A 57,671-nucleotide genomic window follows, 5' to 3' on the forward strand; every position below is an offset into this window, starting at 1 on the left:
CATAACATTCCTCCTGCACACATTTGCGATTGCATCACGTATCTATATAACAGGACGCCCACCGGTAACGAATCTATATTCGTCAGCTGTTTTTGTCGGATGGTTTGCCATCATCATGGCTATGTTAATGGAACGATTCTTTAAGAATCTAATTCCAACGCTTGCCGCATCTGTTATTGGTATGCTGACACTCATCCTCGCTCATAACCTTGCTACGGGTGACACGATGCAGATGATGCAGGCTGTCCTCGATTCCAATTTTTGGCTCACCACACACGTCATCACCATCACCATCGGTTACTCTGCTGTATTCTTAGCCGGCCTATTCGCAATCATTTATATCGTTCAAGGTGTCTACACCAAGTCACTCACCAAAGAACGTGCAAGAACGCTCACGACGATGATCTATGCCACAACCGCATTTGCTTTATTTTTCTCCTTCGTTGGTACCGTGCTTGGTGGCATCTGGGCGGATCAATCATGGGGCCGCTTCTGGGGTTGGGACCCGAAAGAAAACGGCGCGGTACTCATCGTTCTAATCACAGCATTGATCCTTCATGCTCGATGGGGCGGCTTGATACAACAACGTGGCATCGCCGTCCTCGCAATTGGTGGTAACATCATCTGCGCTTTCTCATGGTTTGGAACCAATCTACTCGGTGCTGGCTTACACTCTTATGGCTTCATGGAGTCCGGATTCTTTTGGCTCTGGATATTCATCGCCTCACAAGTCGCCATGATGTCTGTTGGCATGATGCCGATTCGCTCATGGGCCTCTGCCCCCAACTTCCTCACGCCCAAACGGAAGCCGCCACGCATTAAGCAGCCTGTATGATCGATGCATATGATCCCGCCACATATTCACCGCGACTTCTTCAACCGTGATACTGTCACCGTTGCCCGCGCCTTGCTCGGCCAACTGCTTGTCCGCAATCATCCTGACACCAAAGAACCCATTGCTGGCATCATTGTCGAAACCGAAGCCTATCTAGGCGTCAGAGATAAGGCCGCTCACACCTATAATTATCACCGCACCGATCGAGTCCGCACGATGTGGGGCCTGCCCGGTCATGCTTACGTTTACTTTACCTACGGCTTGCATCACTGCGTCAACTGTACCACCATGCCTGAAAGCACCCCGCAAGCTGTCCTAATCCGCGCTTTACAGCCCACCCATAATCTGCCCTTTATTCATTCCATGCGTCCTAAAGCCAAATCCGCCACCAATCTTTGCTCAGGTCCCGCAAAACTCACCCAAGCCCTCGATATCGCCCGTGCACTCGATGGAGCAGACCTCTGCTCAGATCAATCCCCCCTTTACATCGCTCAGGTGAGAAAACGATCCCATTCAACGTCAAAAATCACCGCTTCACCCCGAATTGGTGTCAATTACGCGCAAGAATGGGCAAAAAAACCATTAAGGTTTCATTTAACCGGCAATCTGCATGTTTCCCGCCAATAATCCGCTAGAATGTCTCCTATATATACCAGCCCGCTATATACCCCCTCGGATTGGAATTTAAATGTCCCCGCGGGTAAGCTGTAGCCCATAGCAAGCTGTGTGAATACGTGTTTCTTAGCAACCGCCAGATCGGCAACAGGGTCCGCCATTTAATTAACGACCCCGTGTCAGCCTCATACAGCCGCTCGAGCAATTTACTTTACTCTTTGGATTTTCTTTATGGAATCGAATCAAGGCAATTCACAGGAACAGGCTCCCGAAATTCAGGCAACCGCGGAGCAACCCGCTCAGCCGACACCAGAGCCAGCACCTGCTCAACCCGAGCAGACTGCAGAACCCGTCGCCGCAGAAACCCCAACACCCGCCGCACCTGCACCTGCAGAACCAGCGACGGAAACCAACCTCGAGAAAGAAATCGAAGCAGCGCTCGGCGGCCAATCTCTCGACAAAATCATGGAAGCCGACGAAGCCAAAACCAAAGAGCTTGCAGAAGCCGCTTCAGCTGACTCAGATAACAAAGATCCAGGCGAGTTCCACTCTACCGTCCGTCGTGGCCGTATCGCTGCAATCCGCGGCGACGATGTCTTCATCGACCTCGCTGGCGAAGAACTGAAACTCCAGGGTGTTGTCCCTGCCGCTCAGTTTGATCGTCCTCCGCGTATCGGCACCATCATGGACTTCGTAGTTGACCACATCGACGAATCCCAAGGCCTCGTCTTCCTCTCACGCGAAGGCGCCGTCTCACAAGCGAACTGGCAACAGCTTAAAGCCGGCATGTCAATCGAAGCTCGCTGCACCGCCACCAACAAAGGCGGCCTCGAACTCGAACTCGTCGGCTCTATCAAAGGCTTCATGCCCGCATCACAAATCGACACACACCATGTCGAAGACCTTGAACAATTCGTCGGCCAAAAGCTCACAGGTGTCGTTCAGGAAATCGACCATAAAGCCAAACGCGTCGTGCTTTCACGTCGCCAACAGCTCGATATCGAACGTAAAGCAGCCAAAGAAAAAGTACTCGCTGAAATCGAAGTCGGACAAGTCCTCACAGGCAAAGTCCGCTCAATCGTCGACTTCGGTGCATTCATCGACCTCGGCGGCGTAGACGGCCTCGTCCACGTCACCGACATGTCCTATACCCATGTCAACAAACCAGCCGACTTCGTTAAAGTCGGTGAAGAGGTTGAAGTCAAAGTCCTTAAGCTCGACAAGGAAAAAGACCGCATCTCACTTGGCATGAAGCAAGTCAAGCCAGATCCTTGGTCACTCGTCGATGGTAAATACAAGGTTGGCGATCAGGTCGAAGGCAAGATCCTCCGCACTGCGAACTTCGGCGCTTTTGTCGAACTCGAAGCAGGCATCGAAGGCCTCCTCCCCATTTCTGAAATGTCATGGGGCCGTGTCCGCTCTGCGAACGATGTTGTCAAAGTCGGCGATAAAATCCACCTCGCTATCATCTCACTCGATCCAGAAAAACATAAAATGTCGCTCTCGATCAAGTCATCGCTCGGCGACCCTTGGGTTGGTGCAGAACATAAGTACGCGAAACTTTCCGTCATCAAAGGTAAGGTCCTTTCGCTTACCACATTCGGCGCATTTATCGAACTCGAATCTGGCGTCGAAGGTCTCATTCACATCTCAGAACTCTCCGACAAGCGTGTCCGCTCTGTCGACTCCGTTCTCAATGTTGGTGAAGAACATGAATTCCGCGTAATCGAAATCTCAGAGTCCGAACGCAAGATCAAACTTTCGATCAAAGCCATCGGCAAATCTGAAGAAGAAATCGCTAAATCATCTGAGCCACGTGGTGGCAAGCGTGACCCACGCCCATCACAAATGACCTCCAGCAGACGTCCCAAACGCGACGACCTCAAATCAGGTCTCGGCGATGTTGGTGGCATGGGACTTGGCGGCCTCAAGCTCGAAGATTTCCTGAAATAAAAACCGCCCCCACAATTAAACACTTCCACGGCAACTCTCACGAGTTGCCGTTTTTCTAAACGCGAATCACACGCATCATGACACATATCAACAAACCAATCTCATCGCTCACTTCACCCGACGTTCTCATCATCGGCGCTGGTGCCGCAGGCCTCTTCGCCGCGATCCACACTGCACGCATCAACCCAAACCTAAACATCCTCATCCTTGATTCAGCGAAGCAAGTCGGCACAAAAATCCTCGTCTCAGGGGGTTCACGTTGCAACGTCACTCACCACAAAGTTTCGCCAAAAGACTACGCAGGTGCATCGAAAAACCAGATCAATAAAATTCTCAAATCTTACACTATCAAACAAACCATTAATTTCTTCGAACAGATCGGCATCTCTCTCAAACAAGAACCCACCGGCAAAATGTTCCCCACAACCGACTCGGCTCGTGATGTGCTCAACGCACTACTCTCCGAATGTAGCCGCCTTGGCATAACCATCCTGACCAATCACAAAGTCTCATCTATTCAACCACTGCACTCACGTCCTCCTTCCTCACCTCAATTTGAAGTCCGTACTGAGAACACTCATCAATTCACACCTCGTACCATCATTCTCGCTACTGGTGGCCGCTCCTTGCCCAAATCCGGATCAGACGGCTCTGGTTACACCCTCGCCCAGGCACTCGGCCACACCATCACCAACACGACCCCTGCCCTCGTCCCACTCACCTTCCCAAAAGGCCATTATCTCACTTCCCTCTCTGGCCTCTCATTCGACACCACTCTCACACTCTCCGCTTCAACCGGCAAAACCATCCATCAGCACTCCGCCTCACTTTTACTCACACACTTCGGTCTCTCCGGCCCCGCCGCCATGGACATCTCTCGACACTTCATCGCCGCCACGCAAAACGACCCTCACGCCAAACTCACCGCATCACTGATCAGCGATCAATCCAATCACTCATTCGAATCACTCGAGCAACAACTCATCGCCGCAGCAAAACAATCCCCCACCTCCCACCTCATCAATCACATCACCAAAAACTACCTCGCCCACATCCCCGGCTCATCCAAGCTTTTAACCGCTATTTTCTCACACCACCTCAATATCGATCCCACAACACCGCTCGCCCAACTATCACGCGATCATCGCCGATCACTCATCCACACCCTTCTCGCACTCCCCCTCAATGTGACTGGCAATCGCGGCTGGAACTACGCCGAGGTCACCGCAGGCGGCATCCCTCTCACCGAAATCAATCTCAAATCCATGTCCTCTCGTCACACCCCCAACCTCCACCTTATTGGCGAAATCCTCAATGTAGATGGTCGTATCGGCGGGTTCAATTTCCAATTCGCTTGGTCCACCGCCTATATCGCCGCTCAAGCGATCTCCGCTTCCATCGATTAAACCGATCTCAATTTCATCCACAGCACCTTTTCAACCCCTCACGCTCCCCTCGCCGATACGCTACAATAATCCCGTAACCCCTTATTCGGCAACGAGACACAGAGAAGGAGCCGCCCACATGTACCGCCAACTCCCCAATGCACTCACCGTCTCACGACTCTTCTTCGCCGCATTCTTCTTCCTCACACTCAATCAATACCGTTACGGCACCAACACTGACATCTACCTCATCGCCGCCACCGTCCTCTTCGTCATTGGTGCAATCACCGACGCCCTCGATGGCTACTACGCCCGTAAATGGGATGTCGTCTCAAAATTTGGCCGCATCGTCGATCCATTCTGCGACAAAATCCTCGTCGTCGGCGCTTTCATTTACCTCATGGGCGCCCGCTTTGTCATCCCCGAAAGCGCAGCTGATGGCGATTTCTTCAATATGGTCACAGGCATCTACCCCTGGATGGTCGTCGTCATTCTCGCACGCGAACTACTCGTCACAGGCATCCGTGGCGAACTCGAAGGTGATGGCATCAACTTCCAAGCCAACTGGTGGGGTAAGATCAAAATGATCCTCCAGTGCATCGTCATCCCCATCATCCTCATCATTGTCTACCTCGACCCCAAGCAGCCTGGCCGCGAGTATCTTGCCATCATCCGCGATATCCTCGTCTACGCCACCGTCATCGCCACCATCATCTCCGGCATCCCCTACATCACATCCGCCGCCTCACTCATCAAAGCAAACAAACCTCAATAATTCCTCCCCTTCATTTTCATCTTGCATTCATGAAGCCCATAACGCTATCCTGCATCCTCATCGTCACAAAAACCAAGGGCAAACATTGAATCATCACATCCTATCAATTCTTTCCATCTTCCTATTCACCCTCTCACCCGCATTGCACGCGCAAGACACAGCAAACGCGCAACAACAATACAACGAACTGCTCGAATACATCACATCCGTCGACGAACCAATCACACTCGAAGATTTTGCCTCCCGCTACCCCACCTCACCCGACAACCAAGCAAACAATACCCTTGCCGCACTCAAGCTGATCAAAGAACCAGAACCAAATAAAAAACCTAAAAACGCACTCCCATTCGTTCAATACGAATCATCCATCGAGAGTATCCTCACCCCAATTCCCTCTCACCTCAAGCCTATTATCGACGAACACTTAGCCCGCAACAAACCTGCCCTTACCGCAATCCGCAACATTGATTTTACAAAGCCCTGCCAATACCCCATCAAATACACAGACGGCATCGCCGCTCTCTTGCCCCATCTCAGCCAATTGCGTCAGGCAATGCATTTGCTCCGACTCGATATCTACAACGCTTACCACACGCAAGATCACGCTCGCGTTTATGACAACATACTGACCATCCTAAACCTCGCAGAATCGCTCAAAAATGAACCTATCGCCATATCACTCATGGTTCGTATATCCATTATTTCAACCGCCTTACAACTCATCGAACCCATCACCCACAACGAAACAATCCCAGCAGACTACAAAACCAAAATCATCACATCCCTACAGCCAATCGATCTGCACAGTATCATCCCAGACGGCATCATGTTCGACCGAACAAGTCTCATAGATATATCAATAGACGATTTTAAGCTCGCCTTGGAATTGGGAAATAAGCTTCCCGAAGACTTGGATGAATCCTACTACGTCGCCAGCAAGCACTACATCATCTACTACTACACCACACTGATCGACATGCACCGTAAAGGCAACGTATCAATTGAAGATTGGCGTACCACGCTTGGCGAAATCCCCCTCACCCACATGCCCGCAAAATTCCAACTCCTCCACCTAGGCGGCGAAACACGCATGTCCAACATAACTAAATGCAATATCGATCAAGCGATCAGCGCAATCAAAGACAACAAACCATTCACTTTCAACATCTCACTCGATCTCAATCCCTCAGATGCTCAAGAAGCCACTCCTTAAACTTCTTCGCGTCAACCCCATACACATAACACACCTCTTTACATGCCGCATCCTCATCCACACCCGCAACAACTTCCCCTACTTTCCTAACCGTCAGATAGTCTTTCATCTTCATCTCCTCACCCTTCATATCACTGAGCCCACGTTCCACTCTTGCAACCACCTCTTCGGTCTCAAACATGCCCGGATCTACAACATATCCCAATGCCAACGTATCAAACGGATTAAACCCTTTCTCCTTCCCCGCCCCAAATTCTTTCTCCCACGCATCAAACCAGTGTTGCGTGGTTGCATAAATATAAATCCCTCGTCCGCCGCCTTCCGCGCGTAGCTTCTCTAAATCATCTCGTGTCAACCAAACCTGACTCGCCACCTCCCATGGCACCAACACCAACTCCACCTCACTCCGCAATAATACCTGCATCCCTTCTACATCATTCTCAAAATTCAAATCCGTAAATCTGATCTCATCCATCTCGCCTGATCGTAATTTTTGGCCCGGCCTCCGCCCTGCAACAACCACAATTTTTTGTATCTTCTCCTGCAAATCCGGCCTCTTCAGCAACACCGTCGCCACATTCGTTACCGGCCCTGTTGCCAACACCACCATCGACTCATCCGCTTCCAAACCCTCCAAACCCGCAATCATCGCCTTCACCGCTTCCGTCTCTTCTCCTAAATCACGATCACTTTCAGCCCCAACATGCACACCTTCCGACCATAAATACTCTGGCCCAAACGCTCTCACAATATTCCCACCGATCGCCTTCCCATACACCACCGGCGAATTCCCAAACACAACACTCACCCCACGGACGTCCACCCGCTCACTACTAAACCCCGCAATCATCATCAATCCATCATCAACCTCACCGATTCCGTTCGCCGGGTCAACATCCATCCAAACCTGTATCTTTTCCCCACCGCCCTCTACTTCACGATCGCTCACACCACCGCAACTCATCAGCCCATAGCTCACTAATACAACGACAACATACAATAGCCATCTCATATCATTTCACCTTTCTCATCAGTCGTCTATCGCCATAGCGCCCGCCAATCACCATTCACAATAGCCTCACGCGCTCTCACCAACATTTCTGCTCGCCATCCATCACTCTTCTCAATCGGCAACTGCGCAACCCCAGCCAGCCGACGAATCACTTCATTCCCCGCAAAGCCACTCATCACCGAATCTCCTACACTTTCATACACAGCCAAAAACCGTTCAACCACATCTATCTTTTGCTTAGACATCGCTGCATGCCCGACAAAAACACCCAGATCCACACTACGATGACCCACAAAACTGAATTCCCAATCCAGCACACCCCGTCTTCCGCGGATGCTCTCATTCCTCACTTTAATCGGCCTGTGCCAACTGCCCGGGTAATAATCACCATGCAACAGCACGCCCCCTCTTCCTTCAACATCCATGTATATCTCACCTAATTCTCGCACACCTTCACGCAACGGCTCATCCCGCCTTAAATCTTTCACAACCGCCAACAACCCTTTCTCAAACCCATCTAGTCGTTCATCATTTTCACCGCCTCTATTCAATGGCTGCACAAACAGATACTCATAGTTCAACCGCCGCATATCCTCATTCTGCAACCCTTCCCGTACTTCCTTACTCAATTCCGCTCCATGCAACCGCTTCAACACACCTGCTAACCAATCAACTTCCTCTTCATCCATCCCCTTGCCTTGATAAAACGCATCGATCCCCAAACCTTCGCCCAGATCCTCAAGCCCCAGCATCCGCATCCCATCATCATACCCCACAACCCCCGGCACCCATTCCCTCACACCCACAATATCCCTAATTACACGATAGACCTCATACTCCTGCCCAACACGCTCCCACGGCGCAGCGATCTCCGGATATTTCTCAACCCAAGGCCGCCCCTGCTTTAAAATCATCCGCCGACCACTTTCCCCCCTGCCCTCGTTTCCCTTCACATACACCCGCATTACCAAATTCATATTCCCCTCACCCGCCTGCTCAATCTTCTCAACCTTCGCTCGCCCTCCAATCCATCCTCGCCTACGCAGCAGATCCTCTATCAATGCAATATCACCACCACCCTCCAAATCCAGCCACACAAAACCCTTCTCTCGATCTAATTCCTGCCGTCTGACCATTATTGATTCACTGAGCATTATTTGTTCCCCAATCACCGCGCACATACCGACCGGCTACCTATATTTCAGCAACTTTCACACCCAACTTCATCATCACTCCCCCCGTCATGATTAACCCTCTGTTATTCTGCCAACCCTCAGGTTATCATGCTCATGTACCCTTTCCGGAGAATGTCATGCGCTTTATCATCTTCATTTTTCTGCTGATGTCCCCGCACATTTCAACCACTGCACAGCAACTCGAATACGATCTCCCCACGCGGGCAGCATTGCAAGAACTCAAAGAAACCGCCACGCCCAGCTTCCCCACAGATCTCAACGACTATTACCCATCCGTACCCGATAATCAAAACGCCGCAACCCACTACCTTGCAGCCTATGATCTTCTTCAACCATTTTCACGCACAAAGTATTCAACTTCTATCCCCCTATTCGACCCCAATGACGCGACCATTTTCCACGCATGCGATCGCCTACCAACCCACACCGCCGCTGCGTCTGAAAAATTTCTCCTCGATAATCAAAGCGCAATCAACCAACTCATCACCGCTTCAAAACAACACGACTCGCGCTACCCATTAACATTCACCACTGATGATGCCCCCGACCTCTCTCATCACATTAAGATCCGCACACTCGCAAAATTGATCGAACTCCGCGCCATCATCGCAGCTCACCACCTCCGCAACAATGAGTTTTTCGAGAACATCCTTCTCTACCTCCATCTCACGCAATCTCTCTCCAACGAGCCCACCATCACCGCCCATAACCTGCAGCTCAACCTCTACGAAAATCTCTTCAATCAGATCGAGCGTGCCACCGTCTATCAGCGTCTCACCGCAGAACAGCTCCAAACTCTACAGAATAAACTGGAAGACATCAGCCTTCTCTACACCTACCGTCGCGCTCTGATAGGCGAACGAGCCCTCATGCTTGTCATCACCAAGCACGACCCCTACCAGTACATCGGTTCCCTTGAACAGCGATCTGCCATCAAAACCAACCTCGGCACCTACCTTGATATCATGCAGCAGCTCATTGACGCCCCAGAATACCCCGCCGTCAATGCTTCCGATTCTGTTAACCTCGTCATTAATCTCCCAGACAAACTCGCACTAATACGTGAAATTTTTATCGACTTCACCAACTCCCTTCAACAAACCCGAGATCTCTACACGCGGCAGCAACTCACCATCACCGCCCTTGCGATTGAGCAATACCGCCTCATCCAGCATGGCCAGTTCCCCCCAACCCTCAATTCACTCATCCCCACACACCTTCTTCAAATCCCACGTGACCCCTATCTCCCAGCCCGCCCACTGAAATACCGCTATGACGAGTCCGGCGCCGTCGTCTACTCCATCGGCTTTGACCTCATCGACAATCACGGCCGCGAACGTACGCCACTCGGTGATCGCCTGCTCGGCCATCCCCCTCTCACCATCACCAACACCTCACCGGACAATCCTGATCTCACCGATATCACCATCTCCTTCCTCGACTACCAAAAGACCCATTTCCCAGTTCAACCTCCGTCTCATCCCAACACACCTGCCCTCCAAGAACCAACCGACGAATCTTCTGTTCTTGACGAGCTCATGATGGATTTCTAATCCCACTCGAAATTCTCAATGCACTAACATCTAACTCATCCTTAGACAGCTATCCACCGTGCTGTTCACCCATACACCCATTTGCTATAATCAAATCAGCCATATCAGTCTTTCTTTTGGCCTTTTCTCGCCGACTGAAATTCTTTCACAGTACGCGATTTCAAAACCACACACGGATGTACGTGCTATGTCAGGACGACACTTCATCATCATATGCCTGCTCTCGATCGCACCGATCCTATGCGCACAAACCTCCTCCTCACCTGACACTCAAACTCCTAATACCGCACTCCCCCCCGTTAACGCCACCATCACCAACGCCGCCGATCATTACAACGCAGCCTTCAATCTGCTCACCCTCTCAGCCGATCAGCAATCCCTCCTCCACACACTAATCACAACCTATACCCTCGGCCAAACCCTCTCTGAGTCCGACCTCTCCGCAGCTCAAAACCTCTTAAAATCCAGTCAAAACGCAATCATCACCCTCCGATCGATCAACCCAGATCTACCCACACGTTGGCCCCGTGATCTCACCAACGCATCCACTTACAATCAGCCCCTCCCCCATCTCCCCAATATCAAGCATACCGCCTCGCTCATCCATCTCGACGCCCTCATTGCCGCACACCTCAAGGACAACCGCCGACTCACCGCAGACTTACTCCACCTCATCACACTCTCTCAATCTCTTGCCGCCGACGAACACATCCCAGCCGTCAAAACCCGTATCGAAATCCTCCTCATTTTTGCGCAACTCGAACACCTCCTCCCCCTCAACATCCTCACCCCCAATCAGCTCCGCGACATCCAACGCAAACTCTATAACACCCAGCTTATCCCGCAGGCCAAAGCCGCCATACTCTACCAACGATCCCAAGCCCTCATCTACACACGCGACTACATCACCGATCTCATCGACCCGCAAGCCAACCTCACACCCGATGAACTCTCCTCAAACAAACAAACCCTCACCCGCCTAACAACTGAATTCCTCCTCCGCCTCGACAACTACGATTTCAACTACTCCGATCTACTCAAGCAAACCCAGCAGCTGCCCGATTCTGAAATACTCAGCAAAAACCTACTCCCTCAATACATCCGCCTCGTTTCACAAGACCTCGCCACCGCTCAAGCCCGCCTCAACACATTCATCGTTGCCCTCGCCCTCCAACGCTATCAGCTCACCAACGGCTCCTACCCCACTTCACTCGAACCACTCACACCTGACCTCCTCCCAAACATTCCCATCGACCCCTTCAATCGCTCACCACTCCGATACAAGCACACCCAAAATGCTGTCGTCATTTATGCTCTTGGCCCCGACCATCTCGATAACCAAGCTCGCGCCTACACCTCAAACGCCACCCCAACATTTGGCTACCTCCCCGCTTCACCTCCCCCCTCCTATATCTACACCGACATCACATTCAATCTCGGCCCATACCAGCAAATAAACTTCCCTCAATCTCTCGCGCCCTCCCCCTCCAAATAACCTTCCCCTCACAACACCCGCTCTCCTCAATAATTTGCCCACCCTCAGCAACATAATCCTTTCTATAACAGCATATAACTTTTCAAAACTTATCACGAATTAGCTATACTCATCACGTCTATTTGTTCGATCACTCAGTAATTATGTTGCATCTTCTCACCGCGGAGCAAAACCATGCCCAACCCTCTTGGCTTCATCGCTTTCGACCTCGGCGCAGAGTCCGGCCGCACCATTCTCGCATCCCTTCAAAGCGACACCATCTCTCTCCAAGAAATAAACCGATTCCTCAACCTCCCGCAACACACACCTTCTGGCTACCACTGGGCAATCATCGAAACTTGGCGACATCTCCAAGACGGCCTCACCAAAGCCGCCGCTCATGCCCGCAAAAACAACATCGACCTCATCTCACTCGGCGTCGACACCTGGGGCGTTGACTACGCCTTACTCGGCCCAGCCAACCAACTCCTCGGCCTCCCCTTCGCCTACCGCGATGACCGCAATCCTCCCGCCATGCAAGCAGCGCTCCAAACCATTCCCCCCAAAGATCTCTATGCCGCCACAGGCATCCAATTCCTTCCCTTCAACTCCCTCTTCCAACTCCTCGCCCAAAAGCACGCCAACCCCATCCCACTCCAGCACGCACAGCACATCCTCTTCATCCCCGACCTGCTCCACTACTTCTTCTCAGGCATACCTGCCAACGAAGCCACCATCGCCTCAACCTCTCAGATGCTCAACCCACGCACAGGCAAATGGGCCACACAGCTCTTCGCCAAACTACACCTCCCCACCCACTTCCTTCACAACATCCGGCCCGCCGCTTCAACCCTCGGCCCAATCACCCCCGATATAGCCTCACGCTGCAACTGCCCACCCATCAAAGTCATCCTGCCCGGCTCACACGACACTGCCTCCGCCATCGCCGCCGTTCCTGTCGACACTCAAAACTCAAGCAATTGGGCCTACCTTTCCTCCGGCACATGGTCTCTCATGGGCGCCGAAATCGATCAACCCATCCTCACCGATGCCGCACGCGAAGCCGGTTTCACCAATGAACGCGGTGTCGAAAATAAAATCCGCTTCCTCAAAAACATCGCCGGTCTTTGGCTCGTCCAGGAAGTCCGACGCGACTACCTCACACAAGGCACAACCTACGACTACCCAGAACTCACCACCGCCGCCGCCCAAGCCGATCCTTTCCGAACACTCATCAACCCCGCACACGCACCTTTCAGTACCCCCAATAACATCCACCAAAAAATCGCTGACTTTGCCACCACCACTTCCCAGCCCATCCCCCAGACCCATGGCCAGCTCACCCGTACTTGCCTCGAATCCCTCGCTTTCGCCTATCGTGATACGCACCGCAAACTCCAAACGCTTCTTAAACAGCCCATCGACACACTCCATATCGTCGGCGGTGGCGGTAAAAACGACCTCCTCAACCAAATGACCGCCGATGCCACCGGCTGTACCGTCATCGTCGGCCCATACGAAGCCACTGCCATCGGCAACGCGCTCACCCAAGCCATCGGCTCTCGCCACGTCCGAAACCTACATCATCTCCGACAAATCGTCCGAAACTCATTCGATCTCAAAACCTTCTCCCCCCAGAATACCACCGCCTACGATCACCAAGCAGATCGCTTCGCCGATCTCTGCCAAACCGATACAAATTGTTAATTACATCGGCAAAAATTTAAAACTTTTTTCTAACCACTGATTAGCTTTCTGGACGCTTTTCGTAATTAACAATTCCGAAGCTCACCTCCATCACCACACCACTTTCCCCCCCACCTTCTCGCCCGATCTAACACCCTCGACCACCCCCCAATCCCCTCACAACCGCCTATCACAATACCCCACGTATCTCACACCAAGCCTCTCAAACCGATTCCCACACACGCCTCCGCTATTTCTTCCGAAATCCATATCCACTTTGTCCGACTTTCGTATACCCCGTACAACACATTTCCCAAATACCGTCTGGACACACTTCAATTTCGTTTTATCATGACCGCTTAAATTTTTTAGTTTTTCGTTAAAAAACAGTGAATCTTATTGGCAGATCCCCGCAACGATTGCCGATAGATTTGAGAATATCGGACAGATACCCAAAACGCTCACACACTCTCATCTGTTCGCTCCGCTTGGCTTGAGTGGTATTAAGCAGGCACGCAAAACCATGACTTTCTTTCACAACTCAACAACCATGACTCACTCCCCCCATGTGACAAGAACACTCACAACCCCACACGCGCCTGCTCCAATTACCCCAAACCCTACAGACCAACTTAATGTTTTTCCTGCAGGGCAAATTAGTACCGACCTAGTGGCCTAAAGTTAAAGGCTGCCTTACGCAACGCCGATGTTGCGCCATAGCGTTTCATACAAGACCTCGACTCAGCACCGAGGCAAACGCAAACTACCGCTGGAGATCAAGCCATGCGTCCACTTAAAGCTGCAAACGGTTCTGCACTCAAACAACAACCCGCCGATGACCCCGGCCCCAATCTTAAACTCACAACCTCACCACCCAACAATGTCAGACCCGTCAGTAAACCCAATCATCTACTTGATCAGAACAAAGAACACCTCAACTGGACTTCTGACGACCACTCAGAAGCCGAAATCCACGAAGAGCAATCAAACGTCGGCGACATGATCCTCGACTCCAGACCCATCAACCTCTTCAACGAAACCTTCGATCAAACCTGCCTCAGCATGCTCACCCCCGAGCTCGCTTGGCAGAACCTCGTCCTACCCATCCGCATGCACGAAGGCACCCTCATCTGTGCCACCACCAAGTCCATGCTCGACGCCGCACTAAACATGCTCCAACAGCACCTCACCGAAACACCCTTCAAACTCACACTCGTCGAATCGCACCTCCTCGAAATGTTCATCGCAGAACGTTACGACTATGAAGGTGTTGATGAAGCCTAAAGCAGCCTGCACAACTGCCTATCGCATACTAAAAAGAAAATATAGATAAAGCACATAACTGCTCAGAAAAAACCCTGCTTCACCGTAGGGCTTTTTCATATTCACCCTCATACGACATGACCACACACACACTATCGCTTAACATTTACGCATGAAAAGCACAACAATCCTGATCTGCCTCAGCATCAGCATCATCCTTTTCTCACCCCTCAACCTAACCGCTCAACAAGCCTCAAACACCTACAACATCATCCCTCAGCCTCAAAAAATCGAGCCCATCGGCGACCCCTTCGTCCTCACCTCTCAAACCTTCATCCTCGCAAAAACACCCGACACCGAACCCCTCGCCAAGCAACTCATCGACTACATCCTCCCCTCCTCAGGCTTCGCGCCCATGATCTCCAACCATGAACGCGACAGCAGTGTCATCATCCTCTCAACTGATAACCCAGACCCCATACTCGGCGATGAAGGCTACACACTCACCGTCACTCCCAAAAACATCACCATCAACGCCAACACCACCACCGGCATCTTCTACGGCATACAAACATTCCGACAACTCATGCCCGTACAAGCCTTCTCTCCTTCCGAGGATGACGACGAGCATACCCACTGGGCCATCCCCGGCGTCCGTATCACCGATACGCCACGCTTCAAATACCGCGGCCTCATGCTCGATGAGGCCCGCAATTTCCACGGCAAAACATTCGTCAAACGACTCCTCGACATCATGGCCATCCACAAACTCAACCGCCTTCACTGGCACCTCACCGACGACCAAGGTTGGCGCATCGAAATCAAACGCTACCCCCTCCTCACTTCCTACGGCTCCATTCGCGCCGAATCACCATTCGCCAACAATCGCAACCTCGGTAACGACACCGTCTACGGCCCACACTTCTACACACAACAAGATATCCGTGAAATCGTTGACTACGCCAAAAAAAGACACATCGAAATCCTTCCCGAAATCGAAATGCCTGGCCACGCCCAAGCCGCCATCGCATCCTACCCATACCTCGGCAACAGCATGGACCCCATCCCCGTCCGCACCACATGGGGCATCTCCAGCCACATCTTCAACCTCGAAGAACGCACCTTCCTTTTCCTCGAAAATATCCTCGATGAAGTCGCCGAATTATTCCCCTATCAATACATCCATATTGGTGGCGATGAAGTCCCAAAGAATGAATGGGTCAACAACCCGCTTGCAAAGCAGATCATGGATCAAAATGGCTTCACCAACATCGAACAGCTTCAAGGCTATTTCGTGAATAGAATTGAAGAGTTCCTATTAACCAAGGACAAATACATTGTTGGATGGGACGAAATCCTTGAAGGCGGCATTCAACCCTCCGCCACGATCATGAGTTGGCGTGGTACCGAAGGCGGCATCGCCGCAGCCAAAGCTGGACACAACGTCATCATGACCCCGACCACACACGTCTACCTCGATTACTATCAAGCCCGTAACACTCGACGTGAACCACCCGCTATCGGTGGTTACCTCCCCCTGCAAAAAGTTTACAGTTTCAACCCCACCGAAGGTATTGAACCCGATGATGCCGAACGTGTACTCGGCGTTCAAGGCAATATCTGGACCGAATATATGCTGGCTCCTTGGCAGGTGGAATGGATGGCCTTCCCCCGCGGTATTGCCATCGCTGAGATCGGCTGGTCACCGCAAGATAATCGCGACTACACCAACTTCCATGATCGCCTCAAAACCCACCTCAAGCGGCTCGACTATATGAATGTCTACTATCGCCCCCTCGATAGTGAAACCGAACCCCATACCCCAAACCCTAAACCATCAGCCAATCAATAATACTTAAACCCTACAAATATAGTCTTAATACGACTTTTCATGCGATCTATTTGTCATCTCCAAATGCATATGCGATAATACACTCTTACTGTCATTGGCATGCCTAACCATTGACTGCACACGATAAAAATATAACCGCCTGTGTTCCCTTCCTGTTCATCACTTGCAATAAGTGAGATGATGTAGATCAGACAGGGACAGTAAAAGGTCAGTTATGAAAAAAGTCGGAATCATTCGTTGCCAACAAACAGAGCATCTTTGCCCAGGCACCTCTTGCTTTAAAGCGGCATCAACAGGCAGGTTCAATTTTGAACCATTTGGCCCATGCGAAATCATCGGTTTTATCAGTTGCGGCGGCTGCCCCGGCAAACAGGCGGTTGCCCGTTCGGCTGAGATGGTGAAACGCGGCGCGGAAGCGATTTTTATGGGTACTTGTATTGCCAAAGGTACGCCGATCGGCTTTGCTTGCCCCCACTGGGAACAGATGAAACAGGCAATCGAAAAGAAGATCGGCCCGAACATCCCGCTCATCATCGGTACCCATCCTGCCCCGGGTGATAAGGCCAAATAAAGTCAGTCTCTCATTTACGATTAGATTGAGTACGGAGCAAAACGTGCGTACAAACATGATCTGTGCGCACGTTTTGCTTTGCTTTTAAACAATTCGCGAAGCGCGCACAAACACACCCCTAAATGCCTTTAAAGCTTATAAATCAGACAGCGGCCAACATTTAGAGCACATATTCAAAACACTCAGAAATCGACACAAAACAGTAAACTTTGGTTAGAAACAGGCAAGGTTTAATGAGCTATTGCATGTAATAACCCAAAAAGTGTGTTTATCCACAGCTGATTTTGCGCACAGATGCGCGTCTCAGAAAATTTCCGTGCGCTCAAACCCGCCTCACAGCAGCGATTGAAACTCATTACTCATTCCACTCTTTGTATCAGTTCTATGGATTATCCGCGATCTGCTAATACTTCTGTGCGCACAAAAACAACGTCCACCTCGCTTATCGCATTCAGCTTGCGAATAATCCAATATTCTGTTTTGCGAATACCCTTGGCTGATCAAAGAATGACAGGAGCTGAGAATGAGTAACTCATCGAATAAAATCCTTCTCATCACTGGCGACTTCGGTGAGGATTATGAGTACATTGCCCCCTACACCATGCTCAAAGCGTTAGGTTTTGAGGTTGAGGTTGGCTGTCCAAGTAAATTGGCAGGAGATACGGTTGCTTCTTGTGTTCATGATATGAATGACAAGTACCAGACGGTAACGGAGTGGGAGGGGCATCGGATCAACCTAACCGTGACGCTGGATGAAATTAATGCTGAGGATTACATCGCGTTAATCGTGCCGGGCGGCCGTTCTTGTGAATATCTTAGAACCTATTCGAAAGTTAGACACATTGCGACTCATTTTATCGAGAGCAATAAACCAATCGCAGCGATCTGCCGCGGGCCACAGATCCTGCTGGCAACGGGGTTGATGAAGGGGCGGCGGATGACTGGTAATTTTGTCGTACAAACGGAAGTCGAGTTAGCCGGTGCTGAATATGTGAAGCTAGGGCATGAGGGGGTTGTCGTTGATGGCAACCTCGTGACGGCTGTCGAATGGCATGGTATGTGGATGTGGTTAAGAGAGTTTATGAAAGTGCTTGGTATTCAAGTTACGTTGTAATTCTAGAGCGTCTTGTGTAAATCCACACTTGTTGACCAGAAAGTCGTTTACGATTGATGTATCAATGATATAGAATTCTAACATGCAAGTAAGATTGACTGATCATCAAGATTCGATAGAGATATTTGAAGGCAAGCTCCCTTTTACTCAGGGCAAAATGTATCCTGTCATTGGCATCTGTGCAGATTATTATCGTGGTTTTTGGGGAAGATCGGAAACCGAGCTTGTATCCGTCACATTTATTTGTAAGCAATGGCGCAGCAGTACCAAAGCATTGGATTGTTACGCACGGCAGTGAGGGGGAGATCTATGCTGATCCGCCGGGCCTGGATAAAACAGGGTTTTATGAAGATTATTTTGATGGTATCGATGAAGCAATAACGACGTTTAAGCTGAATTAGAAAAATAAAAACGACGACCATCCGGCCGTCGTTTTTTAATCTTGAATCTGTTCACTCATATCAGGCGAGTCGCTTGGTAGCGATGGTGCCTTCTTTGGTGGTTTTAACGTCGTAGCCGAGTTCGTTAAGTTGGTCACGGAGCTTGTCGGCGGCTGCGTAATCTTTGTTAGCGCGGGCTTCGTCGAGCTGTTTACACATTTCATCAGGATTATATACCGTTGCATCCGCGCTAAATCTTAGCGGCATTCTGAAACACGCGATTGCTTTGTCCTCTAACAAGCACAAGACGTGATCAAGTTTCTTTAAAACCGCAAGGCTTTCTGCCGGTGATTTTGAATCCTCTTCTGGTCGCTTAATAAACTCGAACACGACTGCGAGAGCGCCGGAGACGTTAAGATCGTCGGCTAAACATTCGAGGAAACGTTTGACGACTGGGTGGTTGCGATCGACTTCGGCTATCTCACCATTAGATTGAGATGAGAAGTTGGCTGCGGCGTTGCGGATTTTTTGTACAGCTGAGCCGGAGTCTTTGAGCCCCTGCCTGGTGAAGTTCATGTTGGATCGATAGTGGGCTTTAATCAGCTCGTAGCGGAGGACGGCTGGGTCTTCAACAAGCTTACTCTCACCGTCAATGAGATCGCGGATGGTGTAGAAATTGCCTTTGGATTTAGACATTTTCGTGCCTTCGACGAGTAGGAAGCGAGTGTGCATCCAGAAACGAGCAAAGTGTGATTGGCCGGTAGAGCAGCATGACTGAGCGATTTCACACTCATGATGGGGGAAGATGTTATCTTCGCCGCCGGTGTGGATGTCGATGACGTCACGCTTAAGAACAGAGCGGGCCATGGCAGAACATTCGATGTGCCAACCGGGATAGCCGACGCCCCAAGGCGAATCCCATTTCATCTTATGGGTGGTGTCGGGTTTCCAGAGGAGGAAGTCGCCGGGGTGGCGTTTGGAGGCTTGGTGAGTGTCTTCGACGCGGCCGCCCGCACCACCGCGGAGGTGGTCGAGTGTGTTGCCGGAAAGCTTGCCGTATTCGGGGAATGATTCGACGGAGAAGTAGACAGCGCCGTCATCGGCAACGTAGGCGTGATCGTTGTCGACGAGGGTTTGGATCATGGGGATCATGCTGTTTTCGACGAAGTCGGTTGCGTGGGGCATGTGGGTGTCGTGTTCGTCGGCGATTTTGATGCTGAGTTTTTGTGAATCTTCGAGGAACGCTTCGGTGAAGAATTTTGCAACGGCATATGGATCATCGGGGTTGTCGATGTCGGCGATGCCGGACTTTTTGGATTCTTTGAGACGCTTGGCGGCGGCTTCCATTTTGTCTTCCCCGCCGCCGTCGGCGAGGTTGTCTTCGGTCATGTGGCCGACGTCGGTGATGTTCATGACTTGGGTGACATCGTAACCGGCTAGCTCAAGGAAGCGGCGGAGGATGTCGGCGAAGACGAAGGCGCGGAAGTTGCCGATGTGTGCGTAGTCATAGACGGTGGGGCCACAGTTGTACATATAGACCTTGCCGGGCTCAATGGTGCAGAACGGCTCGACAGCGTGCGTGAGGGTGTTGTAGAAATTGATGGGGAGGATGTCAGGTGTGATCTGTGTCATGGTGTACAACTGGGTTTGGGGGTTGAAATAAGTGCTCGTGGCTAGTGCTCGTTGAGGGAGGCGGCGTGAGGGGTGAGAGTTGGCTGAGTTAGCGGCAGCAACCACTGGGACACCCCACCACCGGCGGTGGTGGGCTTTGTTTGGGATGAGGGTGAGAGGAGGTATGAGCGATGCGTACCGGCGACCTGTCCCCCCGAAGGTGTTGCGGCTATCTGAGAACTAAGTTATCAGGATAAATATTCTACTGGTCGAGAGGTTTTGTGTCAGGTGTGAGTCTTTCGAGGCGTATGGAGAGGACTTTTGTGCGTTCGGCAGCGGTGACGGTGAAACGGAGGTTTTCGAAGTCGAATTGCTCACCGACGTTGGGGATATGGCCCAAGGAGGAAAAAACGTACCCGCCGATGGTGTCGTAGTCTTCGTCTTCGGGGAGTTCGATATCGAACTGGTCGTTGATGTCGTCAATGTGGGTACGGGCATCGATGTTGGCTGTATTGGAATCGAGGATGATGATTTGCTGGGGTTCTTCTTCGAGTTCGTATTCATCCTGGATGTCGCCGATGATCTCTTCGACGATGTCTTCGACGGTGACGATGCCAGCGGTACCGCCGTACTCGTCGATGACGATGGCGAGATGGATTTTCTGTGCTTTAAATTCGGCGAGCAGGTCGCGGACGGTCTTGGATTCTGGAATGAGGAGGGGGTCACGGATGATGTTTTTGAGGTTGAAATCTGAGGGGGATTGGTCGACATATTTGATGAGATCTTTGGCGTAGAGGATGCCAAGGATGTTGTCGAGGTTGTCTTGGTAGACGGGGATGCGCGAGTGGCCGAAGGTGATGATTGCGTCGCGGGCTTGTTCGAGGGTTGAACTGACGGAGATGCCGTGGACGTCGGTGCGTGGCGTCATGACTTCGCCAGCGTCTGTGTCGGAGATATCGAGGATGGCTTCGAGCATTTCTTTTTGCTCTTCATCGACGGTGTCGGATTCGTCGTGTTGCTCGATGGTCGAGAGGACTTCCTCGGCGATTTCGGGGTCGTAATCTTTTTCGAGATCGACGCCGGAGATGCGGCGGACGATGGGATCGAAGATAGAGAGGATGGCGATGACGGGCGTGAAGATGAAGGTGAGGAATGAGAGGATGGGGATCGACCAGGAGAGGAGCCATTCGGGTTTGTAGGTTCCCCATGATGAGGGGATGGCGACATTGAAGATGATGAGGAGGATGCCGCCGATGATGAAGGCGGATACGTATTGGAATTGTGCGTCGGTTGGGAACTCGTACTGGCCGAAGTAGAAGGATGCGAGGAGGATGATCATGGAGAAGGCTGTGCGGAGTATGCCTGTGACCATGAGCATTTTGGGGATGCGGTTGGAGAAGGATTCGAGTCTGGTTTCAGTGTTGGCAGATTTGAGGAGGTCGCCGAGCTTTCGCTTGGAGTATGCACGGAGGGCAACTTGTATTGCGGCGAAGTAGCAGGTGAGTAGGCAGCTAACTGAAGCGATGATGATCGCAGATTGCAATGCTGTAAACCTTCAAAACCCCGTGAGTTTGGTAATGTTTTGCCTTGAGCATGACATCTGCTGGGCGGGCTTGGTCAGTAACGGGGTGGCTGAACAAGTGTGCGGGATCGGAATAGATTAAGTGTCTAACTCATGATTTGATGGGTCAGATTTTGGTCGATCGTGTGGAGATAGATGGAAGACTTTACCGATGCCGATGGCTTGGAGGATTTGGTCTTCACGTTTGTGCATGTCTTGGAAGTCTTCGAGTGTATGGTCGTCGTATCCGAGGAGGTGGAGGATGCCGTGAACAGCGTAGAGGAGGACTTCGGTGCGTGTGTCGTGATTATGTTGTTGGGCGTGGCGTGCGGCCTCGTCGATATTGATGATGATGTCGCCTTCGAAGGGATCGGTTTCATCTTCACACATATCGAAAGTAAGTACGTCGGTTGGGCCGGGGATGTTCATGAATTGGAGATGGAGCTCAGCCATGCGATCGTCGGCGACGATGTTGATGCCAAGCAAACCGGTATTGACATCGGCGGCGGTGAGGGCTTTGACGATGAGCGGTTGAAGCCAATTGTCTGTGGGGGGATCGGAATCGGGAGCTTCACGAGAGATGTGAAGCTCGACGCCTGATTGGAGAGGATCAGAACCGGGTTGAGGTATGGGGTCGTCATCGGAGGCTGCTTGTTGAGCTGCGTCCGAGGCGGGGTTTGGGTTGTCGTGTTGCTGATTCATATCGCTTTATCTTTAAGAGAAATACAAAACCCAATGATATCGTTAATTTGGGATTTATCCAATATCGGCAATACGGATTGATGGACAGAAATCGGGAAGGATATTGCGGAGGACTAGAGAGATTCGCGGTTGGATTTTTTGTGGGCATGTGGCATGGGATGAGGCTGAATCCAGCCGTGCGTGAGGCGAATGAGGTCGGAACAGAGCTCGCGGATACGGTCGTCGATGTGTGGATCTATAGAGGAGGCTATGGGGGCAGCATCAAGGTTGGTGGGGTCTGGGTGGTTGATATTGGATTCGAGGGCGTAAACGAAGCGTGGGAGGATGAGAGATCGGAAATCGAGCATGAGGGAATTTGCTAAGGGCATGACGGACATGTAGGAGCCGTGGCCGCCTGCGGAACAGAGGAAGCCGACGATCTTCTCGGTCCATGCTTTACCTGTAAGTTCGATAAGATTCTTTGCTGCAGCGTTTGCGTCGTAGTTATAGATGGGAATCGCAAGGAGGACGGCGTCGGCGGCTGTAATGGCATCTGTGAGTTTTTGGATGGAAGGGTGAGCGTAGGCAGATGAGGCGTCACAGAAAGGGATGTCCCATTCTCGGAGATCGAGGAGGGTTGTGTCGATATTAAGATGCGTGAGTATGTCACTGGCATGCTGCGCGAGAATAGCGGATCGGCTTTTGGGGTTCAAAGAGCAACTAATGATGAGCGTATTCATGGATGACATTATGCGGTATCCCTTGGTATTCAGACGATATTTGATGTACTAGAGTCACATTGTAACGGTTATTGTGTGAATGCATGGAGAATCATTATGTTTAAGAAACGATTTGCGATGACTCTGGTGGTGTTTAGCACCCTGTTATGGATTGCTGGGTGCTCTTCGGGTTCCTCGAAGCAGGGGGAGCACAATTATAAGGAATTGCATCGGGATCGGCCTCGCTTTGAGACAGAACCTGAGTACAACTCGTATCAACACTATGGGTTTGCGGACCCGAAGGTCTCTTTTGTGGTAATGGCGAAGATGGCGATGTTGCAGGAAACGGATGGCGGAGAAAGAGAGAGTGCTGTGGGGGAGCAACAAGGGGGTGAGGTGGTTGAGCCGGATGGGGGGCCGGGGAGTGACGTGGTTGTAGGAGGCGATTCGGAAGATCAAACGGGTATCCCAGCGCAGAGCCGCGTTGTTGGTGGTCATGCTGATTCTGATAATACTACCAATGAAGTTTCCGAAATGCCGATCGAAGAAAAGTCAGTAGACGGTCCACAGAATAGTGAGGCAGATGGCGGGCCGGGGAGTGGCGTTGTTGTAGGAGGCGATTCGGGCGATCAGACAGGTATCCCTGCACAGAGTCGAGTTATTAGTCGTCAGTCTGATTCTGATAATACTGACTCCGAAACGAATGCTGCAGTTAAAAAGGGCGAAAACGAGGTGGATAAAAAAAAGGATGAGGTACAGGAATTGAAAAATGAAGGGGTTCAGGCTGATGCACAAGAGGATCATGAGCCGCGTGGGTTTTGGAAAGCAGTATCGACGTTTTTGAGGGGCGGATCAGGGCAACAGCAGAAGGTTGTGCGTGGTGATACGGTTGAACAACGTGCGATTGATTCAGAGAAGATTGGGCCGAGCGAAGCCTTGGACGAGATTGTGCGTGATGATGAAAAGGCGATGACGGATGCGGAATTAGATCAGGCAGCCGATGTTGACGTGCCGATTGAGGGGCCACATGGGCGGAAAGTGCTGCGAGAGGGATGGGGGTTACCACAAAGCGGGCCGGTGGAAGATTGGACAGGCGAAACGCGAGAAGGCGAATCATGGGCAAGAGCAAATCGTGCGATTATGGAGAGAAGCGAACAGAATGCGGCAACTGATGCGGCAACGCGGCCGGAGTTAGATCCATCGGATCGTGAGAAGGTACTGGAATTTGAAGAAAAGGTTGCAGAAGGAAAGATTGATCCTGAGGAGAATGTGTTTTTCGACAATGCACCTGTGCCATATGACGAGGTGGCAGATGATGATACGAGGACGGTGAAACTTGAGGAGCCTTCGGGCGTGAACTTTCCTGGTGATACATCAGGGACAGATATTTTGTGGCCGGAGGAGATGACAGCGAATATGAAGCGACTACAGCGTGAGAATTGGCCGCCGATTCAGTTTGCGCCAGTGGATGGACGGACGGTGCATTTAACGACGTATCGGTTTGGCGAAATACCCTTGGGGAATGACACGCGTGATCCGTTGGATGCGAATACGGTAGCGGAACAGATGGGTTTGGCAATGGGTGGCTACAAGCCACAGGAGTGGAACAATAATAATTGGCAGGGTCTTGCGGCGGCGGGTTTCCGAACATGGGCGTTGATTGGGTCGATGCCGATACGAGGATTGTTTTTGAATTCGCCGTTTGATCATGTGAGAACTGCGAAGATAGATTTTGATGAGAGTTCAGAGAGTCCGAAAGCGGTGCTGTTTGAACCGGGCAATTTCAACAATACGTTGCCAGGAACTCAGTTGCTGAAGAAGGGAGATGTTGATAATCCGCCAGATCCGTTGTTGCCGCAGACCGAATCGTCGGTGCGTGGGCGGATGATGGAGATGGGCACAATGGGCGAGATGGAGACGATCTTACCGCCTGCGGATACAGAGGAAGACGATCAGGATGAGGCGGAATTGCAGAAAGGTATCATCGAGGAAAACGCTGCACCATGATGATGCAGCGTTTGATTAGATTTAAGATTTATATAGCACCCTGCCCTAGTGGCGGGGTTTTGTTTTAATTGCCTGAAGCTGTTGGATTGCGAAGCAGGACACGGTCGCCATCAGCGAGCCCTTCGGTGATTTCGACGAATGTCTCGGAAGCGCGACCGGTTTTAACATCACCCGTCTGGTTGGGGCCGGTGTAGACGAAATGCTTGCGGCCTTCGGTCCAAACTGCCTGAACGGGGATGGCGATAGCGTCTTCGACGTGACCAATGATGATGGTGCCGTTACAACGCATGGCAGGCTTGAGTCCTTCACCTGCATCGCCGGGCAGTTCAACTGTGACGACATACTCGCGTAGGTTGGGATTCATCCAGCTGCCCTCTTCTGCCATGACAGCGATCTTTGTAATCTTACCGGTGACGATTTCGCCGGGTCGAGCGTCGATGGTGACTTGGACCTCCTGATCCATCTTGACTTGCGGGAGCATCGCTTCGTGGACTTTGATCTTGGCAACCATGATGGATGTATCAGGGAGGACGAAGATGGTTTCATTGAAACGGACTTGGCGGCCTTCCTTGATGGGGTCTTGGCGTGACCAGCGTGAGCCTACGGATGTGCCGTAGACAACGAGGCCGTCTTGAGGTGCGATGATGGTGGTATTGACAAGCTGCTCTTTGAGCTCTTTCAAGCGTGTTTCTTTGATTTTGAGACGGCGTTCTTTACTCTTGAGTTCAGCTTCAATGCGCGAGAGTTTGGAGGTGTTAGAATCGATGGTTCTTTGGAGTGAAGACTCGGCGGTTTCAACCTTAGTCTTCATGTCCTCTTCTTCTTTGGGGAAGGTGTACTTTTTGTACATATCGATATTGTTGTTCGCTGTAACAAGCGAATCTTTCGCTTTTTTGAGTTTCAGCTCGTCATCTTCAAGTTCATTGAGTGAGATGAACTGCTCTTTGTAAAGCTCTTGTGAGGAGACCAGATTACGCTCTGCACGCTTGAGTTGATATTCGGCTTCTTCGAGCGCGAGCGCGAGCTCACGTTGCTTTTTAGGCACATCGCCGTTGAGCCATTTTTCGAAGTCGAGCTTAGCCATCATGAGCTTAACTTCATCACTTTTCTGTGACGCGGCTGCTGAGTTCTTTTCGATTTCGAGATTACGCTCCGAGTTGGTCAGCTCGGTTTGCGCTGACTCGACGGCCAGGACTTCGGTTTCGATACGCTCTTCGATTTTGGCGGATTCGAGTTTCGCGAGGGTGTCACCCTTCTTGACAGATTTACCTTCAGGAACGATCTCGACGATGGCGAGGCGTTCTTCGACTTCGGACTTTATTTCGACCTGATTTTTTGCGGCAAGTTCACCTGAGGCAACCACGGTGAGGTCGAAGGATTTTTTGGCAACATCAAACCATTCGTTTTTCATCTCAGAGACGGAGCTTCCAGATGCGTTGCCAACGTTGGATGAGCCGGTGGCTATCCAGACAATGATGCCAGTGGCAATCAGTACGATGAAGAGGATGCCAAAACGTTTGATTTTTGATGACGATGTGGAAGTATTCGTGTTCATAACCGATCCAATGGAAGGTTTTTGGTTTTAATAATCGTTTGGGTTAGGTATTGCGGGGTTGTGTTATGACGGGGTTTGAGGCGATACCGTTTGATCTGTGTTTTCCTCAAAAGGAGGAAGTTGGGGATCGAAGTTGTCGTTGACGGGTGCTTCGAGGTCTGCAGGTGGAGCTTCCGGCTCTTCTTTGATCGGTGGGAGTTGTGGGTCGAAGCGGAGTTGGCCGGGCGAGATCCAGCGACCTTCAGGTGAGACGCGCATCTGACCGGTGGTGAGTAGGAATGAGAGGATCGAGGTGCGGAGATTGGTGATTGCGCGGTCACGTTCTTCACGGGCATCGTTGAGTTCATCGAGGACGTCGATCACTTCACGTGGGCCTAGTGTTCGCTCGCGGAGACGAACGGCTGTCAAACGGCGTTCGGTGATCTTTACGTTCTGTTCCTGAAGCTGGATGCTGAAACGTGCTTGTTTGATGTCGCGGATTGCAGAGCGGACTTGCTGAGCGATGCGATCTTTCTGGACACGGAAGTTGCGTTCAGCACGTTCAAGGTTGATGAGAGCTGAACGGTAGTCGGCGGTTTCAGAAACACGGTCGAGGGGTATTTCGAGTGATGCACCGAGATTATAAGTGGATGCACCGGCATCAAGCTGAAAACCTGCTTTGCGGATATCTGGATCGGAGTTGAGGCCAACCGAGCCGGACAGGTTGAGGTCGGGGAGAAGACGGTTTTTCGTGTTTTTGAGGCGACGACGAGTATCATCGACACGGTCACGCTGAGTTTGGAAATCGAGACGGTATTCGTATGCTGCTTGTATTGCAGCGATTGGTTTTAGCGCGGGCTCAGGAACAACGATTTCAGCAGGCTCAATAACAGCAGCTTCTTGTGTGGGCATGCCGATGGTGATCTTGAAGTTATCGAGCGCGTTTTGGTATGAGTCGATGGCGTTGGAGAGTGAGGATTTGCCGGAGAGGACTTGGCCTTGCGCACGTTCGTATTGGAAGAATGGCTCGCGGCCTTTTTCGGCGAGCATTTTGAAGCGGCGCGAGAGACGTTCGAGGTTTTCGAGGCGTCGCTGGGAGTTTTCGATGGACTGCTGCTGTCGGAGTAGGTTGAAGTATGAGGTGCAGAGATCGACGATAAAGGAACGCCGAAAGCGTTCAAAATCACGAACCGCGTAGATCATGCTGCGTTCTGCAGCGATGATTGATTCTTGAGCGACGAGACCTGCACCGCGTAGAAGCGGGAGGTTGAATGAGACGGAAAGTGAAGATTTTTGCGTTTCCTGATTATCTGCGGTGTCGGAAGCTGAGCGGAGGTAGTTCACGTAGTTGACGAGTGCTTTGATAGAGACATCACCGCCATAGGGGAGTTTTTGCGTGACGCGGAGGTCTTGGACGAGATCGGCGACGAGGTCGTGATCACCGGCTTCGGGTGTGCCGCTAATTCCACCTGAGAGTGTGGAGAAGAAACGCGGGCCCCATTGATGACGTTCAGTGATAAGTGAGAGTGCTTGAAGGTAGAGGCCTTCTTTTTCGTTTTTGTACTCGGGGGAATTTTCAAGTGCATAGGCAATGATGTCTTCGAGATTCAGACGGGTTGCATCTTTGCCGGGATCAATAGATTTTTCAGAAGCCTCGCTAATGATGTCGGTATTGGGATCGGTTTTATCGACAGGGAGATCATGAGCATCAGGGTTGTTTGTGCGGGGTGACTTTGAGTAGATATCGTTATTCAGCGACTTGCTTTTGAGGTTGTCTGTGTTAAGAGGTGAGGTGACGGCTTGGCGGCCTAGGATATCTTTTTGGTTTTGCGAAATGATCTCTTTCGCATCCCAGTCGAGATCGGAGAAGGGTTTGGCAGAAGTACACGCATAGAGCGAGGCGATAGCTAGAGTAAGGGCGGGGAAGTAAAGGAATTGCCGTACAGACATCATTGTTTGTGTCCTGAAGATCAAGCTGAAATAAAGGTAGCTGGAGAGCGACCGATCCGGTGGAAGCACCCGGGCCTTGAATGCCAGACAGAACAAACAACTAGTAGAATGTCACCAGAGGCTAAGGTTACCCGATCATCGTCATCCGATACGTACAGAATAACGAATTCTGTTAGTTAGACGTAGTACAAGATGAGATATTGCAGAAAAGAAGACGGATTTTTCTGAGAATCGGATCTAAGGTATCGAAAGATTTTTGCGAAAGCATATGTTGTGCACCTCTCGTTGGGGTAAGGGGATGTCGCAAATGGGGGGTTTTCTCTGGAAGAAAGGTGATGGGACGATAGTATTGAAGCGAGAAACAGGTCGTAAAACAGAATGATTTTGCAGTGATTTTTCGGCAAAACTGTTGATGAATGGAGAGATCATTTGAACAGTGACCATAAAACACAGTCACGAGAATATCGAGCGAACTGTGCTGTTCTGACCGTCAGTGATACGCGTACAGAGTCCGATGACCGATCAGGCCAACTGATCATGGAAATGCTGGAACAATCTGGGCATTCGGTAAAGGGGTATGCGATCGTGAAAGATAACCCAGCAGATGTGGAGGATCAGTTGCTGGACTGGCTACGATCAAGCAAAACACCGGTACTGCCGTTGGATAAATCTGGGAAACCGGCGGGGGATGCTGGATCGGGGAATGGAGGGATGGGTTCTGCGATTCCGAGCAAAGCACAAGCTGAGATCAATGTCATTATCACGACGGGTGGAACAGGGATTGCGAGACGGGACAGGACGGTGGAGGTGGTAAGCCGATTATTGCAGAAAGAACTGGAGGGGTTTGGCGAACTGTTTCGGATGCTATCATATAAAGAAGTGGGTGCGAGTGCCATGTTGTCACGAGCGGTGGCTGGGTTAGCATGCAGTGCGGGGCATGAAACCTTTATCTTTTCGATGCCGGGCTCTGTGAATGCGGTGCGATTAGGGATGGAGAAGTTGATCCTGCCGGAACTGCCTCACTTGCTATGGGAACGTCAGAGGTGATGAGGTATGATGGCCCTTGGTTAACGGGACATGTGAGAATTGAACCGAGGGCAATGTGATGGCGAGAAAAAGCAAGGCGGAGTGCGTAGGGGAAAGTCGTTTTCTTGGTACGTGGTATCAGAATATCAGCTCGCTACTCATTTTGTCACCATTTCTTGCAATCATCATTCAGATACTACTGAGCATGCTTGGTTTTGGCATTGGATTCTATTTTGCTACGGGCTGGGTTTTATTGTTTTGTGTTTTAGTGTTTATGCCTGCCGGTATTCTTTTCCGTTGTTTGGCGCAGCCATATTTTCGGATCACTGATAAGCGATGGCAGCTGAAAGGTGAATCGCCGGAAAAGGTGTTTAAGTGGCCGATACGTGGGCCGTATTGGCTGTTCTCCCTGCTTGAGTTTACTGGTATATGTTTCTTTGCCCCGCTTTTGTATACAAAGCTTTATTGGAGCCAATGGGAATGGGACGAAAACCTTTGGTTGATGGGCTTTGGTGGCGGAGTCATGCTTGTCGGCTTCATGATCTTTCCACTCTTATTTATGTATTCGAGATGGCTACACAAAAAAGCGAAGGAAACCGCAACGTGGCGACATATCTGTTACGGGTGCGGATATGATTTGCGGGGAAATCTTGAAGCAGAAAATTGCCCTGAATGCGGACATGAGATTGAACGTGAGCGGATGGACAAGTTGAAAGCCGCGGGTGTAGAACAGGAAATTACGAGGGCCATGAGTGAGTAAAGATGATGCATCGAGCAATGCGCTACCGCACGAGATCGAAAAACGATATCCGTAGTATGTTACGCTGCCAATTTGGATGATCGTTTTGCCCACACTCCTAACAGTTTTAGTTGTTGTCCTAAACACATTCTACGGTTACTTTGATGATTTTCATCGAATCCTGATGCTATGCATTGCCATCTGCTTGATGCTCTCATATAGCGGGGGTGTGATTTTCTTTATGTTTGTGGCCCCGGTTTTTGCATCACGTGATATGTTTCTTGCGTATCCACGCACCCCAAAAAGTATCGCAAGAAGCTATTCATTAGCACCTTGTTATCTTGGATACGTATCATGCTTTGCGGGTGGTTTCATCGTTATATTTTTTATTCTGCTTCTGTTTTACGATGCGGTTTATGATGGTGATTGGAAGATTATTACAGTCGGTTTCGGATTAATCTTGTGTGGTCTGATATACATCGCGATAACAACACCAATTCGCCGTTGGCTTATCAAACGTTTCAAGCGGACAATAGCTGATCGTCAATTATGCTTTGAGTGCGGCTACGATCTACGTGGCAATGAATCCGCGTTAGCGTGCCCGGAGTGCGGTGAAAAGGTCTTAAAGGCCGATGATGTGTAGAGAAGAAAGTCGAATGGAGCGATGGGCTGAAATCGCCTAAAATAAAGTGATTATGAGTCAGACAAGTAACAACGAAAGACAGACATTGGAAACGGTTGAACCGATCGGTAAACGTGTGCTTATCCGAAAAGATGAGGACAAGAAACAAACAAAGTCAGGGATTCACTTGCCAGACAAGATTGAGATCCCCACAATCACCGGCCGCGTGGTGACTGTTTCGGCTGAAGTCGCATCAGACAGCAACTATCCGATCGAGCAATATGACCGGATTCTCTTCGATCCCAAAGGCGCTATCCCTGTGGATTTTGAAGGTGACAACCGCTTGTTTGTTGTGCCTGTGGAGAATGTGGTCGCTGTATTCAGGCGACAATAGTGTGCGATGTCTGGCCCTTTAGCAGTAAAAGCAGGTATTTGTGCAATAGAAATGATGAGCGTGTGCGAGTGCACGTCCTTATTGCATATTACAGCAATTCAAGGGACAATATAAGGTTATAATCAACAGCTCCCAGACGGGGGCTGTTTGAGTATGGTTCAGTCAGAAAACCGTACTGAAAGTGATGTTTGAAGGATTAGGAAGCCTGATGAGCCGAGCTTTACCCGATAGATTAATGATTGTGCCTTTTTCGAAGCCGTTTGATGCGACCGGCGATCGTGCGGTCATTATCCCCGGCTCGAAAAGCTTGACGAACCGAGCATTACTATTAGCAGCTTTGGCTGATGGTGAAACGACACTCCGAGGCGTGCTGTTTTCAGATGACACGGAGCGGATGCTTGAAGGCTTAGCATCGCTGGGATTTCAGGTGGGAATTGATCGTGAAAAGTGCATCGTCAATGTCAAAGGATGTAACGGCCAGATGCCGAAGCGTTCCGAGCAAGACGTGGAGTTGTTTTTGGGTAATGCCGGGACTGCGACACGGTTCATGACCGCAGCCATGACGCTCGCATCAGAAAACACCTCAGCAATCATTACAGGCATACCTCGTATGCTTGAACGTCCTATCGGGGAACTTGTTGAACCACTCCGCCAACTTGGCGCAAAAATCGAATATCTGGGCGAAGAAGGCTATCCGCCGATTAGAGTTCATGGATTAGGCAAGGGTATAATGCGTGGTGGCGATTTAGTCATGAAACCAACGGTTAGCAGCCAATACCTATCTGCATTGCTGCAAATTGGGCCATACCTACATGAAGGCCTTACCATGATCTTTGATGGCCCAGTGACCAGCCTGCCCTACGTCAAGATGACAGTTGAGCTAATGCGGCAGTTCGGCGCAAAAATAGACACGACTGATGACTGGTCGATCATCAGCGTAAAGCCCGGCGGATATCAAGGTAACACCAAAGATATTGAGCCCGACGCATCTAACGCAAGTTATGCCATGGGCATGGCCGCTGCGACCCAAGATGCAATTGTAGAAATCAAACATCTCAGTGAAAATTCATTACAAGGTGATGCGGCGTTTGCTAAAGAACTCGCGAAAATGGGCGCTGATGTCCAGTACTTGGATGATGCGATCATCGTACGCGGTACGGGCAAACTAAAAGGTATTGATGCTGATTTCAATGCGATCCCCGATATGGTGCAGACGATTGCGGTTGTGGCGCTTTTTGCAAAGGGCGAAACGACCATCCGCGACGTAGGCAATCTCCGCATCAAAGAAACAGATCGTATGGCTGCCCTTAAGAATGAACTAACCAAGCTCGGGGCTACGGTCAAGATTGTCGGTGACGATATCACGATCATCCCGCCTGATCAGAACAAACTAAAACATCCAAACGGTCAACCGATCACTGAATCAAATCCAGCTGTGATTGAAACATATGATGATCACCGCATGGCGATGAGCTTTGCAATTGCTGGCACAAAACAGGTTGGCGTCGTGATTGATGACCCTGCCTGCGTGAACAAAACGTTCCCAACTTACTTCGAACAACTGTCGCAGCTTAACACAGCCGCACAGAGGCAATAGAACACATGAACTTATTCTGGACATATGCAGCGCGGATGCTTCAATTCCGCAAACAGATCGTTATTGCGGTCGTCGCGGCAATCTTCGATGCCATCTCAGCCTTCGCTGGCTTCAGTGTTGTGATGTTGATCATCAATCAATTGTTTGGCAAAGATGACACGACAATACACAAATTGCTATCGCAGAAACTTCAAGACATAAGCAATCAAGATTGGATGGGTTTCATTCATATTGGTGATTTAACACCACTCGCTGATTACATCCCCACCGATCCCTTTACCGGCTTAGCTTACGTCTTTGGCTTCATTATGATCTTGAGTATTTTTGGCGCATCGATGCGATACGTCTTTCAAGCAACCGTCCTCACCATTAGTTTCCGCACGGTCATGATCTTACGCAAAGAAGCGTTTCAACGTTTACTACACGCGCCTTATGAAATTCTGCTTGAACAAGGCTCGATTGATTTCATGAGCCGAATTACACGTGATACCAATCAGCTCGCCCGTGGTTTTAACACGATCATGGGGCGTGCAGCTCGCGAGGCATTGCTCTCAATCGTCTTTCTGACATTAGCATTCGTGGTCAATTGGAAACTCACGCTACTGTTCTTGCTTGCCGCTCCACCCATGGCATTTGTGATCCGCAAATTAAGCAAGAGAATTAGAAGAGCAAGCAAAAAGGCAATGAGCGCCTACGGCGGGATGCTCGGTGCTGTATCCGAATCCACCCAGGCAATTCAGGTCGTTAAAGTACACAACGCAGAAGGCTACGAACGCCGACGCTTTAATGTGATCAACAAGCAGGTTTTTCGTCAAGAAATGAAAGCGAGAGCCGCACGTGTTCTTGCATCACCGCTCACCGAATTAATCGCGATCGCAGGCATGATGGGCGTCGTCCTCGTCGCGGCTTACCAAGTCTACTACCAAAATACGAACCCTACGGACATGCTCAAAGTCCTCATGTCACTCGGTCTTGCTGGCGCAACGGCGAAGCCACTGGCTAAACTCAATAACGACCTGCAAGAAGCCGCAGCAGCTGCAGAACGCGTCGACGAGTTGCTTAAACTGCCGATTGAAAAAAACACACGAGAAATCTACAAGCATCTCAACGATCACCTGCCTCCACATCTGGAATCAATTGAATTCAAAGATGTGTCTTATACCTACCCCAGAGCAGATCAGCCAGCCATCAGGCATCTCGATTTGCAAGTAAAATTTGGGCAAAACATCGCAATCGTTGGGCCAAATGGATCGGGCAAATCAACACTTCTTAACCTGCTCCCTCGTTTAGGTGACGCACAAAAAGGCCAAGTGCTGATCGATGGTCACGATATCACTACAATTTCAATTCGCAGTTTGCGTAAGCAGATAGCCGTCGTCACACAACAGACCTTCCTCTTCGAAGGCACCATCGCTGACAACATCGCGTATGGCCGCCGACACACCTCCCGAGAAGACATTATCGCCGCAGCGACAGCCGCTCGTGCGGATGAATTTATCAGCGTCCTCGACAATGGGTATGACACATTTCTCGGCGAAGGTGGATCTGGCCTTTCAGGTGGCCAAAAGCAGCGTATCTGCATCGCTCGGGCAATCCTGCGTAACCCACGTATCTTGATTCTTGATGAAGCAACCAGCCAAATTGACGCTGACTCTGAGTATAAAATCAATCAAGCAATGGCTGAATTCCGCAAAGGCCGCACAACGTTTGTAATCGCCCACCGTTTAAGTACTGTGATCGATGCCGATCAAATTATCGTCATGGTTGATGGCGAGATCTCAGACATCGGCTCACATAACGAACTACTCGAGCGCAGCACAACATATCAAACACTAACACACACACAATTGCAGCCATACGAAGATCTAGATTAATTGCGGCATTTGATCTGCAAATCTGGTAAGATCGTTTTCATCATCAATTGCTTCAAAAAGGTGTTTGCTGAATGACGACAATCACGAGACGCAATACGGGCAAGACCGCTTTTACGTTAATCGAACTGCTTGTGGTGATCAGCATTATTGCAATCCTCATCGGCATCCTTTTGCCTGCACTTGCTAAAGCACGTCAAAGCGCACAAACAGTCAACTGCGGCCAAAACCTCCGCCAAATCGGCATCGCGATTCTCGCTTACACCGTCAACGAGAACGGGCATATACCACTCAGCGAGGCCCCGGCTAATTTCAACCCGCCCAACTTCTATCAAGGCAAAGATATCCCAACGAGCCAAATCCAAATCGGCGGCTCCCCAAGTGCACGCGTCGGTATTGGCATTCTTTTTAATACCTATCTATCTGATAGTCGTGCTTATTTTTGTCCAGGAGATGATGATCTCGACAATGCGGATGAAGAGCTAGCTAAAGTTGTAACCGGTGATGCTGTCTATTGTTCTTACTACTATCGTAACGTCCCTGAATCTAAGAATACAATGATCGAAAATCTAGGGACTTGGAAGAACGATGACAACGAATCCATCCCTATCTCTGCTTTGGCATTGGACCGCAATTCATTGCCTGAATTCTCCAATTATGGTGTTTACCCACAAACCAATCATTTCGGCACTGCTGTCAACATTCTTCATACAGATGGGCACGTTAGCCTAAACAGTGACGATGGCACACAATTCAGTATCCCTGCCGACACAAACATATTTAATCCTGTCGAAACGGTTGCTGCCTTGGAAACAATCTTTCATAATGCAGATCAGGCTCAATAATCCCGATTACAACTCTCACAGACCAAACATTTCAAACATTCTTCCCTATTAAAACAAGCTTATTTTCACTCTATCGCCCCGTCCGATATTCGCATGTCCGGTAATCGCAAGAAATGATGTTTTTTCGAATCATCTTGCATGCTTTGTCGATCTTGACTCTGAGACACGTTACTAGGCAGTTTCATGTAACGGCATATTAGGGTTCAAAGTAATGCTTCTAAAATACAAGCTCGCTCTCATACCATGCATGATCGCAGCCACAACGCTTATTATCGGCTGCGGGCAAAGCCATCGCACATCTGTCTTGATTGAACCAACCTATTCATTCGTCAAAGAAGGCATTCAACTCGTTGATCGCTCCGACACACGGAATATGCAACACGTTCGCTTTGCCAAAAAAGATCATGACGAACAATCAAACGATTGAACCTGCTTTCAATCAATACCTAGACAAAACAAACGCTGACATAAGTCAGCGTTTTTAATTGCTAACCATTTCCTCTTGGTCTGATGAAGTTAAATCTTGCTTTAGCAATGCTGCAAGCAAATGATCTTGTTCAATTAACTCAATCCATGTTTGCGTATTAGCCAGATCAGGATATGCAACCCCCAAAATATGCAGCTGTGAAATTGCCGCATCTTTCGATCCCATCAAAGCGGTAATGATCGCAACATTCAACTTTGTCTCAAAAGTACGCTCAATGCGATCCTTCACGCTCCAGATCTGAACATCGCTTAGCCTTGATTCAAAACTCTGACGAGCCTTTTCTAATGACCGCACCGCCCCTTCATCATCCGCTAACTTATAGTTCGCAAACGCTTCTCCCAACCACGCCTCCGCATGATCCGCGTCAATGCGGCACGCACTGTTGTATGCTTCCTTCGATTCAACATACCGCGCCATGTCGAACAGAATATTGCCCTTCACATAAAACGGCATCGCCCGCTCGTATCGCGTCAATTCTCCATCCGAACCAGTTGATTTGATCGCCTGTACACGTTGAATTGCTTCGTCAATTTTCTCTAGCGCTTCATCATATTTACCCTGCCCCGCCAATCGACCGGCCATCGAATAGATCTTCGAAAGCGGTACAGGCTTATTCCAAGGCCGCTCAATACAAGATGGAAACACAAACAACGTTGCAATCAACAATAAACTCATCACAACACGCTGTCTCATGAAAGCCTCCTTGCTTCCCACAACCCCATCTACGCTTCTCATTACACCCTCTAGTTATACCGCAAACACCCCCATGCAGATACCACATCACGTATCGCGTACAAAAAAGAAACGCAGGCCGAAACAATCGACCTGCGCATCATTGATCAAGCACAAACATTAGGTTCTATCGATGACACTCACTGATTGACTGCCATCAATCGATCTTAGAGCTCGACATACTCCAGATCAATCCCTTCTTCTTCAACCTCACTTGGAACGTGAACATCAGTCACAAATTCACCGCCAATGGCCGCACGAACGGCAGCATCGTCATAAATGCTTAGTTCAAAATCAGCACCAGCGTAACGCATCAGATCCATCGCAATCTGACCTTCCGACTTCACGTAATCCAGCGGTTTAATCGCCTGCACAAAACGCTGCAAACGGTTATTTATATTCTCGAATGTACCAGCCTTCTCAACCCATGTTGCACCCGGTAACACAACATCCGCTGTCTCGCTTAGCTTGCTTGGCAGCGTATCGACTAATACCACATATTTGCCTGCAATCATATCCGCAAGCTTATCTTCAACCCACGCATCAGCGTAGTTACCTGTCACGATCACAGCCTTCGTTTCCGCAGCCTGAGACACGAATGAATCATAATCAAGAACATTGTCAGTCAACTTACTAAGCACACGTCTCACACCACGAGCGTTCGGAGCTTTCTCAGCATAAATCGTATACCCGCCTGGGAATGATTTATCCTCGCCTTCCATCGGAACTTGTCCAACACCCAGCTTCGCTTTCGGATCAAGACTTACCGCCAACTTGCCGAGCAAATATGCATCTTCGCAAGACAGCATCGGGCTAACTAACAGTGAGATAGCACCCTCGCCGCTTTCCTCTGCAATCTTCTTCAAACGAGCCGCAACAGCTTCTACCGCCGGCTTCCACTCAACATCTTCGCGTCCACCTTCAGCGTTCAAAACACTAGGCATACGCAAACGATCTTCACGTTGCACAAACTTCCAACCATAACGGATCTCGTCACTGATCCACCACTTATTGACGTCAATATTCGTCCGTGGCTTAACGCGGTAAACCTTGTCCTGATTGTATTCAATCGAGATGTTGTCACCCGATGCCGTAATACCATCAATCGAAGACGCACGCTCAAGATTCCACACACGCATCGACATCAAAAAGTCTTTATCAAGCAATGCACCCACTGGGCAAATATCAACCACATTGCCCGACAATTCATTCTCCAACGGCTTACCCGGGAACACATCAATCTGTTCGCTCGAACCACGACCAAACACACCCAACTCACTCGTCCCTGACACCTCACGTGTAAAACGCACACAACGCGTACACATGATGCAACGATCCGAGTACAGCAGTACATTCGTACCGATGTCCTTCTTAGGTTGCTTAATTTTTGTTTCTTCAAACCGCGAGCAACTGCGGCCATACTTATATGAGTAGTCCTGCAAAGAACACTCACCTGCCTGATCACACACCGGACAATCCAATGGGTGATTGATCAGCAGGTATTCCATCACAGCCTTCTGATTCGCCACGCTCTTTGGCGACTTCACATAAACTTCCATCCCATCCGCCGCAGGCGTCTGACATGTCGGCACAAGCTTCGGAATCAACTCAACTTTATTATCGTTCCTCGGATTTGGCTGCGCCACCTCCGCAAGGCAGATACGACAACTCGCAACGATCGACATCGAAGGATGGTAACAATAATGGGGGATTTCAATACCATTCTCTACTGCAACCTGAAGTACTGTCTTCTTTCCTTCAAACTCGCATTCTTGGCCGTCAATCTTCAGCTTGGGCATGTTGGCTACTTCCGCAATTCGCTGTTTGTTTTTCACTCAGCCGTCGGCTTCTCCGCCGCGACCCGGGGCGCCGATGCAACGATTGGCCATGCATCAACTTATGGTCACATAGCATAACCTTTTTCGCTCGCTACGCCGAACTCAACTAACCTCTCCACTTCAACCCCCATTCAGCAATCCACGAGTTCAATCAATCCTATGCTCTGCGTGACTTATTTTTAGCGCGCCATCCTATTCCAACCAGTAAAAACCGTCCAGCCGCACGTCGAAATCCAGAGTCAACTTCTCAACACCATCATCATTCATCTTCCAAACAATAACACCATCATCTCTCCTGACCTTCCCTCTGATCCTTAAATCCGTATGTATCGCATCTCAAATTCTTCATTAGATCAAAATCTCACGAATCGCCCCATTTAGCTCAATTACCTAATTAACGTAACTCGTTACTATTGTGAAAATTCTATAATTCGTCCTGTACGGAATATGTTCCTTTCTGTTAAACTATGGCTGACGATATGCCTTTCAAGACAGATTTTCAGGCGTCCTATCTGATTTTAATCATTTGAATTCATCTATTTTTTATTTGATGTGAGCAACGCGTATGGAAACCACACAAGTCGTTAATGTATCTACGAAACGCCATCGTGGCCGCCCTGCCGGCGCTAATGCCGAAATGCAGAAAAACCGCATTCTTCAGCACGCATGTGATGCTTTTGCTGAGTTTGGCCCAGACTCAACCCGGCTGCAAGACATCGCCGAACGTGCTGGTGTCGACCGACGGCTCGTCTATCACTACTTTAAGTCCAAAGATAGACTTTACTTAGATGTTCTCCGCGACATCTTCAGCAAGCTCGTCAATCTCAGCGAGGATATCGCTGCTGGCCAAACCAATCTTGATGTCGTCATCGAGCAACTCATGACGCGCTACTACCACTTCTGCCGCACCAACCCCGCCTACGTCCGTTTGCTCATGTGGGAAAACCTCCGTGACGCACGCGGCCTCAAAGAGTATGCCGAGAAGTGCGAAATGATCCGCCACAACTTCGAATTCATGAAGCCGCTGATCCTAACTGCTGCTCGCGAAAAACGTTGCCGCATTGACCTCGATCCCACCCTCCTCGTTCTCTCATGCCTCGGGCACTGCCTCTACTTCCTCTCACACGGCTCATCGCTCGAACTTTTCTTCCATTGCGATGCGACATCCGACAATGCACAGGACCGCTGGCTCGCCCATTCCATTCAAATCATCCGTGATGGCATCCGTCCCGTTTAGCTTCAATACTTGTTCAATCTGCGAACGTCACTCAACCTTGATCCAACACCTCTACGAATTCCCCCATTTCGCAGCACGCTGTCTCCTCGCCCGTACCATTCACGCTCCACCCTCCAAACCACACCTCCAGCCACAGCTCAATCTCCTTAAATCCCCTATCCACGGCAGCATAGAGCTTCAACCTATCCACAAAATCACCCCCGATTGTTTGCAATCCTCCCACTGCACTTTTATCCTGTCCACATAAGTTGTGCCTTTAATAGTGCATCTTGCAGACGTCCCCGCAAGACACGGTTCGACTGCCAAGCGCTATAGCTTGTCGAATCGCCCGTGATATTGCTATGGACGCTCTCACTCAACCTGCCTGAAGCCCAAAAATGTGCACACGACTTTCCCAGCGGCGCGTTGCCGAATGAGACAATCCTCCTTGCTCCTGCCTCTTGCCGTTCATACAACCGCAACGCAAACCAGCGCCCAGCCGGTCTGACCAAAGGATTGACTCAGCGAGAAGCTTCAAACACTTCTCCTCTGAGATAAACCCTTGCTAAATCTCAAGATGTCCGGACTCACCCAAATGTCAATGACACTACTAAATGTGCTCGCTCAGACTGCCACAGGCACGATCGAGCAATCAAGTCCGATCGTTATCTATATCGCCTCCATCATCGGCGCGTTGGCCGTCTATTTCGCTATGCCCAAACGTCGATTCAACTGGCCATTCATCGCCGCAGCCCTCGGCCTCGCCGCGATCGCCATCCTCTGGGGATACCTCGTACGTTTCATCACGTGGGAAAACCTAGGCATCTCCAACGCCGCCTACGTCTACTACTACGTCTTCAGTGCCATCTCAATCCTCTCAGCCGTCAAAGTCATCACCCATCGCAAGCCCGTCTACTCTGCTCTTTGGTTCGTCCTTGTCATCCTCTCATCCGCTGGCCTGCTCATCACCCTCACCGCTCAATTCATGGCCTTCGCCATGATCATCATCTACGGCGGCGCCATCCTCGTCACCTACATGTTCGTCATCATGCTTGCCTCACACTCCGGCGACCCCGAACACGAAGATGAAGGCACTATCTACGACAAGCAAGCACGCGAACCGCTCCTCGCCATCATCGCCTCATTCCTCCTCATGGCCGCCCTCCTCAACGTTTGGTTCACACCCGCCAACTCACAAACCCACGTCTCTCCTATATTTGCAACCAACGCCGCCGCACCCGCCGACGACGTCCTCATTAATAAATTTCTCGCCAATCGCAATGAGTCTTCCATCGCTGAAGCCATTATCGCAACCGAAGGTGAAGACAACCTCAAGAACTACAAAAACGCTGACACCCAATCACTCACCAATATCGAAAAGGTTGGCCTCAACCTCTTCAACTCACACCCTCTCGCCCTTGAGATCGCTGGCGTCATCCTCCTGATCTCCCTCATCGGCGCGATCGTCATTGCAAAAACCATCGTCCCCGAAGAACAACACCTGAAATCATGATCACGTTATGACACCGCTCATACGTGATTTTTTTCTTTTACAAGCGAACGAATCCCGCCGACAACCTCGGCTTCAACACGGATCAATAACATGAACACGCTTGCTCAAACCGGACTCCAATACCCTGTACTGGCACACTTCCTGACCACCGGCGCCATCCTCTTCGCGCTCGGCCTCGTCGGGTTCCTCTCCAGACGTAACCTCATCATCGTTTTCCTCTGCACAGAACTCATGTTCCAAGGCGTCGTCGTCACACTCGTCGCCCTCTCCAAGTACCACATGAACATCACAGGCCAAACCTTCGTGATCTTCGTCCTCACCATCGCCGCATGCGAAGCCGCCCTCGCACTCGCACTCGTTGTCCTCCTCTACAGACGTAAACGCACACTCGACTCACAATCCCTCCAAGAACTCTCCGGCTAACCCCTCCTCATCCCCTCTCTTCTCAACCCTCCTTCCTCCTCAACGCCTCACGTCCCGTTACCTTAAACAGACCATCAACCTTCTACGGTTTGAACAAATGACTACATTTGAACTCGCAAAATTCATCCCCTGGTTCCCCGCAGTCGGCGTCATCTTATGCCTCATCTGCTGCACCAAACCAGCACTCCGCAAACTCGCAGGCCCCATCTGCGTCCTCTCCATCCTCACCTCCTTCATCGTCACATGCCTCGCCTACAAAAGCGTCCCCGGCGTCGTAGGTACCACCGTCGACGAAAACACAAAGTTCGCCGTCCTCAACCTCTTTGACTGGATCCATGTTGGCAATTTTAAAGCCAACTTTTCCTACTTCTTCGATCCACTCACCATCATCATGCTCTTCGTCGTCACCGGCATCGGCACGCTCATCGCAACCTACGCCATGGGCTACATGCACGGTGAACGTGGCTACGCCCGCTTCTTCGCCGCTGTCGCACTCTTCATCTTCTCCATGACCAACCTCGTCATGGGCGACAACCTCCTCGTCCTCTACCTCGGCTGGGAAGGTGTTGGCCTCTGCTCATACCTCCTCATCGGCTACTACTACGACCAACCCATCGCCGTTGAAGCCGCCAAGAAAGCCTTCATCGTCAACCGTATCGGTGACCTCGGCTTCGCCCTCGGCATCTTCCTCACCTACCTCACCTTCGGCTCCATCGAATTCAACGTCATCATCCCCGCCGCTCAAGAACTCCTCGCCAACGGCTCACACGCAGCAACCGCTCTCTCAGAGCCCGTCAAAGCCGCCATTGCTCAAGCACAATCCGTCAACCCCGCATACCTCACTTGGATTCCATTCCTTCTTATGCTTGGCGCTTTCGGCAAATCAGCCCAAATCCCGTTATTCGTCTGGCTTCCAGACGCCATGGCCGGCCCAACACCTGTCTCCGCACTCGTCCACGCCGCAACCATGGTCACCTCCGGCGTCTACATGGTCGCCCGCCTCACACCAATTTTCCAACTCTCCGAATACGCACTACCAGCCGTCGCTCTCGTCGGCGGCATCACCTGCATCTTTGCAGGCACAATCGCTCTCACTAACAACGACCTTAAAGGTGTCTTCGCCTACTCCACCGTCTCCCAGCTCGGCTACATGTTCATCGGCGTAGCCGTCATCTCCGTCGGTGGCATCTTCCACCTCACAACACACGCTTTCTTCAAAGCACTCCTTTTCCTCACCGCTGGCTCTGTCATGCACGCACTCGCTGGCAATCTCGACATCCGCACCATGTCAGGCATGCGTAAGAAAATGCCCGTCACCTGCTGGCTCATGTTCTTCGGCTGCCTCGCCCTCGCAGGCTTCCCCTTCACCGCAGGCTACTACTCCAAAGACCTCCTCCTCGGCGACGCCATCCTCAGCGGTATCAAAACCAGCGACCCCATCGCCGCAAAGATGTTCTACATCGCAGGCATCCTCGGCATCATCACCGCTTTCATGACCGCCTTCTACACCTTCCGCCTCTGGTTCAAAGTCTTCATGGGCCCATACAAATATGAAATGGGCACCGACGCAGGCCACGAGCCCGTCGACGATATGGAAGTCATCACCGACGCTGTCGCTAAACAACACGAACAAGAACACGACCACACACACCATCACGGCCCGCATGAAATGCCACTCTGGCCGATGAACCTCCCACTCGTTCCCCTCGCCCTCGGCTCCATCATCCTCGGCGCACTCGTCGTCAGCGGCCTCGGCATCCTCGACTCTAAATGGTTCGAGTCCATGCTCGAAAACTCAACCCAGTTCGCAGCCTCACACATCGACCACTCCGAATTCGCTCATCACACTCATACCACCGTCGCCATCATCTCCATCATCCTCGCAGTCCTCGGCATATCCCTCGCCGCCATCTTCCACTGGTGGAAACGCGAATGGGTCGCACCACTCTGCAAGCCAATCACCCCGATCATCAACATCCTCGTCAACAAGTATTACATCGACGAACTCTACGAACTACTCATCCGCCGCCCACTCCACACACTCGGCCGCGTCCTCTTCGTCTTCGACGACTACGTACTCGCTAACCTCGTCAACTTCGCAGGCTTCGTCCCGCGACTCGTCGGCTACGCAGTACGACCCACGCAAAACGGCGTCCTACAAAACTACGGCGTCGGCATGGTCATCGGACTCGCTGTCGTCATCATCATCGCCTTCTACGCATGGCTCGGCTTCTAATCAACCATTAGCCACTCCGCTACACATTGTTTTTCTAACACTCACAACCTCAACCCGCTGCTCCTCAACTAGCACGAGCAATAACCACTAGCACTTTACTTAAAGAGCAAAACGAAATGACCATCGACCAACTGCTCATCCCAGTCATGATCATCGCACCCGCGATCTTCGCTTTCGCGCTGCTGATGCCCGGCAACGTCTTCGACTTCAAGAAGAACATCGTCGCCTTCTCTCTCATCGGCACGCTCGTTAGCTTTGTCGCTTCGCTCGTACTCGCATACAACTTCAACTGGGCACCAGAAAACCCAGCCATGCAGTTCGTCGACCAGATCCCCTGGGTCCCAGGCTTCGGCCTCACCTTCTCATGGGGCATCGACTCCATCTCTCTCTGGCTCATCCTCCTCTCAACATTCCTCATGCCCCTCATCATCCTCGGCTCATACTCCGCTTTCCAAGGCCGTGAACGCGAGTTCTTCTTCTGGATGCTCATCCTCGAAACCGCAATGCTCGGCACATTCGTCGCCACCGACATCATCTTCTTCTACATCTGCTTCGAATTTACACTCATCCCCCTCTTCTTCCTCATCGGCATCTTCGGCGGCAGCGACCGCCTCAGAGCCGCTCGCATCTTCTTCCTCTACACATTCACCGGCTCGATGCTGACCTTCGCAGCCATCCTCTATGTCGCATGGAACTACTCCCTCACACACAACGGTGCATGGACGTTCAACATCGCTGAACTCTACACCGCCGCACAAGCACTACCACTCCAACAGCAAGGCCTCGTCCTCGCAGGACTCCTCGCAGGCTTCGCCGTTAAAGTCCCGCTCTTCCCAGTCCACACCTGGCTCCCACTCGCTCACACCGAAGCCCCCACCGCAGGCTCCGTCATCCTCGCTGGTGTCCTGCTCAAGCTCGGCACCTACGGCATCCTTCGCTTTGCCATCCCCATGACACCACAAGCCGTCATCGTCTTCGCACCATGGATCGGCGCTCTCGCCGTCGCCGGCGTCCTCTATGCCGCACTCGTCTGCTGGGTACAAACCGACGTCAAAAAACTCGTCGCCTACTCTTCAGTCTCCCACCTCGGTTTCTGCGTCCTCGGCCTCTTCGCCTTTGACCTCGACCAACTCGGCTCCGTCGGCTCCGTCATGTACATGGTCAATCACGGACTCTCCACCGGTGCTCTCTTCCTTTGCATCGGCATGATCTACGAACGCTTCCACACACGTGAAATGGCTAAAATGTCCGGCCTCGGCCGCGCCATGCCCGTCTGGTCATTCTTCATGGTCTTCTTCGTCGCTTCCTCCGTCGGCCTCCCCGGCCTCAACGGATTCATCGGCGAATTCCTCACACTCATCGGCTCATTCACCTCACCCGAAACACTCGGCTGGCGCTTCGCTGCTCCCGCCGCAGCCGGCATGATCTTCGCCGCAATCTACCTCCTCTACATGACCGGCAAGGTCGTGTGGGGCCCACTCAAAATTCCACACGTTCACGGTGAACCAGCAGGCCAAAAACCAAAAGACCTCACCGCCCGTGAAATCATCGTCCTCACCCCCATCGCCATCGTCTGCGTCTGGCTCGGCTTCAACCCCAACCCAATGCTCAAATCACTCGAAGCGCCAATCGCAAAACTATCAAAACCAACCATTGACCTCATCGAAAGCCGCAAAGACACCGACGAGGTCAAACACGCTGGCACAACCACCCACCCTGCCCCCCCGATCCTCACCACCCAACCCCAGGCCAAAGCATGGGAATCACAAACCCTCATCAGCAACTAATCACAAAATAGACAATAATCCCATGCCCCCCAGCATGGGATCACACTCACCCCTCACTCCCTCACCACTTACTAGCACTAGTCCCAAACACTAGCACTAAAGAAATAAAACAATGATCGACATCATGACCACATTAACAACGCTCGCTCAGGCAACCTCGGTTGACGCGATCAATCTCTCTGATCATGTCAACAACCTCATCCCAGAGCTCATCCTCCTCATCGGCGGCACCATCTGCCTCATCACCGGCCTCGGTCGTGAATCTGGCACCCGTAAATTCACTGCCGTCATCGCAGCCATCTCACTCATACTCGCCATCGCGTTCATCCCCGAGTTCTCCAAACTCAAAGCCGGCCTATACGAAATCACCGACCTGCGAAGCTTCATCAAGCTCGCAGCTTGTGGCATCGGTTTCCTCCTCATCCTCGTCTCCGCATCCGTCCCCGACCTGCTCCCGCAAACTCAAAAAGCCGAAGAAGCCAAGAAGTTCGAACCCGGCAACATCTACCGCGGCGAATACTACGCATTCTTCCTCTTCTCAATCGTCGGACTCATGCTCACCGCAGGCGCAAACGACCTCGTTTGGCTCTTCCTCGCGCTCGAACTCACCTCACTCCCAACCTACGTCATGGTCGCTACAGCCAAACAGAACATCAACGCCCAGGAAGCAGCCGTGAAGTACTTCTTCCTTGGCGCTCTCTCCTCCGCCATCTTCCTGTATGGTTTCGCCCTCATCTACGGCGCCACCGGCTACACCGATCTCGCCGAAATTAAAAACGTCATCGAAGCGCAATACGTCGCAAACAGCGGCCTGTCCGGCATGCTCCTCATCGGACTCATCTTTTCCATCCTCGGCTTCTGCTTCAAAATCGCAGCATTCCCCATGCACTACTACGCCGCCGATGTGTATCAGGGGGCCTCATCAGCAGTTACAGCGTTTTTGGCATTTGTGCCAAAAACCGCAGGTTTCGTTGCCTTAATCCTCATTCTCTCAACGGTCGGCTGGAACTACGGGCCGGATCAGAATCACCTGCCGCAGGTCATTGAAATGCTGCTCTGGGTCATCGCAGTCATCACCATGTTCCTCGGCAACGTGCTCGGTATGATCCAGACATCCGTAAAACGTGCACTGGCATACTCTTCGATCGCACACTCCGGTTACATAGTCGTTGGCTTGCTCGCAGGCGCCCCCGCGATCGCCGCAACCGCCATCGCCAAGTACGACGGCGACACAACGCTCGGCCTCGCCATCGGTGACGGCATCGCTGCGGTCATGTTCTATCTCGTCGCATACGGCCTCGCGACCGTTGGCTCCTTCGCAGTGCTCGCCGCACTTCGCAAGCCAAATGGTGAAGAGATCGACAGTTATGCTGATATCGCAGGTTTGATTAAACAGCACAAAGTACTGGCATCCATCTTGGCATTGTCTGTATTTTCACTGCTTGGCATGCCACCTTTGATTGGCTTCTTAGGCAAGATTTACATCTTCGGCTCAGCCTACAAAGCGGGCTATGTGTGGCTGGTCATCATCGCGGTTGTAAACTCTGCAATTTCCGGTGCTTACTACCTTCGCATTGCGAATGCGGCGTTCTTCGGCAAGCCTGCTGAAGGGATCACCTACACCAAGACACCGGGCCGTATTGCCGGCGCGTTGATTGGCGGGGTTGCATGTTTGGTGCTGGGATTAGCTGGTGGGTTCCTGGTCGACACGGCTGGCCGTGCTGCGGATCAATTGCCGACTGAGATCAAGATCAATGATGAACAAACAGCGGCTTACGCACCATCATTGATGACTGACACAAAAGGATTTTCTGAAATTGTCACTGACTAAGTCGGTAGACCAATCAAGTCATAGATAAACAAACGCTCACCACTTAACAGTGAGCGTTTTTCTTATATTGATCTTGTGATTCTGGCGGCCATTTTGTGCGCTCAGGCAGAAGGAATCTTTCGTAAAGCCACTGATCCGCTTAGAATAGACGTGGAGATATTGACGAGGTGCGCAATCATTTTGTGCGCGATAACACGGGAACCAATGCATTGAAATCGAAAAAAAGCAGATTGTTTGTGGGGCTATTTCTGTTAGGAATTTTGGCATTCTTTACGCTAACAGCTTGGATTTTCACGTCGATCAATCGTGATACGTCTGAAGAAGTTCTGCTGAAATTTAGCGATGGGAATACGGTGACTGCATTTATCAATCCGATGGGTGACGTGACCGTAAAATATGTTACACCAAACAATACTGAACGATTATTTATCTATTCGCCAAATAGTCTGGATGAGAATCTTACAAAGACAGACTACGAGCCGACATCAGGATTACTCACCTTTACAGTCGTAAGCGGCAATGGGCCTGACGCGGAAAAAACGGTTCATCAATTTAAAGTTGAACCAAATACAAAGATCGTTGAATCAGCGAATCAAATTGGTAAATAGTGGCCAAGCCTAATCAAGTGTTAGTATAGCCACTTTTAATCAGGTCTTTTGAAACGTGATGATACGGGGGAGGCGCGGGCCGGAGGAACAGCGAAACATGTTAGAGAGACAGGGGTGATGCAGGGTGATAAGGGTGTGATAAAGGGGAGATAAGGGGGGAGGTAATTGAGAATGTGTTGCTATGGCGCGACGGCTTTGTGCGCACGGAAAACGATTTTCGGGGGTTTTCATGTACATCAAACAACCTTGTTTTTGGCTAAAGATGCCAAACTATGAAGAAGAATGGTCCAACATTCTGAAGTTTCGATCGGCTTTTGCCATGCAATATGGGGGCATTTTCAGGTTTGTGCGCGCATTCACATAAGTAGGGATTTTAGCATGGTTTTTGCATGATATGTGCTTGCTGATAGAGCAATCTCGGATTAATTTAGATGTGTTAAGTTTTGATTTTCTGAACAAGGAGTTTGCTTATGGGCTGGGGCAGAACACTGCTGCTGGGCGATATTGGGAACCGTATGGATATTGCGGATACTGAACGTGATATCAATTTGCTGAAAAATAAGCTGTCACGGCAATCCTCAGCAATGAACGAAATTGCACAATTGAAAGACACGTTAAAGAACCAATCTGCGGTCGATCACTCGCAAGACAAGATGTTGTATCGGCTGCATCAGGAGAACGCGGAATTGAAGCTGTATTTGGCGTCGCTGATCCGATTGCTGTCGAGTAAAGGGCTGATCAGTGAAGAGGAATTACAAGCAATGGTAGAGCAGATTGATGCGAGTGACGGGGAAGCGGATGGACGGTTTGAGGGGGATGTGATTTAGGTGATGAGTCCTCAATGAGGCGGGGCTGAACTATGTGGGGCGAGGTGAATGAGGTTTGTGCCAGACCATTGTTTTACATTCAGTTCATGGAGCAATTGCGATGTTGTTTTATGTGATCATTGAATGGCGGAACTCGGCGGCGACATGATGGATTATGAGGTTTCGCTAGCTCGTAGATGTTTGGTGAAATTGAGGGATTTGACGGAGTGGTTTTTGAAGTGGTTGTCTTGTTGCAGATGTGTGATGCTGGCAGTTGAAAGATTGAAATGGACGTGGGTGGCGTTATCGAGTGGAAGACCGATCCAGTTGGCGATGATGAAGGTGCTGGCGTAACCGTGGCTGATAAGGATGAGGTTGTCGATGTCTGGATCACTAAAGAGTTGGGTCGTACACTCGTAGATTCTTTGCGCGAGTTCACGGGTGGTTTCAGCGTTTTCGATTGGGCGATGATCTAGGCGATTGTCATTTGGACGTGGAAGCCAATGAGCATCGAGCCATGCTTGCGGTTTACCTTCTGCTTTTCCGTAGCTAATTTCCCGGAGGTTGGGGTTTGCTGTGGATGTGGTATTGAAATGCTGTGCGATGATGTCCGCGGTTTGTAAAGCGCGTTTAAGATCGGATGAGATGATGGTTGGGGATTGGGCTGTGACTAGTTGGGTCAGTTGTTTGGCGATTGCGATGGCTTGAGATTGGCCGTGTGCGGTGAGAGAAGAATCGAACCAACCGCCGACAATTTTGTCGAGATGATGGGTTGCTTGTGCATGTGTGACGACAAAGATATTTTTCATGTTCAATACTGCACTATTGATTGATTATATTTTAAAAAGAATTTGGCGGTTGGAGCAGAGGTCATCGTTCTGATCACCTTTGGATTGGTGGTTGCTGACGGAGGTATGATCGCTTTGTGTGTGAAGTATGATGTGGGCGAAGCGTTGATGATCTTGGGCGCACCATTTTATACAGGGTGGGCAAACATCTTGATACGTCATTGATGCTTGTCTGTTAGATTCATAATAAAGGTGCTACTTTTTGCTTGCAAGTTATTCGTGAATATACGTGAAGTGTGTTGTCGTTTATTTAGTTTGGTTTTGGATGAGCTGCTTTGCGATATGCTTGGCGGTTTGTGCTGCATTGGGTTTGCTTGATACTTGCGCGGTAACGATAGCGCCCTCGAGGAGAAGGCTGAGTTCATCGGCGATTTCATTAGGATTAGAGAGGTTGGCTTCTTGAGCGAGGGTGAGGATGTAGTGATGGATGAGCTGTTTGAATTGTTTGCAGATTTGCCGAATGGTGGAATCGTCGGTGGCAAACTCACTTACGGCGGAGATGAACATGCAGCCATAAAACTTGTCGGCTTTGAACCAATCTTCGGCAACGTCGAAAAGAATAAGGAGTTGCTCAGCGGGGATATGTGAGCGGTTTTTGATTTCTTTCATGAAACTGTTACGAAACTGGCTATCATATTTTCTAAGCGCGGCATAGATGAGTTCTTCTTTGGATCGGAAATGTTGATACATTGTTTTTTTTGAGACGTGGGCGTGTGCGAGAATCTTATCGATGCCAGTGGCGTGATAGCCCCGCTGCTGGAAGAGCGTGATGGCGGTATCAATCAGATGTTCTCGTCTGCTGTTTTGCGTCATATCGCCTCATATTTAGAAACAGAGTGGTTACCTAAAAAATGGTAGGCGGGTTTTAAGAGAAAGTCATTAAGAGTCATTAATAACGCGATATTGCAGATTAAAACGTGTTTTTGAGTAAATATTCTGAATATATCTCATGGTTTGTTGATTGTTATGTCGGGCAAGGCTACAGTTCTGCGCAAAGTGAGAAACAGATCTGTTTCCTTGCTGCAAGAGATTAAGTGAGGGTAAGAAAGCGGATTAGCAACTGGGGAAAACAGGGTATTGCAGAAATTGGTTTGTGATATGAAAGGACAGAACGATGAGAAAGCTAAAAATTGTGATGATCGCGTATTTGTTGTTGGCAGTTACATCGCTTGTATTTGCAGCTAAAGATGAAGCGGTGAATACGGTTGGTGTCGAAGGTTATGATTTGATTTCGTACCATGATGTTAATGGGCCAATCGTAGGAAACGGGAATCACGTTGCGGTATATGATGGAACTACTTATCTATTTGCAAATGATGAGAATAAGGCTTTATTTGAGAAAGATCCGGAAAAATATATACCCGCGTATGGTGGATTTTGTGCGTATGGTATGGCGAATGGATATCGGTTTGCTGCAGATCCGATGGTTTGGAAGATGGTTGACGGGAAGCTGTATTTAAACTTTAGCCAAAAGGTGCAGGAGAACTGGGAGGATACACTTTCTGAGAATATAGAGAAGGCTAATATCGCTTGGGATCAGATTAAGGATGACGGACCCGACGCGAGTGTTTTTGGTGTGCAGGGATATGATTTGGTTTCATATCTATCAGGTGAGCCGAAACGTGGAAGTACGGCATATTTAGCGAAATATAAGGGCGTAACTTACCTGTTTGAAAACAGACAGAATAAGAGTACGTTTGAAAAGGATCCAGAGAAATACTTGCCTGCGTATGGCGGATATTGCGCGTATGGCGTTTCGGTCGGCCAAAAATTTGTGGGTGATCCAATGGTTTGGAAGATCGTTGACGACAAGCTGTATTTGAATCTTGACAAAAAGATTCAAGGCGTGTGGTCTGAAGATATCCCAAACAATATCAAGAAGGCTGATGTAGAATGGAAAAATCTGAAGAACAACTAATCAAGTATTAGGCGTTATTCGATGAAGTCAATATGGGCCTGCGCTGTTTGATCGGCGCAGGCTTTATTATTTTGAGTTAAGCGGTTGTGATACGGTCCATGATATTGAAAAGCGGGGTATGGTCGGAGAGATCGGAGACGGCGGTGTCGGCACCGGATTTGAGGAGGTCTTCGACAGAGAATGGGCCAGTGGCAACGGCGAATGCGTAGCAATCGTGAGCTTTGGCGCAATCGACATCTTTTGGGGTGTCGCCGATGACGATGATGCGTTTGGGGTTGGCTTTAACACCGATGAGAGATTCGTATTTTTGCATGGCAAGAAGCGTGAGGTCGGGACGGGATTGAGCTTCGTCGCCACAGGCTGAGATCGCAAACCATGCGGGGTCGATGCCGACGGCTTGTAGTTTGAGGTGAGCGCCTTCGGTGTAGTTGCCGGTGAGGAGGCCGAGCATGATGGGGGCACCGGTCTGGGCGAGATGATTAAGTTGAGCGATGAGTTCGTCGATGCCTGCATGTGATTTTACATCGTGCTGATTGAGTTCTTCATGAAGTGCTTTGAGGTATGCAGACTTGAAAGCTTCGTGATGCTGATGGTGGTCGGTGATGTTGTTGTGTTCAGCGGTTTGGCGGTAGATGATGGAATCGAGGTTGCCGGCGAATTGAACTTGCTTAATAGTGAAGTCGTCACCGAAGTGTTGCTTGGCGGTGCGGGACCATGCTTTGCCGCCGGCGCCTTTTGCGTCAAGGATTGTGCCGTCGATGTCGAATAGGAGAAGAGTGTGGTGCATATTTTAGTGCTAGTGCTAGTTGTTAGTGCTAGTTGGGAGTGAGGGAGGTTGAGAGGCGAGAGGGTGGTGAGTTTATATGGTAGCGGGGGAAGTGGAAAGTGTCAGGTATTAAGCGAACATCTACGAAGCGGCGCCCTTTGGGTGACGGCAATAGGATTGAAATTTGCTATGAAAAAAGCTCGCGGTAACGCGAGCTTGTATATGTTTGATTTGAGGCATGCCGTGTGTGATCAGGTGAAAAAGCTGACGGTTTGGTAGGTGATGAGTGCCAATCCGTATGCGAGTGCGGACATGTAACCAAGCTGGAAGATGGCCCATTTCCAACCGCCTGCTTCACGTCGTGTAACGGCTTGTGTGGGGAGGCATTGCATGGCGAGGACATAGAAGACTAAGAGAGAAAAAGAAGTTGCGGTGGTGAAGACTTTGGATCCATCTTCGCGGGTTTGGCGATCGAGCACCTTTGCGAAGCTGTTGCCATCTTCGGCGACATCTTCACCGACACCGTAGACGATGGCGAGCGTTGAGACGATCACTTCACGAGCGGCGAAAGATGAGAGTACGCCAACATTAATCTGCCAATCGAAGCCGAGAGGGCGGAAGACGGGCTCGAAAACCTTACCGGCACGGCCAGCGACGGAATATGCGAGTGCTTCTTTGGCTTGTATTTGTTCAATTTGCTGGGTGAAGTCGGCGACATTCGCTTCGTTTGTTGTTTGAAGAATTTGCTGATCAAGCTGGGCAATGCGTTGTTTCGCTTGGGCAGATTCTGCACCTTCGGGCATCTTGGGATACGTTGACGCGGCCCATAGAAGGATGGAGAGAACGAGGATAACGGTGCCTGCTTTTTTGACGAACATTTTACTGCGATCAAGGGTGAGCAGGAGAGCGTTTTTGATGGATGGCCGACGATAAGAAGGAAGCTCGATGACGAGTGGTTTTGATTCGCCGGGGAGGATGGTCTTCTTAAAAAGGAATGCCATGACGAGGGCGGCGATGATACCGAGCGAGTAAGCGGCGGTGAAAGCGAGGCCGGCGTAGAGCGCATTGCCTGCAAAAAGCAGAGCGATGAGCATGACGTAGACAGGGAGACGTGCCGAGCAGGTCATGAGTGGGAGCACGAGGATGGTGACGAGTCGGTCACGCCGATCTTCGATGATTTTGGTGGCCATGATGGCGGGGATGGCACAAGCGTGTGCGGAGAGCATTGGGACAAATGCGCGGCCGGGAAGGCCGACACGTCGCATGAGGCGGTCCATGACGAAAGCTGCACGGGACATGTAGCCGGTGTCTTCGAGGAGTGTGAGGAAAAAGAAGAGGATGAGGATTTGCGGGAGGAAGACGAGGACGCCTCCAACACCGCCGATGATTCCATCGACGATGAGTGATTTGAAGTCGCCGTCATCGAGGACAGAACCGACAAGTTCACCGGCGTAACCGAAGCCGCCTTCGATCCAGTCCATGGGGTATGCGGCTAACCAGAAAATCATAATGAAGACTGTAGCCATGACGGCGAAGAATGCGCCGATGCCGATGACGGGGTGCGTGAGGATACGGTCGATGGCCTCGGTCATTGGACCATGGGTGTGGTGTTCGGAAGAAGCGCCGGCACGATCGGAAACTTGCTCGGCCCAATCAAAGCGAGCGGCATATGGACATTCGCCACATGATGAACATGCGGTCAGTGATTCGGGGACAACGGCGGGTTTGTAGTGCTCGATAGAGATATCGAGTTGTTGTGTGAGTTGTTCAACACCTTCGCCGGTACGTGCGGAGATGGGGATGACGGGTACGGCGAGATCTTTGGCGAGTGAATCGAGATTGATTTTGTTGTTTTGCTTTTGTGCGATATCCCACATGTTGAGAGCCACGACGGTTGGGAGACCGAGCTCAATGACGCGTGCGGCGAGGTAGAGATTTCGCTCAAGGTTGGTTGCATCAAGAACAAGGAGGACGGCGTCTGGCTTTTCCATGCCGGGAAGGCGACCGAGCAGAACATCCTGCGCGACTTTTTCGTCAGGTGTGGCGGAGTCGAGGCCGTAAAGGCCTGGGAGGTCGAGGAGCTCGATATCACCTTTGGGAAGTTTGATGCGAGAAGCGCGGTGATCAACGGTCGTGCCGGCAAAATTGGCGGTTTTGGCGCGAAGACCGGAGAAGCGATTGAATAGCGTAGTTTTACCAGCGTTTGGGTTGCCAATGAGTGCGACAACCGGGAGCTGCGGCTTGCGTTGGTCGGCTTGCTCATCGACGACGGGCAGTGAGACTTTGTTCACAGGTTTTTCCTTGGGTAATTCGGTGGGCATGGGTACTGCTTTCAGGCGAGTTGGCGAGAGGCGGGATCAGCAACCGCTGCCAGTGCGGCGGCAAGGTTCTGTGTAAACAGATTTGGCGAGTCTGGCGGAAACACCGATGCGAACGCCAACAACTTTGAGAATGAGAGGGTCGCCCGCTTGAATGAGCTGAACACGGCGACCTTGGCAGATGCCCATGGCTTTCAGTCGATCGATATCATCGTGAGATGCGTCAACGTGTTTAATCTCAGCGATTTGGTGCGTATTGAGTTTGTGGATAGGGGTGTAGGCAGACAAGTCGAGCTGATCTGTGATGGGTTTTGGCGTGCTGGATTGCGACATAGGGCTGATACTCCAGAAGTTATGCCACTTTAAGGACATATGTGACGCAAAGACAATATTGATATTGAGAACCGATCTCATAATATAGGATAAGGTCCTGAGAGCTGCAAGCAGGATGGCGTATTTACGTGGAGTTTTTGATACTGGTTCTCAAAAATCTCGAATTGAGTGTGGAGTGAGCGTGACGGGGTGTAGGCATGAAAAAACCGGCGGATGCCGGTTTGGAGTTCTTTAAGTTTCAGTGTGAGCTTACCAATCGATCTTCTTGGGTTGCTGCTGCTGTTTCTTTTGCTCTTCAGCGGCCTTGGCACGAACATCATCGATGTATTGGAAAGTGTCGCTCATGGCTTTGGCATAGGTTTGAATGGTTGGGTTTTCGCTGCGAAGTGCGGCGATGAAGCCGGGATCGCTTTTGTCGGTGATATGTGTTGCGAGATACATAATGCGAACCATGATGGAATCGGAGCGTTGAGCGTTGTCGATCACACGCTGGAACTGGTAATTCTCAAGATTAAGCAATTTGACGGGTGTGAATCGGAGGAGCCAAGCTTTGGTGAGTTCATCGGCTTGGCTGTAGGTATCGTTGATGATTTGTGCGATCTGATCCTCGGTCTGCTGCTTGTTGAGATCCGGGTCATCGCTGGGGAGAACCTGCGTGATCGTGCCAAGGTATGCCAATGATGTGAAGTAGTTTGCTGAGTTGGGGTCTGTTGCGGCTTGTGTGCGCGATTCGATGATGGGCTTGGATGGGTTGTTGCCAAGAATCTGTTGAGAGTTGAGGGAGTCGTTGAGGCCGATGATTCCGGGAACGAGGGTACCGTTGAAGCTGGGGATGGGATCGGTGATGGCGTTGAGGTTGTAGATGATGGGGCTTTGCGGGTTATTTTGAGTGAAGAGGCCGAACATGGTTTCGGTGAGGTTGTAGGTTACGTCGATCTCATCATTTTGCGCGAGCTGAAGCTTGCGTTTGAGGTTGATGATGGTTGGCGGGGAGAGAGGAACGGGCTGGCCGAGAACGTACGCTTGCGCGGTCAGCATGCTTTTGCCGGAAACGGTGTAAGGCGTATCCATGGCAAGATCGATAGGCGCTTTGCTTTTGAGGCGAAGCTTAACATTAATTGGATCAAGGTAATTGATTTGCGGTTCCGCGGTTTCAACAAAAAGCTGAACCCAAGGATCATTGATGGGGTCGGCATTCCAGAGGCGGTTTGTATAACGATCCATTTGCCTGCGGATTGCGTCACCGACTGCGGTGGCTTTGAATTGTGCGTTTGCGCTTTGGAGTTGGTGAACGGCGAGGAGGACGGTGATGGCGTTGCCGCTGTAAACCACGTCTTGGAGAGCGGCTGTGCGAGCGGTCGGGTTCGCGGCTACGAGCGCGGAGCCGAGCGAGGCGTAAGGGTTGGTTTCTTTGTAAGCTTCGAAGGAAGTGCGAGCGGAGTCGAAATCGTTTTTGTCGTAGGCGATGAAACCACGAGCGATTTGAGCCAGTTCGTTATCGACAGGGAATTCTTTAAGTGTGGTGGCGACTTGATCAACATCAAACTTAAACATGGCGCCGAGCCATAGGTAATCAAGCTTGGCGAGTTCATCACCCTGCCCTGCCTTGGCGAGGAGTTCGGATTTGATGAGATCGAATGTTTCTTGAGGACGATCGCCTGAATCTATGGGGTCCATCGTGGAGAAGATGGCGAGTTGCGCGATTTGGAGTTCGAGTGGGAGTGGGATGGAGGGAAATTGTTCGAGACCGACATCGCCGGGGTTACCGCCAGACATCAGGGCTTCACGCTGCTTTTCGATTTTGAATTGGGCGTTAATGAATTGCTGGTATTGATCGATGATTTCGATCGCATTATCGCTACGGCCTGTAGATGCGGTTGCGATTGCCCAGAGCTTGACTTGCTGTGGATTGAGTGTTTCGGAAGACATTGCAGCAGCAGCTCGGTATTGTTCGGCTGCGCGAGTGAATACGCCTTG

General features: G+C 50.6%; 49 protein-coding genes (2 of these 49 running past the window's edge). 32 read left to right on the forward strand and 17 right to left on the reverse strand.

Features of this window, described 5'->3' with window-relative positions:
* The 6 genes from ccsA to KS4_RS10255 form a co-directional block, all read left to right on the forward strand.
* Positions 1-835, forward strand: partial view of a cytochrome c biogenesis protein gene (ccsA, locus tag KS4_RS10230; RefSeq protein ID WP_145077650.1) — the final stretch only. The gene continues 2,243 nt to the left of window position 1, outside the view; only the last 835 of its 3,078 coding nucleotides appear in the window; its start codon lies beyond the left edge, outside the window; it ends in the stop codon at positions 833-835.
* Between the two features lie 9 nt (positions 836-844).
* Positions 845-1,462: a DNA-3-methyladenine glycosylase gene (locus KS4_RS10235; RefSeq protein ID WP_145077652.1), complete on the forward strand. Its 618-nt coding sequence runs from the start codon at positions 845-847 to the stop codon at positions 1,460-1,462.
* A 219-nt stretch (positions 1,463-1,681) separates the two neighbouring features.
* Positions 1,682-3,403, forward strand: coding sequence for a S1 RNA-binding domain-containing protein (locus KS4_RS10240; RefSeq protein WP_145077654.1), 1,722 nt, complete (start codon positions 1,682-1,684; stop codon positions 3,401-3,403).
* A gap of 77 nt (positions 3,404-3,480) precedes the next feature.
* The gene (locus tag KS4_RS10245; protein WP_145077656.1) at positions 3,481-4,809 is read left to right on the forward strand and encodes a BaiN/RdsA family NAD(P)/FAD-dependent oxidoreductase; all 1,329 of its coding nucleotides are present in this window, start codon (positions 3,481-3,483) and stop codon (positions 4,807-4,809) included.
* Positions 4,810-4,927: 118 nt separating this feature from the next.
* Positions 4,928-5,563 (forward strand): CDP-alcohol phosphatidyltransferase family protein, encoded by a 636-nt coding sequence (locus KS4_RS10250; RefSeq protein WP_200761150.1) that lies wholly within the window; start codon positions 4,928-4,930, stop codon positions 5,561-5,563.
* 85 nt (positions 5,564-5,648) lie between these two features.
* A complete protein-coding gene (locus KS4_RS10255; protein ID WP_145077660.1) occupies positions 5,649-6,776 on the forward strand; it encodes a hypothetical protein in 1,128 nt (375 codons plus the stop codon).
* On the opposite strand, the gene KS4_RS10260 is transcribed toward KS4_RS10255, so the two are convergent.
* Positions 6,742-7,788 carry a nucleoside hydrolase gene (locus tag KS4_RS10260; protein ID WP_145077662.1) on the reverse strand — a complete coding sequence of 349 codons (1,047 nt, stop codon included), beginning with the start codon at positions 7,786-7,788 and terminating at the stop codon, positions 6,742-6,744. The genes KS4_RS10255 and KS4_RS10260 overlap by 35 nt on opposite strands.
* 26 nt (positions 7,789-7,814) lie before the next feature.
* Entirely contained in the window at positions 7,815-8,942 is a 1,128-nt protein-coding gene (locus KS4_RS10265) for a phosphotransferase (protein ID WP_200761151.1), read from the reverse strand.
* A gap of 158 nt (positions 8,943-9,100) precedes the next feature.
* Between KS4_RS10265 and KS4_RS10270 the strand changes: the two genes are divergently transcribed.
* From KS4_RS10270 to KS4_RS10305, 8 genes are all read left to right on the forward strand, one after another.
* A complete protein-coding gene (locus KS4_RS10270) occupies positions 9,101-10,537 on the forward strand; it encodes a hypothetical protein (protein WP_145077666.1) in 1,437 nt (478 codons plus the stop codon).
* A gap of 187 nt (positions 10,538-10,724) precedes the next feature.
* Complete coding sequence (locus tag KS4_RS10275) at positions 10,725-12,032, forward strand: hypothetical protein (protein WP_145077668.1); 1,308 nt, start codon at positions 10,725-10,727, stop codon at positions 12,030-12,032.
* A gap of 174 nt (positions 12,033-12,206) precedes the next feature.
* Positions 12,207-13,718, forward strand: a complete 1,512-nt coding sequence (locus tag KS4_RS10280; RefSeq protein ID WP_145077670.1) for a rhamnulokinase — start codon at positions 12,207-12,209, stop codon at positions 13,716-13,718.
* A gap of 762 nt (positions 13,719-14,480) precedes the next feature.
* Positions 14,481-14,981: a GspE/PulE/PilB domain-containing protein gene (locus tag KS4_RS10285; RefSeq protein ID WP_145077672.1), complete on the forward strand. Its 501-nt coding sequence runs from the start codon at positions 14,481-14,483 to the stop codon at positions 14,979-14,981.
* A 151-nt stretch (positions 14,982-15,132) separates the two neighbouring features.
* The gene (locus tag KS4_RS10290; RefSeq protein ID WP_145077674.1) at positions 15,133-16,812 is read left to right on the forward strand and encodes a beta-N-acetylhexosaminidase; all 1,680 of its coding nucleotides are present in this window, start codon (positions 15,133-15,135) and stop codon (positions 16,810-16,812) included.
* 214 nt (positions 16,813-17,026) lie between these two features.
* Positions 17,027-17,383: a CGGC domain-containing protein gene (locus tag KS4_RS10295; protein ID WP_145077676.1), complete on the forward strand. Its 357-nt coding sequence runs from the start codon at positions 17,027-17,029 to the stop codon at positions 17,381-17,383.
* 523 nt (positions 17,384-17,906) lie between these two features.
* Positions 17,907-18,497, forward strand: a complete 591-nt coding sequence (locus tag KS4_RS10300) for a DJ-1/PfpI family protein (RefSeq protein ID WP_145077678.1) — start codon at positions 17,907-17,909, stop codon at positions 18,495-18,497.
* 125 nt (positions 18,498-18,622) lie between these two features.
* Positions 18,623-18,898 (forward strand): hypothetical protein, encoded by a 276-nt coding sequence (locus KS4_RS10305; protein ID WP_145077680.1) that lies wholly within the window; start codon positions 18,623-18,625, stop codon positions 18,896-18,898.
* 60 nt (positions 18,899-18,958) lie between these two features.
* Here the strand turns inward: KS4_RS10305 and cysS are convergent, their stop codons facing one another.
* The 4 genes from cysS to KS4_RS10325 all read right to left on the reverse strand — a co-directional run bounded on the left by cysS (position 18,959) and on the right by KS4_RS10325 (position 23,479).
* Positions 18,959-20,509, reverse strand: a complete 1,551-nt coding sequence (gene cysS, locus KS4_RS10310; RefSeq protein ID WP_145077682.1) for a cysteine--tRNA ligase — start codon at positions 20,507-20,509, stop codon at positions 18,959-18,961.
* A 241-nt stretch (positions 20,510-20,750) separates the two neighbouring features.
* The gene (locus KS4_RS10315; protein WP_145077684.1) at positions 20,751-22,031 is read right to left on the reverse strand and encodes a transporter associated domain-containing protein; all 1,281 of its coding nucleotides are present in this window, start codon (positions 22,029-22,031) and stop codon (positions 20,751-20,753) included.
* A gap of 117 nt (positions 22,032-22,148) precedes the next feature.
* Positions 22,149-22,751: an rRNA maturation RNase YbeY gene (gene ybeY, locus KS4_RS10320; RefSeq protein ID WP_145077686.1), complete on the reverse strand. Its 603-nt coding sequence runs from the start codon at positions 22,749-22,751 to the stop codon at positions 22,149-22,151.
* A gap of 113 nt (positions 22,752-22,864) precedes the next feature.
* Positions 22,865-23,479, reverse strand: a complete 615-nt coding sequence (locus tag KS4_RS10325) for an NADPH-dependent FMN reductase (protein ID WP_200761152.1) — start codon at positions 23,477-23,479, stop codon at positions 22,865-22,867.
* Positions 23,480-23,566: 87 nt separating this feature from the next.
* On the opposite strand from KS4_RS10325, the gene KS4_RS10330 reads away from it, so the two are divergent.
* Positions 23,567-25,456: a hypothetical protein gene (locus KS4_RS10330; RefSeq protein WP_145077688.1), complete on the forward strand. Its 1,890-nt coding sequence runs from the start codon at positions 23,567-23,569 to the stop codon at positions 25,454-25,456.
* Between the two features lie 64 nt (positions 25,457-25,520).
* Here KS4_RS10330 and KS4_RS10335 read toward each other — a convergent pair whose 3' ends face one another.
* Both KS4_RS10335 and KS4_RS10340 read right to left on the reverse strand, forming a co-directional pair.
* Positions 25,521-27,011, reverse strand: coding sequence for an efflux RND transporter periplasmic adaptor subunit (locus tag KS4_RS10335; RefSeq protein WP_145077690.1), 1,491 nt, complete (start codon positions 27,009-27,011; stop codon positions 25,521-25,523).
* Positions 27,012-27,074: 63 nt separating this feature from the next.
* A complete protein-coding gene (locus KS4_RS10340) occupies positions 27,075-28,940 on the reverse strand; it encodes a TolC family protein (RefSeq protein WP_200761153.1) in 1,866 nt (621 codons plus the stop codon).
* 429 nt (positions 28,941-29,369) lie between these two features.
* Here KS4_RS10340 and KS4_RS10345 point away from each other — a divergent pair, with 429 nt between their 5' ends.
* From KS4_RS10345 to KS4_RS10380, 8 genes are all read left to right on the forward strand, one after another.
* Entirely contained in the window at positions 29,370-29,987 is a 618-nt protein-coding gene (locus KS4_RS10345; protein ID WP_145077694.1) for a MogA/MoaB family molybdenum cofactor biosynthesis protein, read from the forward strand.
* A gap of 58 nt (positions 29,988-30,045) precedes the next feature.
* Positions 30,046-30,726 carry a hypothetical protein gene (locus tag KS4_RS10350; RefSeq protein WP_145077695.1) on the forward strand — a complete coding sequence of 227 codons (681 nt, stop codon included), beginning with the start codon at positions 30,046-30,048 and terminating at the stop codon, positions 30,724-30,726.
* Positions 30,727-30,811: 85 nt separating this feature from the next.
* Positions 30,812-31,348, forward strand: a complete 537-nt coding sequence (locus KS4_RS10355) for a hypothetical protein (RefSeq protein ID WP_145077697.1) — start codon at positions 30,812-30,814, stop codon at positions 31,346-31,348.
* Positions 31,349-31,400: 52 nt separating this feature from the next.
* The gene (locus KS4_RS10360; RefSeq protein ID WP_145077699.1) at positions 31,401-31,721 is read left to right on the forward strand and encodes a co-chaperone GroES; all 321 of its coding nucleotides are present in this window, start codon (positions 31,401-31,403) and stop codon (positions 31,719-31,721) included.
* Between the two features lie 208 nt (positions 31,722-31,929).
* On the forward strand, positions 31,930-33,318 hold the full coding sequence (gene aroA, locus KS4_RS10365) for a 3-phosphoshikimate 1-carboxyvinyltransferase (protein ID WP_200761154.1): 1,389 nt from the start codon (positions 31,930-31,932) through the stop codon (positions 33,316-33,318).
* Positions 33,319-33,323: 5 nt separating this feature from the next.
* Positions 33,324-35,192, forward strand: a complete 1,869-nt coding sequence (locus KS4_RS10370; protein ID WP_145077703.1) for an ABC transporter ATP-binding protein — start codon at positions 33,324-33,326, stop codon at positions 35,190-35,192.
* Between the two features lie 71 nt (positions 35,193-35,263).
* Positions 35,264-36,034, forward strand: a complete 771-nt coding sequence (locus KS4_RS10375; protein WP_200761155.1) for a type II secretion system protein — start codon at positions 35,264-35,266, stop codon at positions 36,032-36,034.
* A 211-nt stretch (positions 36,035-36,245) separates the two neighbouring features.
* Complete coding sequence (locus tag KS4_RS10380) at positions 36,246-36,461, forward strand: hypothetical protein (RefSeq protein ID WP_145077705.1); 216 nt, start codon at positions 36,246-36,248, stop codon at positions 36,459-36,461.
* A gap of 54 nt (positions 36,462-36,515) precedes the next feature.
* Here the strand turns inward: KS4_RS10380 and KS4_RS10385 are convergent, their stop codons facing one another.
* Together KS4_RS10385 and KS4_RS10390 are read right to left on the reverse strand one after the other, a co-directional pair.
* Positions 36,516-37,214 carry a tetratricopeptide repeat protein gene (locus tag KS4_RS10385; RefSeq protein WP_145077706.1) on the reverse strand — a complete coding sequence of 233 codons (699 nt, stop codon included), beginning with the start codon at positions 37,212-37,214 and terminating at the stop codon, positions 36,516-36,518.
* Positions 37,215-37,420: 206 nt separating this feature from the next.
* Complete coding sequence (locus KS4_RS10390) at positions 37,421-39,052, reverse strand: molybdopterin-dependent oxidoreductase (protein ID WP_145077708.1); 1,632 nt, start codon at positions 39,050-39,052, stop codon at positions 37,421-37,423.
* 604 nt (positions 39,053-39,656) lie between these two features.
* Here KS4_RS10390 and KS4_RS10395 point away from each other — a divergent pair.
* Positions 39,657-40,328 (forward strand): TetR/AcrR family transcriptional regulator, encoded by a 672-nt coding sequence (locus KS4_RS10395; RefSeq protein ID WP_145077709.1) that lies wholly within the window; start codon positions 39,657-39,659, stop codon positions 40,326-40,328.
* Positions 40,329-40,359: 31 nt separating this feature from the next.
* On the opposite strand, the gene KS4_RS17605 is transcribed toward KS4_RS10395, so the two are convergent.
* The gene (locus KS4_RS17605) at positions 40,360-40,518 is read right to left on the reverse strand and encodes a hypothetical protein (RefSeq protein ID WP_200761156.1); all 159 of its coding nucleotides are present in this window, start codon (positions 40,516-40,518) and stop codon (positions 40,360-40,362) included.
* Between the two features lie 384 nt (positions 40,519-40,902).
* Between KS4_RS17605 and KS4_RS10400 the strand changes: the two genes are divergently transcribed.
* From KS4_RS10400 to KS4_RS10430, 7 genes are all read left to right on the forward strand, one after another.
* A complete protein-coding gene (locus KS4_RS10400) occupies positions 40,903-41,820 on the forward strand; it encodes an NADH-quinone oxidoreductase subunit J family protein (RefSeq protein WP_200761157.1) in 918 nt (305 codons plus the stop codon).
* A 90-nt stretch (positions 41,821-41,910) separates the two neighbouring features.
* Positions 41,911-42,243: an NADH-quinone oxidoreductase subunit NuoK gene (nuoK, locus tag KS4_RS10405; protein ID WP_145077713.1), complete on the forward strand. Its 333-nt coding sequence runs from the start codon at positions 41,911-41,913 to the stop codon at positions 42,241-42,243.
* Between the two features lie 97 nt (positions 42,244-42,340).
* The gene (gene nuoL / locus KS4_RS10410; protein ID WP_145077715.1) at positions 42,341-44,479 is read left to right on the forward strand and encodes an NADH-quinone oxidoreductase subunit L; all 2,139 of its coding nucleotides are present in this window, start codon (positions 42,341-42,343) and stop codon (positions 44,477-44,479) included.
* Between the two features lie 116 nt (positions 44,480-44,595).
* The gene (locus KS4_RS10415) at positions 44,596-46,266 is read left to right on the forward strand and encodes a complex I subunit 4 family protein (RefSeq protein WP_145077717.1); all 1,671 of its coding nucleotides are present in this window, start codon (positions 44,596-44,598) and stop codon (positions 46,264-46,266) included.
* Positions 46,267-46,390: 124 nt separating this feature from the next.
* Positions 46,391-48,097, forward strand: a complete 1,707-nt coding sequence (locus KS4_RS10420) for an NADH-quinone oxidoreductase subunit N (protein ID WP_200761158.1) — start codon at positions 46,391-46,393, stop codon at positions 48,095-48,097.
* A gap of 167 nt (positions 48,098-48,264) precedes the next feature.
* Positions 48,265-48,705, forward strand: a complete 441-nt coding sequence (locus tag KS4_RS10425; RefSeq protein ID WP_145077721.1) for a hypothetical protein — start codon at positions 48,265-48,267, stop codon at positions 48,703-48,705.
* Between the two features lie 470 nt (positions 48,706-49,175).
* Positions 49,176-49,532: a hypothetical protein gene (locus tag KS4_RS10430; RefSeq protein ID WP_145077723.1), complete on the forward strand. Its 357-nt coding sequence runs from the start codon at positions 49,176-49,178 to the stop codon at positions 49,530-49,532.
* A gap of 152 nt (positions 49,533-49,684) precedes the next feature.
* Here the strand turns inward: KS4_RS10430 and KS4_RS10435 are convergent, their stop codons facing one another.
* Both KS4_RS10435 and KS4_RS10440 read right to left on the reverse strand, forming a co-directional pair.
* The gene (locus KS4_RS10435) at positions 49,685-50,320 is read right to left on the reverse strand and encodes a histidine phosphatase family protein (RefSeq protein ID WP_145077725.1); all 636 of its coding nucleotides are present in this window, start codon (positions 50,318-50,320) and stop codon (positions 49,685-49,687) included.
* A gap of 285 nt (positions 50,321-50,605) precedes the next feature.
* Positions 50,606-51,172: a TetR/AcrR family transcriptional regulator gene (locus KS4_RS10440; RefSeq protein WP_145077727.1), complete on the reverse strand. Its 567-nt coding sequence runs from the start codon at positions 51,170-51,172 to the stop codon at positions 50,606-50,608.
* 301 nt (positions 51,173-51,473) lie between these two features.
* On the opposite strand from KS4_RS10440, the gene KS4_RS10445 reads away from it, so the two are divergent.
* Positions 51,474-52,277: a YHS domain-containing (seleno)protein gene (locus KS4_RS10445; protein ID WP_145077729.1), complete on the forward strand. Its 804-nt coding sequence runs from the start codon at positions 51,474-51,476 to the stop codon at positions 52,275-52,277.
* A gap of 76 nt (positions 52,278-52,353) precedes the next feature.
* On the opposite strand, the gene KS4_RS10450 is transcribed toward KS4_RS10445, so the two are convergent.
* The 4 genes from KS4_RS10450 to KS4_RS10465 form a co-directional block, all read right to left on the reverse strand.
* Positions 52,354-53,064 carry an HAD family hydrolase gene (locus tag KS4_RS10450; protein ID WP_145077731.1) on the reverse strand — a complete coding sequence of 237 codons (711 nt, stop codon included), beginning with the start codon at positions 53,062-53,064 and terminating at the stop codon, positions 52,354-52,356.
* A 230-nt stretch (positions 53,065-53,294) separates the two neighbouring features.
* Positions 53,295-55,364 (reverse strand): ferrous iron transport protein B, encoded by a 2,070-nt coding sequence (gene feoB, locus KS4_RS10455; protein WP_145077733.1) that lies wholly within the window; start codon positions 55,362-55,364, stop codon positions 53,295-53,297.
* Positions 55,365-55,400: 36 nt separating this feature from the next.
* Entirely contained in the window at positions 55,401-55,694 is a 294-nt protein-coding gene (locus KS4_RS10460; protein ID WP_200761159.1) for a FeoA family protein, read from the reverse strand.
* Positions 55,695-55,943: 249 nt separating this feature from the next.
* Positions 55,944-57,671, reverse strand: partial view of a tetratricopeptide repeat protein gene (locus KS4_RS10465; RefSeq protein ID WP_145077738.1) — the 3' portion only. Its footprint extends 723 nt past the window's final position; 1,728 of the gene's 2,451 nt are visible here — the last part of the coding sequence; its start codon lies beyond the right edge, outside the window; it ends in the stop codon at positions 55,944-55,946.

The organism is Poriferisphaera corsica, from assembly GCF_007747445.1.
Taxonomy (GTDB): Bacteria; Planctomycetota; Phycisphaerae; order Phycisphaerales; family Phycisphaeraceae; genus Poriferisphaera; species Poriferisphaera corsica.

What these genes read in the sequence shown, in the direction of transcription:
- KS4_RS10340 (WP_200761153.1), bottom strand. Translation starts at nt 28,940, where the DNA reads ATGTCTGTACGGCAATTCCTTTACTTCCCCGCCCTTACTCTAGCTATC.
- KS4_RS10420 (WP_200761158.1), top strand. Translation starts at nt 46,391, where the DNA reads ATGACCACATTAACAACGCTCGCTCAGGCAACCTCGGTTGACGCGATC.
- KS4_RS10435 (WP_145077725.1), bottom strand. Translation starts at nt 50,320, where the DNA reads ATGAAAAATATCTTTGTCGTCACACATGCACAAGCAACCCATCATCTC.
- KS4_RS10390 (WP_145077708.1), bottom strand. Translation starts at nt 39,052, where the DNA reads ATGCCCAAGCTGAAGATTGACGGCCAAGAATGCGAGTTTGAAGGAAAG.
- aroA (WP_200761154.1), top strand. Translation starts at nt 31,930, where the DNA reads ATGAGCCGAGCTTTACCCGATAGATTAATGATTGTGCCTTTTTCGAAG.
- KS4_RS10460 (WP_200761159.1), bottom strand. Translation starts at nt 55,694, where the DNA reads ATGTCGCAATCCAGCACGCCAAAACCCATCACAGATCAGCTCGACTTG.
- KS4_RS10335 (WP_145077690.1), bottom strand. Translation starts at nt 27,011, where the DNA reads ATGAACACGAATACTTCCACATCGTCATCAAAAATCAAACGTTTTGGC.
- KS4_RS10430 (WP_145077723.1), top strand. Translation starts at nt 49,176, where the DNA reads ATGGGCTGGGGCAGAACACTGCTGCTGGGCGATATTGGGAACCGTATG.
- KS4_RS10350 (WP_145077695.1), top strand. Translation starts at nt 30,046, where the DNA reads ATGGCGAGAAAAAGCAAGGCGGAGTGCGTAGGGGAAAGTCGTTTTCTT.
- KS4_RS10260 (WP_145077662.1), bottom strand. Translation starts at nt 7,788, where the DNA reads ATGAGATGGCTATTGTATGTTGTCGTTGTATTAGTGAGCTATGGGCTG.
- KS4_RS10265 (WP_200761151.1), bottom strand. Translation starts at nt 8,942, where the DNA reads ATGCTCAGTGAATCAATAATGGTCAGACGGCAGGAATTAGATCGAGAG.
- KS4_RS10240 (WP_145077654.1), top strand. Translation starts at nt 1,682, where the DNA reads ATGGAATCGAATCAAGGCAATTCACAGGAACAGGCTCCCGAAATTCAG.
- KS4_RS10400 (WP_200761157.1), top strand. Translation starts at nt 40,903, where the DNA reads ATGTCAATGACACTACTAAATGTGCTCGCTCAGACTGCCACAGGCACG.
- ybeY (WP_145077686.1), bottom strand. Translation starts at nt 22,751, where the DNA reads ATGAATCAGCAACACGACAACCCAAACCCCGCCTCGGACGCAGCTCAA.
- KS4_RS10445 (WP_145077729.1), top strand. Translation starts at nt 51,474, where the DNA reads ATGAGAAAGCTAAAAATTGTGATGATCGCGTATTTGTTGTTGGCAGTT.
- KS4_RS10360 (WP_145077699.1), top strand. Translation starts at nt 31,401, where the DNA reads ATGAGTCAGACAAGTAACAACGAAAGACAGACATTGGAAACGGTTGAA.
- KS4_RS10295 (WP_145077676.1), top strand. Translation starts at nt 17,027, where the DNA reads ATGAAAAAAGTCGGAATCATTCGTTGCCAACAAACAGAGCATCTTTGC.
- KS4_RS10385 (WP_145077706.1), bottom strand. Translation starts at nt 37,214, where the DNA reads ATGAGACAGCGTGTTGTGATGAGTTTATTGTTGATTGCAACGTTGTTT.
- KS4_RS10395 (WP_145077709.1), top strand. Translation starts at nt 39,657, where the DNA reads ATGGAAACCACACAAGTCGTTAATGTATCTACGAAACGCCATCGTGGC.
- KS4_RS10275 (WP_145077668.1), top strand. Translation starts at nt 10,725, where the DNA reads ATGTCAGGACGACACTTCATCATCATATGCCTGCTCTCGATCGCACCG.
- KS4_RS10290 (WP_145077674.1), top strand. Translation starts at nt 15,133, where the DNA reads ATGAAAAGCACAACAATCCTGATCTGCCTCAGCATCAGCATCATCCTT.
- KS4_RS10280 (WP_145077670.1), top strand. Translation starts at nt 12,207, where the DNA reads ATGCCCAACCCTCTTGGCTTCATCGCTTTCGACCTCGGCGCAGAGTCC.
- KS4_RS10270 (WP_145077666.1), top strand. Translation starts at nt 9,101, where the DNA reads ATGCGCTTTATCATCTTCATTTTTCTGCTGATGTCCCCGCACATTTCA.
- feoB (WP_145077733.1), bottom strand. Translation starts at nt 55,364, where the DNA reads ATGCCCACCGAATTACCCAAGGAAAAACCTGTGAACAAAGTCTCACTG.
- KS4_RS10380 (WP_145077705.1), top strand. Translation starts at nt 36,246, where the DNA reads ATGCTTCTAAAATACAAGCTCGCTCTCATACCATGCATGATCGCAGCC.
- KS4_RS10450 (WP_145077731.1), bottom strand. Translation starts at nt 53,064, where the DNA reads ATGCACCACACTCTTCTCCTATTCGACATCGACGGCACAATCCTTGAC.
- KS4_RS10325 (WP_200761152.1), bottom strand. Translation starts at nt 23,479, where the DNA reads ATGTCATCCATGAATACGCTCATCATTAGTTGCTCTTTGAACCCCAAA.
- KS4_RS10250 (WP_200761150.1), top strand. Translation starts at nt 4,928, where the DNA reads ATGTACCGCCAACTCCCCAATGCACTCACCGTCTCACGACTCTTCTTC.
- nuoK (WP_145077713.1), top strand. Translation starts at nt 41,911, where the DNA reads ATGAACACGCTTGCTCAAACCGGACTCCAATACCCTGTACTGGCACAC.
- KS4_RS10245 (WP_145077656.1), top strand. Translation starts at nt 3,481, where the DNA reads ATGACACATATCAACAAACCAATCTCATCGCTCACTTCACCCGACGTT.
- nuoL (WP_145077715.1), top strand. Translation starts at nt 42,341, where the DNA reads ATGACTACATTTGAACTCGCAAAATTCATCCCCTGGTTCCCCGCAGTC.
- KS4_RS10330 (WP_145077688.1), top strand. Translation starts at nt 23,567, where the DNA reads ATGTTTAAGAAACGATTTGCGATGACTCTGGTGGTGTTTAGCACCCTG.
- KS4_RS10300 (WP_145077678.1), top strand. Translation starts at nt 17,907, where the DNA reads ATGAGTAACTCATCGAATAAAATCCTTCTCATCACTGGCGACTTCGGT.
- KS4_RS10375 (WP_200761155.1), top strand. Translation starts at nt 35,264, where the DNA reads ATGACGACAATCACGAGACGCAATACGGGCAAGACCGCTTTTACGTTA.
- KS4_RS10370 (WP_145077703.1), top strand. Translation starts at nt 33,324, where the DNA reads ATGAACTTATTCTGGACATATGCAGCGCGGATGCTTCAATTCCGCAAA.
- cysS (WP_145077682.1), bottom strand. Translation starts at nt 20,509, where the DNA reads ATGACACAGATCACACCTGACATCCTCCCCATCAATTTCTACAACACC.
- KS4_RS10415 (WP_145077717.1), top strand. Translation starts at nt 44,596, where the DNA reads ATGACCATCGACCAACTGCTCATCCCAGTCATGATCATCGCACCCGCG.
- KS4_RS10440 (WP_145077727.1), bottom strand. Translation starts at nt 51,172, where the DNA reads ATGACGCAAAACAGCAGACGAGAACATCTGATTGATACCGCCATCACG.
- KS4_RS10235 (WP_145077652.1), top strand. Translation starts at nt 845, where the DNA reads ATGATCCCGCCACATATTCACCGCGACTTCTTCAACCGTGATACTGTC.
- KS4_RS10285 (WP_145077672.1), top strand. Translation starts at nt 14,481, where the DNA reads ATGCGTCCACTTAAAGCTGCAAACGGTTCTGCACTCAAACAACAACCC.